The following is a 50,303-nucleotide window of genomic DNA, read 5'->3' as shown; positions in this document are numbered from 1 at the left end:
GCATGGATGCCGCGAGAGGCGTGCGGGGCCAGGGATGGCCCCTCACGCCGGGCCCCCGGAGCAGCGATGGAGCGAGGGGAGCCCGGCGAAGCCGGACCCGGATGCAGGGGCAAGCCTTTTTGGTTTCTTTTTTGTGGGCGGCATTCCGACGACTGAAAAAAGAGACTCGCCGGGAGGCGAAACCGGGACTCGCAGCCCACTCGATAAGCAACTCGGCTCAGGACGTTCTATCAGCACTTAATGCAGACATAGCCAATGAATTCGCCCCTACAAAGGCCGGAAACAACGAAAAAGCCCCGCATTTGCGGGGCTCTTCGTTGGGGACTGCATCAGCAGGTCAGGGCTTTCTGTGCCCGGTCGATCACGTGCTGGAGGTGGCCGGCATCGCCATAGTGCTCCGGATACAGACGCTCGCTGTGACGGGCGACACCATACTCATTGACGATGGTGAAGCTGAAGTTGCCGTTGCGAGCGGCGGTGATCTGGCAGGTGAACGGCGCAAATGCGCGGGTCAGGGTACTGATTGCAGCTTGGGCTTGATGATGGATGGTCATCGTGTTGCTTCCTTCGTTGTGCGGCCAACGGGCCGCCAGACAAATAGCTCCGAATCCGCCGAGCAACGGGCTCTGGTCGGATGATCCTTATCGGAGCAAGAGTGCCGGCATGAAGTTCCCCGATAGGGATCAAGCTCTGGCAGCTGGTACGTGGGATGCCAGGTGCTGCGCCGGGCAAGGGTCTGGCCTGGCTGGCAGTCCTGGTCAATCTACCGTGCGTTCATGACAGCTTTGCTGCATCACCCTGGGGTGGAAGCTGCTGCCTTCGAGGCGGCGGGGGTGGCCATGTCCCTTTGGCGTGGCCGTTCGGAATCGAAGGGCGAGGGATCGGAAGGCCGGATTGACTTACAACTTGGTACTAACGGCGGCGACCCTAGCGGATCGCCAGGAGAAATGCAAGCACTTCAATGACTTTTGGGTAGCTGGCTGATGTCGATCTCGGTGACCAGGGAGGTCCGTGCCGGCGGGGTGCGGGCGAGCAGGGGGCAGAAACGGTCAAGAGACTGGATCAGGTCCCATTGCAGTTCCAGGTCGCTGCCGAGGTCGGTGATCTTGTCCAGCAGGTTCACCGAAACCGCCTGCAGGTTGCTGTCGGTGGAGCCGGCCAGGTTGGCGGTGACCTGGGCCAGCAGCGTGGTGATGGCCGTCATGTTGCGCGTGGTGAGGGCCAGGATATTGGCCAGCAACGCGATTTCGCTCTGCGGTACTTGCTGCGGGGGAGTGTCGTCCATGCTCGCTCCGGTAAGGCCATTGGTTGGCGTGGCATTGCGCCATTATCCGTTTGAGATGCCACTGCCCACGATGGAGTCACGCCCATCCTCAGGCCGGCAAATGTCTGATTGGTTTGTAGGAAATTCGCTATTTGCCAGAAGAACTGGCTGTTAGCACTAGAGGACTAAGCCCAAAGCAGCATTGCCGACCCTTTGGTCGGGATCGAAGCTACGGGCGTATCCCTCCGCGTGCCTGGAGTGCCATGTCCTCCTTAGTCGAAGCCGCAGAACCGCCATTGTCCCTGGATTTCCGCCTGGCCAATGGCTTGCGGGTGCGCCTGGTACGGCAACCGGGCGCCAGTCTGGCCGCCGCGTTTGTGGAGGTGGGCGGCGGCAGCCACGATGAACCGGCCGAGTATCCGGGGCTGGCGCACTTCCTCGAACACCTGGTGTTTCTCGGCAGTCGCGACTTTCCCCACGGCGAGGGGCTGATCCCCTTCGTCCAGGGACTGGGTGGCCGGGTCAATGCCAGCACCCGCCCGCACAGCACGCGCTTCTTTTGCGAGGTGCCGGCGCAACGCCTGGATGATGCCTTGGCGCGGCTGCTGGACATGCTCGCCAACCCGTTGCTGGAACCTGATGCCCTGCAGCGCGAGCGTGACGTGCTCGAGGCTGAATACAGCGCCCGCGCGCGGGATCCGCAAACCCTCTGCGAAGCCGCCTTGGCCTGGGCGTTGGCCCCCGGTCACCCGTTGGCGGACTTCCATGCCGGCAATGCCGCCAGCCTGAGGTTGGAGGAAGCGGACTTCTTCCCGGCACTGCGGGGCTTCCATCAGGCCCACTATCAGCCCGGCCGCATGCGCCTGACCCTGGTGGCGCCGCAGTCCCTGGCCGAGCTGATGGAACTGGCGCGACGCCTGGGTGGTCGCCTGCCAGCGGGCAGGGCGCTGCCGGAGCCCGCCTTGCGGCCCATGCTGCCCCTGCGCGCGGGCCGGCTCCGCCTCGGTCTGCCCAGTGGCCGCGCGCGACTGTTGCTGGCCTTTGCACTGGGGGGGCAGGTGGGCGAGGCGGAGCCCGCCCTGGGTTTCCTTCAAAGCCTGATGACCGATGAATCAGCCGATGGCTTGCTGGCGCGGCTGTTCACCCTCGACCTGAGCGATGCGGTGCAACTGCGGCTGCCTTATGTGTACGGCGGGCAGGGCCTGCTGCTGATGGACTTCGACCTGGTAACCGGAGCCGACTGCGCGCTCCTGGAGGCGGAGTTGCTGGATTGGCTGGCTTTTCTACGCGACGCTTCGCCCTGGCCAGGCGCCTGGGAGGAGCGGCTGGAGATCCTGCGGCGCAAGGCTGCGTTGCATGCGCCGCTGGAGGTCGCCCTGGCCGCGCCTCCGCCGACGCAGGCGGATGTCCGAGCGCTGCTCGATCAATTGCTCCCCGAGCGCCTGATTCGGCTGGAGACCTGCGAATCCGCCGCAGCGCCGACCCTGCAAGCGTCCGGCTTCCCCCTGTGCCTGGAGCGGCTCGAAGTCCCGCCCGCAGCATCGGCCAGTGGCGATTGGCGCCTGCCGGCCGCCAATCCCTATCTACGCCCAACAGTACCTGGGTTTCTGGCAGTTTTACCGGTGCCGCTACTACCCGGCCTGGCGAGCGCTCCTGGGCAGGCGGCCCTGTTCCTGCGCTGGAAGCCCGGGCAGATGGGCTTGCCGCGTGGTCTTGCCCATGGCCTGCAACGGGCGCTGCGTCCCGTGCTGGGGGCGGCTGCCCAGGCCGGGCTGGAGGGGCGCATCCAGGCGGAGCAGGGCTGCCTGGCGCTGACCCTGCAGGGCAACGCTGCGCTGCTGAGCCGGGTCGCCGGCGATCTGTTACCGGCCTTGCAGGTGCCTTCGCTCCGAGCTCTGGCCCAGGGGGAGCGCCTGCAGCAGGAGGAACTGCGCAGGCTGGCCGGCGAATTGCCGATCCGCCAGCTGCTACAATGTTTGCCCGAGCTGCTGGATGCCCCACAGACCGAAACGCCCGCCGTGCTTGACCCTGAAGCCCTGGCGCGCTTCTGGTGGCAGGCGCGCTGGCAGGGCCTCGGCCTGGGCGAGCTGGCCCTGGGTGCGGAGCTGCCCGGCCTGCCAGGGTCGGTACTGGCACCGGCCGGGAAGGGGGGGCGCGTATGGCGGCAGCTGGAGATGCCCGGTAGTGAAGCGGCGTTGCTGCTGTTCTACCCCCTCGAGCACCCGGCGCCTGAGGAAGAGGCCTGCTGGCGCTTGCTGGCCTGCGGCCTGGAACGCGCCTTCCACGAGCGCCTGCGCGGCGAGCTGCAGCTGGGCTACGCGCTGGCCTGCGGTTTCCGCCAGTTTGGCCCGCACCGTGGCCTGCTGTTCGCCGTGCAGTCGCCGCGCAGCCCGGTGGCCAGTCTCCTCGAGCATATGCAGGACTTCCTCGCGCGCCAGTACGCCAGCCTGGCGCGGCTGGACCAGGGTCGCCTGCAGGCGTTGGTCGGTGGCCTGGACCAGCAACTGCAACGGCAGGCCGCGAGCTTTGCCGACCACGCCCGGCAATGCTGGCTCGACCGTCTCGCCGGCCTGCCGCCAGGCCATGCCGGCAAGGTGCGCCAGGCCCTGGGCACATTGCAGCCGGCGCTCCTGCTGGAGCAGCAGGGCCGCCTGATCGCCGGGCTATCCTGCCATGCCCTGGCCAACGCTGCGGCGCCTACGCCGGACTGGCACGTTTCCGCCTGACCCTTCCTGCCTATCGATCCCCTGCGTCGAGCCATCCTGGCCTCGTCCTTTGGTGCCTGCGCGTCCGCCCAGCGGCCTACGACCTGAGTCTCGTCCGGTCGTAAGCCTTGCCGGCGCGGCTACCAGGCCCCGGCCAAAGCAGCGCTGAAACCCCGCCAAGGCAGCGTATGGCCGCCCGGGCGGCGTTTCGATAATCGCCTCCGACACGACTGACCTGCCCGGTCGTCCACCCACAGCGGAGAGCGTCATGAACAACAAGAAGATCGCCCAACCCCGTATGTCCCGCCTTGCCCTGGCGGCGGCGGTTGCCCTGGCCACCCAGCAGGCCGCCGCCGAGATCGTCCTCTACGACAAGGACCAGACCACCTTCTCCGCCGACGGCTATGTCAACGCCTTCTACGTCAACAGTGACGTGGACCGCGACGGCGAACAGTTCGACCGCCGCCAGGCGCGGGTCAAGATGGGTTTCCTGCCCAACTGGATCGGCTTCAACATGGGCAAGCAGGTGGACGACCTGAAACTCGGCGCCCGTTCTTCCTTCTGGGTCACCATCAACGACAGCGAAACCAACGGCACCGCCACCGCCATCGACGTACGCCAGTTCTACGGCACCGCCGGCGCTGAATGGGGCGAGGTGCTGGTGGGCAAGGATTTCGGCCTGTTCGCCCGCTCCAACATCCTGCTCGACGAGCTGCTCGCCGGTTACGGCCAGGTCAGCGACACCCTGGGCCTGGTGGATGGCGGCGGCGTGTCCTTCGGCAATATCGGCAGCGGCTACCCCTATCCTTTCCCGACCTCGCAGATCACCTACCGCAGCCCGAAGACCGACGGCCTGCGCGCCGCCGTCGGCATCATGGACCCGGTGGACACCAACGACGGCAGCCCCACCGGCAAGGCCTACCAGGAAAACCCGCGCTTCGAGAGCGAGATCACCTATGAGTTCGACCTGGCCGGCGCGCAGATCTACTCCTGGGTCAACGGTGCCTACCAGACCTCGGAGAACACCGACCCGAATGTCGACAGCGTCACCTCCAAGGGCCTGGGCTACGGCGTGCAGGCCAAGATGGGCGCCTTCACCCTGGTGGGCTCGGGCTTCCAGGCCAAGGGCATCAACCCCTTCTTCACCAACAACGCCGGCGAGCCGACCCTGCGCGAGGTGGACAGCGACGGCTACCTGATGCAGGGCTCCTACCGCTTCGGCAAGAACCGCCTGGCGCTGTCCTACGGCAAGACCAAGGACGACGGCAACGGTGTGGTCAACACCGGCGCCGACTACGAGACCCGTGGCGTCGCGCTGTTCCACGACATCAACGACAACCTCAAGCTGGTGGCGGAGTACAACCAGTTCGAGATCGATGGCCATGAAGGCGATGCGCAGAACGAAGACACCGACACCGTCGCCGTGGGTGCCGTGTTGACCTGGTAATCGAATAGCTCCGGTTGCTCCGGTTTTGGCGGGAGAGGCGATGGTCCTCCCGCCTTTTTTGCTTTCGGCGGCCAGTAGTGGTGCTGTTTCTGTAGGGTGCGCCGTGCGCACCGTGAAGGTCTGTCCGGTGCGCACAGCGCACCCTACGCCAGATAAAGCCCCTACCTTCGAACTAGCCCGCCGCTACCCAAGAAGGATGGGGGACCCCAAGACCCCTCCGTAGAATTTCCCCATCGACAGCAGGCTTATTGGGTGGGAACCGGGATGCTCGAGGAACCGGCAGAGGGCGTAGTCACCGCCATGTCCCTGGCCAGCGAGGCCGAGGCCGTGGCCCAGGACCTGGCGCGTCAGCTCATTCACCCGCACCTCGGCTTTGTGCTGTTCTTCTGTTCCGCCGAATATGACCTCGAAGCCCTGGGCCTGGCCCTGGAACAGTACTTCGGCGGTGTGCGCCTGGTGGGTTGCACCAGTGCCGGCGAGATCACCGCCCAGGGCTACGGTCGCAATTGCGTCAGCGCTGTGGGCTTCGACCACCGCAGCTTCTCCATCGCCAGCGCCCTGGTGGACGAGATGGACCGCTTCGGCCTGATCGACGCCCAGCAACTGGTGGAGCGCCTGGTGCAGGATTGCCGGGCCAACTCCCTGGCACCGATCAAGGGCCACAGCTTCGCCCTGACCCTGCTGGACGGCCTTTCCAGTCGTGAAGAAGTGGTGCTCGCCGCCCTCGGCGCGGCCTTCGGCAGCATCCCTCACTTCGGCGGTTCGGCCGCCGACGACAACCACCTCAAGCACACCCACGTCTATTACGAAGGCCGTTTTCACGCCGGCGCAGCCGTGGTGGTGCTGGTCAATACCGGGCTGGACTTCGAAGTGTTCAGCACCCACCACATCCTCCCCGAGGCGGAAAAGCTGGTGGTCACCCGCGCCGACAATGCCAGCCGGCGGGTCTTCGAACTCAATGCCGAGCCGGCGGCGCAGGTCTATGCCCAGCTGATGGGCGTGCCCCTGGAGCGCCTCGACCACCGGGTCTTCGCCGCCCACCCGCTGGCGGTGCGTCTGGGGGATTCGTACTACGTGCGCTCCATCCAGCGGGTCAATCCGGACCTCAGCCTGAGCTTCTACTGTGCGGTGGAGAACGGCATCGTCCTCACCGCCATGCGCCCCGGTCCCTTGCTGCCGAACCTGGAGGCGCTCTTTGCGCGCCTGGGCGAGCGCCTCGGCCCGCCCTTGCTGACCATCGGCTGCGACTGCTTCCTGCGCCGCCTGGAACTGGAGGACAACCCGGAGACACTGGCGCTCACCTCCGAGGTCCTGCGTCGGCAGCGGGTGATCGGCTTCAACTCCTATGGAGAGCAGTTCAATGGCATGCACATCAACCAGACCTTCACCGGAGTCGCCATCGGCCGCCGGGGTCGCAATGGCTGCCGCTGACCCGCAGGCGCGCCTGGCCGCCCTGGAGGAGGAGAACCACAAGCTCCGGCGGATCAATGCGGCGCTGATCGAGCGAGTGGAATCCAGTGCCTCTCGGCCTGACGACAGCTATGCGGCCTTCCAGCATTCGGTGGTGCTGGCCGAGCAGGTGCGCGAGCGCACCGACGCGCTGAACCAGGCCATGGCCGAACTCAAGGCCAGCAACCGGTTGCTCAGCGATGCCAGGCTGCGCGCGGAAACCGCCCACCAGCACCTGATCGACGCCATCGAAAGCATCTCGGATGCCTTCGTGCTGTTCGACTGCGACCAGCGCATCGTCCTCTTCAACAGCCGCTTCAAGTCCTTCTGGGCGCACACCCGCGCACGCATCGGCAGCGGTACCCGGTTGTCGGAGATTCGCCGCCTGGCCGAGAGCACCGGACTGATAGTCGAGGAACACCGCGGCAGCGACGACAACATCCTCTATCGCCTGCACGATGGCCGCTGGGTGCAGGTCAGCGAGCGGCCCACCCGCGAAGGCGGGCTGGTGATCCTCTATACCGACATCACCGAGCTGAAGCAGAGCGAGACCGACCGCCGCGAACAGGCCCTGGCGCAGAAGTCGCGGCTGCTGCAGCGGGCGGTGGACAACCTGTCCCAGGGCGTGGCGATGGTCAGCGCCGAGGGCATCCTCGAACTCTGGAACCACCGTTTCCTCGAACTCTGCGGCCTGGCGCCCGTGGAGACGCACCGCTCCTTCGCCGGGGTCATGGCCGACAGCGAGCTGCCGCTGCTCAGCCCCGATACCCGTGATGCCAACGGCCGGCCCATTCGCGAAATGGAGCAGCGCCTGTACAACGGCCGGGTGCTGGAAGTGCGTACCCATCCACTGCCTACCGGCGGCTTCGTCAACACCTTCACCGATATCACCGAGCGCTACCGCCATGCCGAGGCCCTGGCCGAGAGCGAGCGCTGGATCCGCCTGATCACCGACCATGTGCCGGCGCTGATCGCCTACCTCAGCGCCGACCTGGTCTACGAGTTCACCAACAAGGTCTACGAGGAATGGTACCGCTGGCCGCGCGGCGCCATGCTCGGCCAGGGCCTGCGCGAGGTGCACAGCGAAGAGCACTGGCGACGCCTGGAGCCCTATGTCGAGAGGGTGCTGGCCGGGGAAAGCCTGTCCTTCGAAGTCAGCGAGACCAACCTCAACGGCCAGGAGCGCTGCATGCTGCGCTCCTATGTGCCGAACCGCCTGGCCAATGGCGAGGTGGTGGGTATCTTCGTGTTGATCCGCGATATCACCGAACGTCGCCGTACCGCCGAAGCCCTGCACCAGGCCTACCAGAACCTGGAACAGCGAGTGCGCGAGCGCACCGCCGAGCTGACCTCGCTGAACAACCAGCTGCGCCGCGAAATCGACGAGCGCAGCCAGGTGGAGCTGCGTCTGCGCGAGGCCAAGTCCGAGGCGGACAGGGCCAACCTGTCCAAGACCAAGTTCCTCGCAGCCGTCAGCCACGACCTGCTGCAACCCCTGAACGCCGCGCGGCTGTTCACCAGCGCCCTGCTCGAACAGCGCAGCCAGGCCTGCAACCTGTCCCTGGTGCGCAATGTCAGCAACTCTCTGGAGGACGTGGAAAACCTGCTGGGCACATTGGTGGACATCTCCAAGCTGGACGCCGGGGTCATCAAGCCGGATATCGCGCCCTTCGCCCTCAGCGAGCTGCTCGACAACCTCGCCGTCGAGTACCGGCAGATCGCTGCCAGCGAAGGTCTGCAACTGGATTTCGTGCCCAGTTCGGCGTTGGTGCGCAGCGATCTGCAGTTGCTCGCGCGGATCCTGCGCAACCTGCTCAGCAACGCCATCCGCTACACCCCCAGAGGGCGCATCCTCCTGGGCTGCCGGCGCCAGCGCCAGAGCCTGTGGATCGAGGTGCATGACACCGGAATCGGCATCGCCCGGGACAAGCTCGGCGAGGTTTTCCAGGAGTTCAAGCGCGGTGAAGTGGTGCGCGAGAAGCAGGACCGCGGCCTGGGCCTGGGCCTGGCCATCGTGGACAAAATCGCCCGCATGCTCGGCCACCGCATCCGCGTCGCCTCGGAACTGGGCAGGGGCTCGCTGTTCGCCGTGGAGGTCCCCCTGGCCCGCCGGGTGCCCCGGCAGAAACCGGAGCGCGACGAGCCCCAGGCCGTGCTGGAGCGCCTGCAGGGGGCGCGGGTCTGGGTGCTGGACAATGACGCGGCCATCTGCGCCGGCATGCGCACCCTGCTGGAAGGCTGGGGCTGCCAGGTGACCACCGCACTCTCGGAAGAAGACCTGGCGCGCCAGGTGGACAACTTCCACGCCGAGGCCGACCTGCTGATAGCCGACTACCACCTGGACGACGGCTGCAACGGCGTAGACGCCGTCGCCGCTATCAACGCCCGGCGCAGCGCGCCGCTACCGGCCCTGATGATCACCGCCAACTACAGCAACGAGCTGAAGCAGCAGATGCGCGAACTGGGCCACACTCTGATGCACAAACCGGTGCGGCCGATGAAGCTGAAGACTGCCATGAGCCACCTGCTGGAGCGCTAGGGAGTAGGGTGCGCTGCGCGTACCGAGGCTTTTGCGCGAGCGGTGGTGCGCACAGCGCACCCTACGGTCAGGCTCGGAGTGGCCTGGTAGGGTGCGCTGTGCGCACCAGCGACGTAACGGTTCGATGCAGAGTTTGGCTGGTCGCACCGATTCGTCACTCGCCAAAACATCCATCGATATCACCTGAGCCGCCCCAGTGATCTGGATAGACGCCCTCGCGAACCAGGCGATGGAAACTCGACCAGGGCCAGTCACGCACCCGGCTCACCAGGCCGTGCTTGATCGGATTCCAGTGCAGGTAATCCATGTGCCGCTGGTAGTCCAATTCGTCACGTATCCGGTGTTCCCAGTAGCGCCGTTGCCAGAGCCCCAGCTCGCCGCGCGCCTCCCGGCTGGCACCGCGTTGGCGGGTACCTGACCATTGCTGGCTGACACGGCGCTTGATGATGGACCAGCGCCGGCCGAAGTCATGGTCGGCCCCTTGCAGTTCCCAGATACAGTGGAGGTGATCAGGCAGGAGCACTCAACCGTGGATGCGGAAGGGATAGTGTGCTCGTGTGTGGACGATGGCCGCGCGGAGAAAGCGGCGGACGTCGGGGCGCGTCAGTATCGGTTTGCGCTGGTGGGTGACTAGCGTGAAGAAGTACAGCGCGCCCGGATCCTTGGCTCGACGGTAATTGGACATGCCTGGCCTCCTGCCGGGAATGGGGAGGCCAGATTAGGCCAACTAACGGCCGGCAAGCCAGCGGTGCGCGCAGCGCACCCTACGGTCAGGCTCGGAGCTGGCTGGTAGGGTGCGCTGTGCGCACCGATACGGAGGCTCAGGCGTTCTGCGGCACCGCCTGGAACTTCGCCCGCAGCACCAGTGCGATGCCGCCCAGCACTGCCACCGATACCAGCGCCAGGCGCAGGCTGATGGTTTCGCCGAGCAGCAGGGCGCCGCCCAGGGCTGCGAGGACCGGCACGCTCAGTTGCACGCTGGCGGCCTGCAGGGCGCCAAGGCCGGGCAGGGCGCTGTACCAGATGGCGTAGCCGACGCCGGAGGTGAGGGCACCGGAGATCAGGGCATAGACCAGCCCCGGCAGGTCCCAGCGCAGCTGGTCGAGGAAGGGCAGCAGGAGCACGGCGGCGAAGGGCAGGGCGCGGATGAAGTTGCCCGCCGTGGCGGCCAGCGGCGGGCCGGCTTGGCGGCCGAGCAGGGTGTAGGCGCCCCAGGCCAGGCCCGAGAGCAGCATCAGCAGGCCGCCGATCAGGGGCGGCGCGCTGGCGCCGGGCAGCAGCAGGACCACCAGTCCGCCCGTGGCCAGGGCGAAGCCCAGGGCCTGTTGGGGATTAAGGCGTTCTCCGCGCAGCAGGCCGAAAACCACCATGCACAGCTGCACGGCGCCGAACAGCAACAGGGCGCCGGTGCCGGCGTCCAGCTGCAGGTAGGCGTAGGAGAAGGCTGCGGCGTAGACGAAGAGCGCTGCCGCCGCGCGCCAGTTGCCGGTGGCCGCGAGGGGCTCGCGGCGCAGGCGCAGCAGCAGCCAGAGCATCAGCGCGCCCGAGGCCAGGCGGATGGCGGTGAAGCTCACCGCGTCTATGGCGGTTTCCTTCAGCGCCACGCGGCAGAGCAGGGAATTGCCGGCGAAGGCCAGCATGGCCAGGGCCGTGAGTAGCAGGGTACGGGCAGCAGGCATGGTCGTCCTTGGGCGTTCTGCGGGGTCAGCGGCGCAGGTAGGCGGTGAAGTCGATGTCGCTGGCCGAGAGAATGGCCTGTACCCGATTGTGCACGTTGAGCTTGCGCAGGATGGCCGAGACGTGGGCCTTGACCGTGGTCTCGGCGATGTCGAGGTTGTAGGCGATTTGCTTGTTCGACTCGCCCTTGGTCATGCGCTCGAGCACCAGCAGCTGCTTGCGGGTCAGGGCCTGCAGCAGTTCCGGTGGGATGCCGGATTCCTCGTGGTGGCGACGCGGCGAGGTCTTCTGGGTGCGGATGATGTCCGACGGCAGGTAGACGTTGCCGTTGAGGATCTGCTCGATGGCGTCGGTCATCTGTGCCCGTGGCGAGGACTTGGTGATGAAGCCAACGGCGCCGTAGGTGATGGCCTGCAGCACCACCTGTTTGTCCTGCTCGGCGGAGACTATGACCACGGGCACCGTGGGCGCCTCGTTGCGCAGGTTGATCAGGCCGTTCAGGCCATGCATGCCGGGCATGTTCAGGTCGAGAAGGATGAGGTCCAGGTCGTCGTGTTCCTGGGTCAGGGCCAGGGCGCTGTCCAGGTCGGCGGTTTCCATCACTTCGCTTTCCGGGAAGCCGTCGCTGATGACGTTGTGGATGGCTTCGCGGAAGAGCGGGTGGTCATCGGCAATCAGAATCTTGTACACGGCCTTTCACCTCGTTGTTTTCATTATGGTGCGGCATGCCCGGCGCCGCCGGGTCAGGGGAGTTCCACGGGACGAGCGGGCTGCAGGGGCAGGCCGGCCTGTTCCCAGGCGTCGATGCCGTCACGGTACCAGTAGAGGTTGGTGTAGCCCAGCGCAGCAGCGCGCTTGACCGCGTTCCAGCTCAGCCAGCAATCGGAACGGCAGTAGAACACCAGCGGGCGGTCCTGGCGGCCCTGGCTGGCCTTGTGCAGGTTCCGGGTGAAGTAGGCCTGCCATTCGGGCGACAGCTGGCCGTCGCCGGTATTGGCGAGCCAGAGGCTGCCGGGCAGGTTGGCATGGGGTTCGTCCTCGACGAAGCGGCCGTGCAGCCACTGGCGGCGGTAGACGTCGATCAGCAGGGTGTCTGGCTGCTGCTTCAGCTGCTCCTGGAGCTGAGGGGTGTCGAGGGTGCGGGCGGGCTCGGCATGGTCGGGCGTGGGGCTGCGATAGCGGCCCAGTCGGTAGCCGTCGGCGGAGAACAGCGGCGCTTCGGTTGCCACGTCGGCAAGGGCGGGCAGCGCCAGGGCAAGGCAGGTCAGGCAGGCGAGGAGGCGCTTCATGGCGGGCTCTCTGTTCTTTTTATGGCGCCATTACAGGCCTATTCCGCTGCTTTTGGAATTCGACGTTGAGAGGGGGGAACCGGTACCAAAGTAGTAGATCGCCCTCACCGGGGCCGTGTCCGGCAGAAGCTGCATGTGCGTTAGAAGGCCGGCGTCGAGAAGTTCGCCGTGGCCGATCGCAGCACACCCTGGCTCATGTCGAAGGACAGCTGGAAGGTCGCCCGCTCGCGCGGGGTAGCGCCCCGGGTTTCGAGATGGCGGATCAGCGCCGCCACGTCCTCGTCACCCAGGTGCAGGTAGGCTTTCAGCACCTCCAGCGTTTCGTGTTCGGAGTCGATGATCATGGAGTAGAAGTGGATATCCCGGCCCGCCTGGTCACCGAGCAGCTCCTGGACCCGCGCCAGATTGGCTGTGCTCAAGGGGCAACTGTCCGGGGAGAAAGTGAAGATCAGGTTCACGGCCACGGCCTTGCCCTTGAGCAGGTCCTGGTACAGGTGCACCGTCCCGGGTCACCAGGGGCACATCCGGGAAATACCCGGCTCCCCAGGGTTGCGCACCGAATGCGACCTCGTCCGCCAGCCATGCCACGGCGGCCAGCAGGAGCGCGGCCGCCAGCGTACATGCCCACTTCAGATCGACCATGCTGCCTCCTACTTCAATGCCGTCGGCAGTACATCTGTCGGCGCTACGAAGGTCACGCCCTGAGGCGTCGGGATCGGGCTCATCACGCTCTTGCCGGGCGTGTGGTCCTTGCGTGGCAGGACATCGAAGCGCGGCATCGGCTGGGTGAAGGCCTGGACGCCGAACAGCGGGCTGCTGGGTAGACCGGTGGGGATGTCGAACGTGTCGGCGTAGGCGCTGCTGGTGAAAGGAGTCAGGCCATGGACCGGGACCAGCAGTCCGCCGGAGGTGGCCAGGCCCCACTTGATGAAATCGCGCCGGCTGACCTCGCCCCGGGTGATGGCGGTCGCCAACTCCGCGAAGTTCCGTCTGGCATTTTCCGCTTCCCTGAGGCGTGCCTTTGACACATCTCGTGGAAGGAACATTTGCCCCTCCTCGCTATCGACACCCCCTGGTGCACCACACCACCGCACACCCGAAGGGCGGCAGGGGAAAGGAATTCCGGCTGAAGGATGCGCCGAAACAGCGAGAGTACGGCGCATGTGCAGGAGCTTTCGCCAGCGCCTGCAACCTCCCGATTTATTCTGAAATATCCTGTTACGAAAGGAGGGTGGTGTCTATCGGCCACCGCGGCCCTTTCAGTCTCTTTGCGACTAATGAAGCGCGTTTCATTCCTGCCGGAACCAAGCGCGATCAAGCTGTTTCCGTGGCCTTACAATGCCCCTCGTCAGCCCGCCTTGCGCAGCGCCGCATGCTGGGGGTTGAAGGTCAGCAGTGCGGCCATCGCGAACACGGCCGTCAGCCCCAGGCAGACGCTGATCGCCACGGCGTTGAAGCGTTCGTAGAAGGCGTACCTGACCATCTCCACCGCATGGCTGAAGGGGTTCAGCGCGCAGAGCCAGTACAGCCATTCGCTGGCTTCGCGCATCTTCCATAGCGGATAGAGGGCGGACGAGAGGAAGAACAGCGGGAAGATCACGAAATTCATCACCCCGGCGAAGTTCTCCAGCTGGCGGATGCCATTGGACAGCAACAGGCCCAGGGCGCTGAGCAGCAGGGCGGCCAGCAGCAGCGCCGGCAGTGCGGCCAGTAGCCCCATGGCCGGTGGCTGCACCCCATAGAGCCAGGCGATGGCGAGGAAGGCATAGACCTGCAGCAGGGATACCAGCGCCGTCGCCAGCAGCTTGGCCGCCAGCAGGAAGGCTCGGGGCAGGGGGCTGGTGAGCAGCAGGCGCATGCTGCCCATCTCGCGGTCGTAGACCATCGACAGCGAGCCCTGCATGCCGTTGAACAGCAGGATCATGCAGGCCAGGCCCGGGACTATGTAGGTCTCGTAGGTTATGTAGGTGTCGTAGGGCTCGATGATGGCGATCCCCAGGGCCGCGCGGAAGCCGGCGGCGAACACCAGCAGCCAGAGCAGCGGGCGCACCAGGGCGCTGAGGAATCGCGTGCGCTGCAGCACGAAACGCAGCCACTCGCGCAGCAGGATGCCGCGCAGGCATTGCCAGTAGGCGTTCAGCATGGGATCGGCTCCGGAAGGGGGCTTGAGCGTAGGGTGCGCTGTGCGCACCGGTGTTTCCGTGCGGGGGTGCTGGTGCGCGCGGCGCACCCTACGGGGAATGCTCCATGGGCGCTCATGCGGTCAACCGCTCGAAGGCCCCGGCCAGGCCACCTTCGTTGTGTTCGCCAAGGCTGCCAGCGCGGTCATTGGCGATGATCCGCCCCTGGTGCAAGAGCAGGAGACGGTCCTCGGCCTGGACTTCGTCCAGCAGGTGGGTGGTCCAGAGCACCGCCATGCCCCGGTCGCGGCAGAGTTGGCGCACGTGCCGGTTGAGGCCGTCGCGGCTGGCCGGATCCAGGCCGCTGCTGGCTTCGTCGAGCAGCAGCAGGCGCGGTTCGTGGAGCAGCGCGCGGGCGATTTCCACCCGGCGCCGGTGGCCGCCATTGAGCAGGCGCACCTTGTCGCGCCGGCGTGGGCCCAGTTGCTGGCGCTCCAGTTCGCGTTCGATGCGCTGGGTCGCCACGCTGCCCGGCAGGCCGTGGAGGGCGGCGTGGTAGCGCAGGTTCTGTTCGACGCTGAGGTCCAGGTCCAGGGTGCTCTGCTGGAACACCACCCCAAGCCGCGCCAGGGCCGCGCGCGGCTCGCGGCGTAGGGAGTGGCCGCAGACACTGATCTCGCCCTGCTGCAGGTCATAGAGGCGGGTGAGCAGGGCGATCAGGGTGGACTTGCCGGCGCCGTTGGGGCCGAGCAGCGCGGTGAAGCTGCCTGGCTCCAGGCGGAAGTCCACCTGATCCAAGGCGCGGCGCGGGCCGTAGGCGAAGCCCACACCCGCCAGATCCAGGGCACTCACGGGGTCACCACCACACCCCAGGGATAGCGGCCGACCTTGATCGACTTGCTCACCTTGAGGCTGTCCACGTCTATCACCGAAACGTCGCCGCTGATGCCGTTGGTGGCCAGCAGGCGCTTCTCGTCCGGGGTGAAGGCCAGGTGCCAGACGCGCCGGCCCACCAGCAGGTAGTCGAGGATTTCGTAGGTCTTGGCGTCCAGCACCGCTACATGATTGGCCGGGCCGAGGGCGACGAAAGCGTACTTGCCGTCGCGGGTCAGCTTGACCCCCACCGGCTGCACCTTGTCCGGATGCACGCCCTTGATCTGGAATTTCAGCACCTTCTGCACCTGGCGGCTGGCCACATCGACCACCGTGACCGTGCCGCCGATCTCCGCCGAGGCCCAGAGCAGCTTGCCGTCCGGACTGAACTCCACGTGGCGCGGGCGCTGGTCCACCAGGGTGTTGTCCACCAGCTGCTGGGTGGCGGTGTCGATCCAGTGCAGCATGTTGGTGGTCTCGCTGGTGTTGATCGCCCACTTGCCGTCCGGGCTCACCGCCATGCCCTCGGGCTCCACGCCCACCTCGATCTGCGCCAGCACCTGGTCGCCCTGGGTGTCGACCACCGTGACCAGGGCATCGTCCTCGTTGGAGATGTACAGCCAGCGGTCGTTGGGATGCAGGGCGAACTGCTCGGGGTCGGCGCCGGAGGGCAGTTCCTTGATGATCTTGCGGTTGGAGAGGTCCATCACCTGGACAGTGTCCGAATCGCTGGCGCAGATGTAGAGCAGCTTGTTGTCACTGGACAGCGCCAGGCCGCGGGGGCGAGCGCCGACAGCCAGGCTGGCGGTGACTTCCAGGCTGTCCAGGTCGATCACGCTGATGCTGTCGTCCTTCTCGTTGGAGACGTAGGCGGTGGCGGCCAGGGCCTGGCCGCCGAGGAGCAGCAGGGCGGATGCGAGGGCAGCGGTGAGTGGGGTGCGCATGGCGGTTGGTCCTTCTTGTTCTGGTCAGTTGGCCGCGGTGAACTGGCGGCAGGCGCTTTCCGGGCGGTCGAAGCCCAGGCTGTCCAGCTCGCTCACCGGGTGCAGGAAGCCGTCCTGGGGCGAGGTGCTGACGAGGGCGCGGGGGTGGACGAGGGGAATGGGCTGGCGCAGTTGCCCATCCCAGTCGCGGTAGCTGAGTTTGCGGCCCTTGAAACCGTCCAGGGGCAGGTCGGCGGACAGCGCCAGGGTACGGATAGCGGTGCGGTCGGTGCTCTTCAGGCGGGTCACGGCGCTGGCGATGCTGCGCACGGCGATCCAGGCGGCGAAGTCGCGGTCGTTCATCCAGCGCCCGGCCAGGGCCTCGAAGCGCTTCTGCAACTGGGCGGCACCATAGGTTTCCACCGTCTTGTGCCAGCCGGTCGGGGTCAGGCCCTGGGTGCCGGCCACCGGGCGCGGGTACCAGGTGTTGTAGGGCAGGTACTCGCCGAAGTCGCCGCGCTCGTCGGCCACCAGCACCACATCGTACTCGCTGGCCTGGGTGAACAGCGGCATCTCTGCCTGGGCGCTGCGGCGCTGGTCGTTGTCGAAGCTCCAGGGTTTCTCTTCGACGATCTTGGCGCCGAAGCGGCCGGCGGCGCGGCGCAAGGCGGCGGCGTAGGCCAGATCGTCCGGCTGCTGGCCGCTCACCAGCAGCCAGCGCTGCCATCTGCGCGTGGCGAGGAATTGCGCCAGGGCGTCGGCCAGCATGGCGCGGTTGGGCAGGCTGTGCAGCAGGTTGGCCCGGCACTGGGCGCCCCTCAGCGCGTCGTCGGCGCTGCCAGCGTTGAACAGCAGGCTGTCGGGCAGGGCGTCGGCCAACTGCAGCACCTGCTCGGCCGGCGCGTTGACCACGAACAGGCGCAGGCCCTGGTCGTGCAGGGCGCGGGCCTTGTCCAGCAGCTCAGCCGCCGTGGCCGCCTGGACAGCGGAGAGCGCGTAGCTGTGCTTGAGGAAACGTCCGGTGCTGTTGCTGTCGCCGATCGCCAGCTCGGCGCCTCGCAGGCCGGCGTCTTCCGGCTCGGGAATGGCATTGGAGAGCAGCGGGCCAAGCGCGGGCTGCCAGGCCAGGTAGCCGATGCGTACCTCGAGGTGGTCTTCGGCGGCGCGGACTTCGGTGGCGAGCAGGGCTGCGCTGGACAGGGCCAGCAGGTAGACCAGGCCATGGAGCAGGTAGTGGCGCATGGGGCGGCTCCTTTGAAGATGGAGCCAGCATAAGAAGGGGCGGGGGCCCGGGAAATATGCAGAAAGTACCGGTCGGACGGTACCAAGGTAGGAGAAACCGGTCCGCGATTCGGCCCTAGCATGGCAGCACAAGAACCAGAAGGAGGCCGGCCCATGCACATCCTCAAACACCTGTTGCTGCCCTTGCTGTTGATCCTCACCTTGCTCGGGTTCGACCGCGGCAAGCCCGCCGACTTCCGCGACCAGGGCGGCGCCCCGGTGCTGCCGGTCATTTGGCTGGAGGAGTGATAGGCGGCCTGTTCGCGCCCTGGTGGGGCCTTTGTTGTGGGGGCGAATTTGTTCGCTAAGGGCTGCGCAGCAGCCCCAGGCTGACTTCCAGGCCGAACCTGCGGTCCGGTTCGCGAATGAATTCGCCCCCACAGTTCCGTAGCCCGGAACCCAGGGAGTAGTGCGACGACCCGCCCTAAGGTACTGGCCTGGCGCTACCAAGGTAGTACAGCCAGGCCGGTCGCCCGGTCCTAGCCTGACAGCCAGAGGAACCTGCAAGAGGATTCCGTCATGGCCGTCATCAAGCATCTGCTGCTACCACTTCTGGCGATCTGCTGCCTGCTCGAGTACGAAGTGGCCAGGGCCTCCGGCGACCTGGCCCGCCCTGCCAGCCAGACCATCTCCCTCTCGGCACCGAACCCCAGCGCCGACTGAACGACCCGATCTTTCCCCTCATCCGCAGGCACCAGCGTGCTGGCGAACGGCTCACCGCGTTCGCCAGCACGCTGGTGCCTGCACGATCGATAGCGTCTGGCAAACCCGCCTCCGCTCGCACTACTACCAAGGGAGGAGCGGCTGGCCACCAAAGCAGCATTCGGCTGTCGGCGAGGGCTTCTTACCATTTCCTCACAGCGCTCCGACCGGGGCGCCGCCTTGCACAGCAGAATGAGGATGTACGTGATGAACAAGAACAGCGCACTGCGCGGCCTCGCATTCCTGGCCGGCCTGACCCTCAGCGGACTCGTCATGGCCCACGGCGACGTGGTGCCCCAGGCGGTCGACACCGACGGCCTGGAGCCGCTGGGCAAGGAGTGGCGCGACGAGAACCCCTACCGCAAGCCCTACGCCAAGAACGACCTGGCGGTGGAGATCGGCGCCTCGGCCTATAACCAGAACTGCGCCCGCTGCCACGGCCTGGAAGCCAAGTCCGGCGGCATCGCCCCCGACCTGCGCTACCTGGAAGCCGACGCCAGTGGCGATGAGTGGTTCAAGGAGCGGGTGATCAACGGCGCGGTGCGCGATGGCGCGGTGTACATGCCGAAGATGGCCGACTTCCTTAGCCAGGAAGCCCTCTGGGCCATCCGTACCTACCTGGACAGCGTCGCCGTGAGTGAGTGACCGCCATGCGCCTGCTCGCCTTCCTGGCCTGTCTGCTGTGCCTGCCCGTGGCGCAGGCACAGGTGCGGCCCTATGACGACATCCTCGACTCGGGGGTGCTCAAGGTGGCCGTCTACGAGAACTTCGCCCCCTACAGCTTCCAGGAAGAGGGCCGCGCCCGCGGCGTCGACGTCGACCTGGCGCGCGCCCTCGCCGACGGCCTGGGCCTGAAGCTGGAGCTGCTCTGGGTCGTCCCTGGTGAGAAGCTCGACGACGACCTGCGCAACTTCGTCTGGAAGGGGCATTATCTGCGACCCGGCGTGCTCGCCGACGTCATGCTGCGAGTGCCCTACGACCGCGACTTCTCGCAGAAACGCAACGACGTGGGCGAAATCGCCAACGACCAGGTGGTGATGTTCGGCCCCTACCAGCGCGAGCGCTGGCAGGTGGCCTATGACAGTCGTCGGTTGCCCGAGGTGCCGAGCATCGGCGTGTTCCAGTTCCACCCCATCGGCGTGGAGCTGGAGAGCGTGCCGTCCTTCTACCTCACCTCGGTCTTCGCCGGGCGCCTGGCGCGCAATACCCATCATTACCCCGGGCCGGCGGCGGCCTTCGAGGGCATGCGCAAGGGCGAGGTGGACGCGGTGATGGCCCTGCGCGGCGAGCTGGACTGGCTGAAACACCTGGCCCACGACCCGCAGATCAGGGACGCCGAAAATACCTACCCCAACCTCGGCGAACCCGACTGGGACATCGGCATGGCGGTGCACGAGAGCAACCGCCAGTTGGCCAATGCCCTGGAGGAAACCATCGACGGCATGGTCCGCGATGGGCGCATGGAAAAGCTCTACGCCGGCTACGGCCTGCGCTACGAGCTGCCGGGGCTCTACCAGGACGTTCAATAGCCGGAGGTGCGGGATGCACAGGCGTTCGTTGTTGCTGTTGGGAATACTGGGCTGCGCCGCGCCCTCATGGGCCGCGCAGGATCCGGTGGAGTCGGTGATGTGGGACTACTTCCACCAGCGCCTGCTCGGCGGCCAGCCCTTCGTCCATGACCCCGGGGTGGTGCTGGAAGCGCCGCCCTTCGCCGAGGACGCGCGCCAGGTGCCGATCCAGGTGGATGCCCGCGCCCTGGCCGGGCAGGTGGTGAAGATCATGGCCTGGGCCGAGCTCAATCCCATCCCGCAGATATTCGTCTTCCAGCCGGGCGAGCGGGTGGCGCCGCTGCTCGCGATCCGTATCCGCATCGAGCAGGCCACGCCCATCCGCGCCGCCGTGCTGACCCGCGACGGCCTCTGGCACATCGGCTCGACCCGCATCGACGCCGCCGGCGGCGGTTGCACCGCGCCGAGCCTGGTGCGTGCCCAGGCCGGCTGGGAGGATCGCCTCGGCCAGGTGCATGGCGGACGCTTTCCCCAGGGCGACGGCAGCCGCCTGCGCGTGCGCATCGACCACCCCATGGACAACGGCCTCACCGGCGGCATTCCCGAATTCTTCCTCAACCAGGCCGAGCTCCGCGATGCCGATGGCCAGCCCCTGGCGACCCTGGAGCTGTTCCCGGCGGTCAGCGAGAACCCCACCATCAGCCTGGAGGTGCAGGGCAGGGAGCAGGCGCGGCTGTGGCTGCGGGACAACAATGGCAACGAGTTCGAGGCCAGTTTCTAAGGAGGGGGGCGATGCGACTGATCATCATACTGCTGGCCTGCCTGGCGTTTGCCGCCCAGGCCAGCCAGGACTATTCGCTGAAGCCCCGGCAGATCGCCGACGGCACCTGGCTGCTGGAAGGCAGCACCGGCAACTTCGACAAGGCCAACGGCGGCAACATCGTCAACACCGCCTTCATCGTCACGGGCGATGGCGTGGTGGTGATCGACAGTGGCCCCTCGAAGGCCTATGGCGAGGCCATGCGCCGGGCCATCGCCGGCGTCACCGAGCAGCCGGTGGTGCTGATGCTGCTCACCCACCACCACCCGGACCATGTGCTGGGCAACCAGGCCTTCGCCGATGTGCCCATCGCCGCCCTGGCCGGGACCCGCACGCTGCTGCAGGAGCAGGGCGAGGCCATGGCGGAAAACATGTACCGCCTGGTAGGCGACTGGATGCGTGGCACCGAGGTGCTGTTGCCGAGCGAGACGGTCGAGCCCGGCGTTCGCCAGGTCGGTGGCCACCGTTTGCGCCTGCTTGGCTTGCATGGCCACACAAACGCGGACCTGGCCGTGCTGGATGAAAGCACCGGCGTGCTCTTCGCCGGCGACCTGGTGTTCTACCAGCGAGCCCTGACCACGCCCAACAGCCCCGGCCTGGACACCTGGCTGGCCGACCTCGACACCCTGGCTGCATTGCCGTGGAAGGTGCTGGTGCCGGGCCACGGCCCCATCAGCGCGGAGCCGGCGCCCTTCGTGCAGATGCGCGACTACCTGGGTTGGCTGGATGGCCTGCTGCGGGACGCGGCAGGGAAAGGGGAGGACATGAACGAGGTGATTCGCGCGCCCATCCCCGAACGCTTCGCCTCGGTGAACCTGAGTCGCTACGAGCTCATCCGCAGCGTCAGCCATCTCTATCCGCGGTATGAGGCGGAGCGGTTGCCGAGGGTGGATAGCGCGGCGGAGTGAGTGTGCTGGTGCGCGCGGCGCACCCTACGGTCGAACACCGGGTATTGGGCGCACACCCCGTAGGGTGCGCTGTGCGCACCGATGACAGTGCTCGGCGCTATACCAACTCCGCGTGCTTCAGCTCGCTCTTGAGGTAGGCGTAATAGATGGGCGCCGCCACCAGTCCCTGCAGGCCGAAGATCGACTCGAACGCCAGCATCGCCAGCAGCAGCTCCCAGGCCCTGGCGCTGATCTGGCCGCCGACGATGCGCGCGTTGAGGAAGTATTCCAGCTTGTGAATGGCGATCAGGTAGCCCAGGGCGCCGACCGCCACCCAGAGGGATACCGAGAATCCGGCGATGAAGATCAGGGTGTTGGACATCAGGTTGCCGATCACCGGCAGCAGTCCGAGGATGAACGTCAGCAGGATCAGCACCTTGGTCAGCGGCAGGTGGATGTCCATCAACGGCAGCACCACGCCGAGGAAGATGCCGGTGAGTGTGGTGTTGACCAGGGAAATCTTGATCTGCGCGAAGACGATGTTGCGGAACGCGGTCACCAGCAGGGCCATGCGCTCAAGCAGCAGGCGGCTGAGCGGGCGCACTGTCTCGAAATTGGGAATGGGCTGCAGGGCGATGATGGCGCCCAGGATCATGCCGATCAGCATGGTCACGAAGGTATGCGCTGCGCCCTTGCCCAGCAGTTGCAGCTGGCCGACGTGGTCCCGCAGCCAGTCCATCAGTTCGCGGCGCAGGTCATCGGCGCTGGCCGGCAGGTAGTTCTCGACAGAGGCCGGCAACTGTGCCCGGGCCTGTTCGGTCAGGACGATGAATTTTTCCAGCAACTGGCCGGGGTTGCGCAATTCCTGCGTCACCACACCGCCGATCCAGACGAAGAACAGCGACAGCATGCTCACCACCAGGGTGCCCAGCAGCGCCACCGCCAGCCAGCGGGCGCGGCGCCCCCCGGGGATCACCGGCTGCAGGCGCGGGGCCAGGTTGATCACCAGTTCATAGACCAGCAGGCCCGACAGCAGGGATGGCAGCAGGTGGAAGGGCAGCACCAGCAGCAGGCCGATGAGGACGATGGCCCAACTGGCCAGTAGCAGTTGACGATCAGTGAAGAGTTGCATAGGTCCCGGGGGCATTGGATAGCGGAGCAGGGGCGGCAGTCTGCCAGTGCCAGGTGCCACCGCACAATCGGCAGCTGAAGTATGCAGGGACGGATCGGTATTGCTACCAACGGAGGAGGAAAATCCGCACTGCGTCCAATTGTTGGCCATCGTCGGCAAACCAAGAATTTGCGGCAGACCGGGAAATTTTCCCGGATCACAACAACAAGCCCGCAGAGGTAGCCGCAATGAAGCTCGCCACACCCTACCAGCCTTTCGCCCGGACGCTGCTGTGCGTCGCCATGGCGCTGTCCAGCAGCCTGGCCCTGGCCGGTGTCACCGACGAAGAAATCCTCGATGACGCCAAGTCCACCGGCGAAGTGGTCACCAACGGCCTGGGCCTGCAGGGACAGCGCTACAGCACCCTGGCCGCCCTCAACAGCGACAACGTTCAGCAGCTGCGCCCGGTCTGGGCGCTGTCCTTCGGCGGCGAGAAGCAGCGCGGCCAGCAGGCCCAGCCCCTGGTCAAGGACGGCGTGATCTATGTCACCGGCTCCTACTCCCGGGTGTTCGCGGTGGATGCGCGCACCGGCAAGAAACTCTGGCAGTACGACGCCCGCCTGCCCGACGGCATCATGCCCTGCTGCGACGTGATCAACCGCGGCGTTGCCCTGTACGGCGACCTGGTGATCTTCGGCACCCTGGACGCCAAGCTGGTGGCGCTGAACAAGGACACCGGCAAGGTGGTCTGGCGCAAGACGGTTGCCGACTACAAGGCCGGCTACTCCATCTCCGCCGCACCGCTGGTGGTCAAGGGCAAGCTGATCACCGGGGTCGCCGGCGGCGAGTTCGGCGTGGTGGGCAAGATCGAGGCCTACGACCCGAACAACGGCGAGCTGCTCTGGACCCGTCCCACCGTGGAAGGCCACATGGGCTACGTCTACAAGGACGGCAAGAAGGTCGAAAGCGGCATCTCCGGCGGCGAGGCCGGCAAGACCTGGCCCGGCGACCTGTGGAAGACCGGTGGCGCCGCGCCCTGGCTGGGCGGCTACTACGACCCGGAGACCGACTCGCTGCTGTTCGGCACCGGCAACCCCTCGCCGTGGAACTCCCACCTGCGTCCGGGTGACAACCTGTATTCGTCCTCGCGCCTGGCGCTCAACCCGGACGACGGCTCGATCAAGTGGCACTTCCAGACCACCCCGCACGACGGCTGGGACTTCGACGGCGTCAACGAACTGGTGTCCTTCAACTACCAGGACGGCGGCAAGACAGTGAAGGCCGCGGCCACCGCCGACCGCAACGGCTTCTTCTATGTGCTGGACCGCACCAACGGCAAGTTCATCCGCGGCTTCCCCTTCGTCGACGTGGTGACCTGGGCCAAGGGCCTGGACAAGGACGGCCGGCCGATCTACGACGATGCCAAGCGCCCCGGCGCGCCCGCTGCCGACGGCAAGCACGGCAGCTCGGTGTTCGTCGCGCCGTCCTTCCTCGGCGGCAAGAACTGGATGCCCATGGCCTACAGCCAGGACACCGGCCTGTTCTATGTCCCGTCCAACGAGTGGGGCATGGACATGTGGAACGAGAACATCGCCTACAAGAAGGGCGCGGCCTACCTCGGCGCGGGCTTCACCATCAAGCCGCTGAACGAGGACTACATCGGCGTGCTGCGCGCCATCGACCCGAAGAGCGGCAAGGAAGTCTGGCGCTACAAGAACTACGCGCCGCTCTGGGGCGGGGTGCTCGCCACCAAGGGCAACCTGGTGTTCACCGGCAACCCCGAGGGTTACCTGATGGCGTTCGACGCCAAGTCCGGCAAGAAGCTCTATGAGTTCAACACCGGTTCCGGCGTGATCGGCTCGCCCATCACCTGGGAGATGGACGGCGAACAGTACGTGTCGGTGCTTTCCGGCTGGGGCGGCGCCGTACCGCTCTGGGGTGGCGAAGTGGCCAAGCGCATCAAGGACCTGAACCAGGGCGGCATGCTCTGGACCTTCAAGCTGCCGAAGGCGGAGGCGGTGGCCAAGCGCTGATCCCCGGCAAGGCCCGCTCCGGCGGGCTTTTGCTTTTCGTAGGTTGGTGCAGAGCGAAGCGAAGCCCAACATTCCCTTGTGACGTCGTTGCCGGCTGTCGTTGGGTTGCAATCGATGTAGAAGCGGGCCTGCTCGCGATCAGATCTTCGCGAGCAAGCTCGCTCCTACAAGGGGCTTTTCTACGACCAAGGAACCATGGCCTTGTACTGGCCAGAGGCCGCTTAATACCCGCAGAACAATGACAAGGCGCCCCGGCGCCAAGCATCAAGGGGTATGAAATGCGCAACTGCCTGTTCCAAAGCCTGCTGATCCTCCTCCTCGCCGGTACCGTGGCGCTGGCGGGATTGCCGCCCTGGCTCGGCATAGCCCTGTGCCTGGCGGTGCCCTGGTTGTTCTGGCGCAAGGGCGTAGCCGCTCCGCCGACGGCCACGGGGGAGGGCACCGATGTGGCGCGGCTCACCCGCGACCTGTCCCGCAGCACCAGCCACAATGCGCTCTCCGCCGCCGGGGTGGCCTACTCGGTGGACCGCCTGGCCGAGCGCCTGCAATCCCAGCTTCAGGCCGCCGAGCGCATTGTCGGCAGCGCCGAGGCGATGATCGCCACCGAGGCCGCCACCTCGGAACTCAGCCAGCAGGCCTTCGCCGCCGCCCATGACGCCCGCCGCAGCAGCGACGAAGGCCGCGAGGTGCTGCGCCAGGCCATCGACCTGATGCACCAGTTGAGCGCCAGGGCTGGCGCCAGCCGCGAGCTGATCGCCGCCCTCAGCCAGCGCAGCGAGGAAATCCAGCAGGTGGCCCAGGTGATCCAGTCCATCGCCAGCCAGACCAACCTGCTGGCCCTGAATGCCGCCATCGAAGCCGCGCGGGCCGGCGAGCATGGCCGGGGCTTCGCCGTGGTGGCGGATGAAGTACGCGGCCTGGCCGGGCGCACCGCCAGCGCCACGGGCGAGGTGGGGCAGATGGTGGCCGATATCCAGCGTCAGACCATGGATGTGGTGGAACAGATCAGCCAGCTCTCCGCCGACCTCGACGCCGGCGTCGGCCAGGTGGAACTGACCGGCCACCAGCTGGAGAAGATCGCCGGCCTTGCCGCAGCCGTGGAAGGCCAGGTGGACGAGATCGCCCGGGGCGCGCGGACCAATCGGGACCAGCTGGCCCACCTGTTCGAGGCGGTGGGGCAGGTGCGCAGCGACCTGGGCGTCAGCGACGAACAGACCCGCCGCCTGGCCGAAGCCGCCGGGCAGCTGGAAGGGCAGGCCGAGACCATCAGCGAGCGCCTGGCCGAAGTGGGCCTGGATGATTACCACCAGCGGGTCTACGACCTCGCTCGACAGGGCGCGGCGGCCATCGCCGAACGCTTCGAGCGGGACGTGCGCGACGGCCGCATCAGCCTCGATGACCTGTTCGACCGCCGCTTCCAGGTGGTGCCCGGGACCTACCCGCAGAAATACGGCTCGCGCTTCGACCGCTACACCGACCAGGTGCTGCCGGCCATTCAGGAACCACTGCTCAAGGACCACGGAGGACTGGTGTTCGCCATTGCCTGTACGGCGGAGGGCTATGTGCCCACCCATAACCAGGCGTTCAGCGAGGCACCCAGCGGCGATCCGGAACGGGACATGGCCCGCAGCCGCAGCAAGCGCATGTTCAACGACCGCACCGGTATCCGCTGCGGCAGCCACCAGCAGCCGCTGCTGTTGCAGACCTACACCCGCGATACCGGCGAGCTGATGCACGACCTGTCGGTGCCGATCTTCGTCCAGGGCCGCCACTGGGGCGGCCTGCGCCTGGGCTATCGGCCGGAACAGGCCGCCGCGCCGGTGCCGCGAGCCAGCCGCCGGGAGGTCCTGGCCAAGGTCTGAAGGGCCGGGCCAGAGCGGTCGGCCATCTACTACCAAATGACGAGGGGGCCTGTGCCATGGGCGCATACCGGCCCCCCGCGGCGGCTGACTAAGATCGGTCCACAACCTGCCCACCCGGGCGGGCCCCGACCAGAGAGAGCAACGCCATGATCTATGCACAACCAGGCACTCCGGGCGCCGTCGTCAGCTTCAAGCCGCGTTATGGCAACTTCATCGGTGGCGAGTTCGTGCCACCGGTGGGCGGCGAGTACTTCACCAATACCTCTCCGGTGAATGGCGAAGTGATAGCCGAATTCCCCCGCTCCGGTGCCGAAGATGTCGAGAGGGCGCTGGACGCCGCCCACGCCGCCGCCGATGCCTGGGGTCGTACCTCGGTGCAGGAGCGCGCGCTGATCCTGCTGAAGATCGCCGACCGCATCGAACAGAACCTCGAAGTCCTCGCCGTCACCGAGACCTGGGACAACGGCAAGGCCGTGCGCGAGACGCTGAACGCCGACGTGCCGCTGGCCGCGGACCATTTCCGCTACTTCGCCGGCTGCATCCGCGCCCAGGAAGGCTCTGCCGCCGAGATCAACGAGCACACCGCCGCCTACCACTTCCACGAGCCGCTGGGCGTGGTCGGCCAGATCATTCCCTGGAACTTCCCGCTGCTGATGGCCGCCTGGAAGCTGGCCCCGGCGCTGGCTGCCGGCAACTGCGTGGTGCTCAAACCGGCTGAGCAGACCCCGCTGTCGATCATGGTATTGGCGGAAATCATCGGCGACCTGCTGCCGCCGGGCGTGCTCAACATCGTCCAGGGCTTCGGCAAGGAAGCGGGCCAGGCGCTGGCCACCAGCAAGCGTATCGCCAAGATCGCCTTCACCGGCTCGACCCCGGTGGGCGCGCACATCATGCATTGCGCGGCGGAGAACATCATTCCCTCTACGGTCGAACTGGGCGGCAAGAGCCCGAACATCTTCTTCGAAGACATCATGCAGGCCGAGCCGGCCTTCATCGAAAAAGCCGCCGAGGGCCTGGTGCTGGCCTTCTTCAACCAGGGCGAGGTCTGCACCTGCCCGTCCCGCGCCCTGGTGCAGGAGTCGATCTTCGAGCCCTTCATGGTCGAGGTGATGAAGAAGATCAAGGCGATCAAGCGTGGCGACCCGCTGGATACCGAGACCATGGTCGGTGCCCAGGCCTCCCAGCAGCAGTACGAGAAGATCCTCTCCTACCTCGACATCGCCCAGCAGGAGGGCGCCGAACTGCTCGCCGGCGGCAGCTCCGAGCGCCTGGGTGGTGACCTTTCCAGCGGTTACTACATCCAGCCGACCCTGCTCAAGGGCCACAACAAGATGCGCGTGTTCCAGGAAGAGATCTTCGGTCCGGTGGTGGGCGTCACCACCTTCAAGGATGAAGCCGAGGCCCTGGCGATCGCCAACGACACCGAGTTCGGTCTCGGCGCCGGCCTCTGGACCCGCGACATCAACCGCGCCTACCGAATGGGCCGTGGCATCAAGGCCGGCCGCGTGTGGACCAACTGCTACCACCTGTACCCGGCGCATGCCGCGTTCGGTGGTTACAAGAAGTCCGGCGTCGGCCGCGAAACCCACAAGATGATGCTCGACCACTACCAGCAGACCAAGAACCTGCTGGTGAGCTACGACGTCAATCCGCTGGGCTTCTTCTGATCCCTGCCCGGTAACGAAAAACGCGGCTTCGGCCGCGTTTTTTATTGTCTGGATGACTGCCATTACTTGTGGGGGCGAATTCATTCGCGATGGGATGCGCAGCGTCCCCCGGCAAGTCCGAAGGCCGGTCCTGCGGACCGGTCAGCGATTGAAATCGCCCCCACAAAAAAAGCCGCAGCCTGGAAACACTTGCGGCCCACGGCGGGACTCGAACCTTGGGGGGCGAATTCATTCGCTGCGCAGGCCGAAGGTCTGCCCCTGGGCCTTGCAGGGGGCTGCTGCGCAGCCCTTGGCGATTGAAATCGCCCCCACAAGGGCGGTCCGGCCCGCTACCAAATCACGAGCGAATCTCCTCCGAAAGTACCATTCGGGCGCCTCCGGGCCGGTGTTTAACTGGACTTGCCGGAATCCTCCGGCGGCATAACAAGAGGATTGCTCCATGTGGACTAAACCCGCCTTTACCGATCTGCGCATTGGTTTCGAAGTCACCCTGTACTTCGCCAACCGCTGATCCGCATCGCCCCGGCCCTGCCGGGGCCCCCGCCCAGGGCTCATCCCATGCATATCCAGATTCTCGGCTCGGCCGCCGGTGGTGGCTTCCCCCAGTGGAACTGCAACTGCCGCAACTGCCGGGGCGTGCGCAGCGGCAAGGTGCGCGCCCAGCCACGCACCCAGTCCTCCATCGCCCTCAGCGCCAGCGGCAGCGACTGGGTGCTGTGCAATGCCTCCCCCGATATCCGCGCCCAGCTGGAAGCCTTTGCGCCCCTGCAGCCGGCGCGTCGTCTGCGGGACACCGGCATCGCCGCGATCATCCTGATGGACAGCCAGATCGACCATGTCACCGGCCTCCTCAGCCTGCGTGAAGGTTGCCCGCACCCGGTCTGGTGCACTGAGATGGTCCACCAGGACCTGACCAGCGGCTTCCCGCTGTTCAGCATGCTCCGGCACTGGAATGGCGGCCTGATCTGGAACCCCATCGACCTCGCCAGCCCGGCCTTCGACATCCCTGCCTGCGCGGGCCTGCGCTTCACCGCCATCCCGCTGCTGAGCAGCGCACCGCCTTACTCGCCGCACCGCGGCAATCCGCACCCCGGCGACAATATCGGCCTGTTCATCGAGGACCTGGAGAGCGGCGGCACGCTGTTCTACGCCCCAGGCCTCGGCCAGGTGGATGACGGCCTGCTGGCCTGGATGCGCCGCGCCGACTGCCTGTTGGTGGACGGCACCCTCTGGCGCGACGACGAGATGCGCCACTGCGAGGTGGGCGACAAGCTCGGCAGCGAGATGGGCCATCTGCCGCAGAGCGGCTCCGGCGGGATGATCGAGGTGCTGGACGGCATTCCCGGCCCGCGCAAGGTGCTCATCCATATCAACAACACCAATCCCATCCTCGACGTCGATTCCGCCGAGCGCGCTGAACTCGGCCGCCACGGCATCGAAGTCGCCTGGGACGGCATGAGCATCGAACTGTAGGGTGCGCCGTGCGCACCATGACCTGTTTCCGGTGCGCACAGCGCACCCTACGAGGACTCCGAGCATGAGCCAGCACGCCATGACTCCCGCGGAATTCGAGCAGGCCCTGCGCGCCAAGGGCGCCTGCTACCACATCCACCATCCCTACCACCGTGCCATGTACGAGGGCCGCGCCAGCCGCGAGCAGATCCAGGGCTGGGTGGCCAACCGTTTCTACTACCAGGTGAGCATCCCGCTGAAGGACGCCGCCATTCTCGCCAACTGCCCGGACCGCGACACCCGCCGCGAATGGATCCAGCGCATCCTTGACCACGACGGCGCCCCCGGCGAGGAAGGCGGCATCGAGGCCTGGCTGCGTCTGGCCGAGGCGGTGGGGCTGGAGCGTGAGCAGGTGCTGTCCCAGGAACTGGTGCTGCCCGGCGTGCGCTTCGCGGTGGACGCCTACGTCAACTTCGCCCGCCGCGCCAGCTGGCAGGAAGCGGCCAGCAGCTCCCTGACCGAGCTGTTCGCTCCGCAGATCCACCAGTCGCGGCTGGATGCCTGGCCGCAGCACTACCCCTGGATCGACCCGGCCGGTTACGACTATTTCCGCAAGCGCCTGAAGGAAGCGCGCCGTGACGTGGAGCACGGCCTGCGCATCACCCTGGCGCACTACCGCACCTTCGAGGCCCAGCAGCGCATGCTGGAGATCCTGCAATTCAAGCTGGACGTGCTCTGGAGCATGCTCGACGCCATGAGCATGGCCTTTGAGCTTGCGCGTCCGCCTTACCACACCGTGACCCGCGAGCGGGTCTGGCACCGGGGGATCGCCCTATGAGCGACTTCAATCGACATCAGGTGCCCAACCTGCGTCGCGGCTTCCGCCTGCAATGGGAGCCGGCCCAGGGCTGCCATGTGCTGCTTTACCCAGAGGGCATGGTGCGGCTGAACGAAAGCGCGGGGGAGATCCTGCGCCTGGTGGACGGCCAGCGCTCGGTGGCGCAGATCATTCTCGACCTGCGCCGGCGCTTCCCCGACGTGCCCGGCCTGGACGAAGACATATTGGCTTTCATCGAGGTGGCCCATGCCCAGTTCTGGTTGCAACTCGAAGCCTGACACCCAGCCGGGGCCGCCGTTCTGGTTGCTGGCCGAGCTGACCTACCGCTGCCCGCTGCAGTGCCCCTACTGCTCCAACCCGCTGGACTTCTCCAGGCAGGGCGAGGAGCTGACCACCGCGCAGTGGATCGAGGTGTTCCGCCAGGCCCGCGAACTGGGGGCCGCGCAACTGGGGTTTTCCGGCGGCGAGCCGCTGGTACGCCAGGACCTGGAGGTGCTGATCCGCGCCGCCCGCGAGCTGGGCTACTACACCAACCTGATCACCTCCGGCATCGGCCTGACCGAAGCGCGCATGGCTGCCTTCAAGGACGCCGGCCTGGACCATATCCAGATCAGCTTCCAGGCCGCCGACGAGGAGGTGAACAACCTGCTGGCAGGTTCGCGCAAGGCCTTCGCCCAGAAACTGGCCATGGCCCGCGCGGTGAAGGCCCAGGGCTACCCGATGGTGCTGAACTTCGTCACCCACCGGCACAACATCGACAGCATCGAGCGCATCATCGAGTTGTGCCTGGAGCTGGAGGCGGACTTCGTCGAACTCGCCACCTGCCAGTTCTACGGCTGGGCCGAACTGAACCGCGCCGGGCTGCTGCCGACCCGCGAACAGCTGCAGCGCGCCGAGCGCATCACCAACCAGTACCGGGAAAAACTGGCGGCACAGAACCACCCCTGCAAGCTGATCTTCGTCACCCCGGATTACTACGAGGAGCGCCCGAAGGCCTGCATGAACGGCTGGGGCAACCTGTTCCTCGACATCACCCCTGACGGCACCGCGCTGCCCTGCCATAGTGCGCGCCAGCTGCCGGTGCAGTTCCCCAGTGTGCGCGAGCACAGCCTGCGCCACATCTGGTACGAGTCCTTTGGCTTCAACCGCTTTCGCGGCTACGACTGGATGCCCGAGCCCTGCCGCTCCTGCGACGAGAAGGAGAAGGACTTCGGCGGCTGCCGCTGCCAGGCCTTCCTGCTCACCGGCGATGCCAGCAATGCCGACCCGGTCTGCGCCAAGTCGGCCCACCACGGCAAGATCCTGGCGGCGCGGGAGCAGGCGGAGCATGCTCCCCTGGAACTGGAGCAACTGACCTACCGCAATGAGCGCACCTCGAACATCATCTGCCGTGCCTGAAACCCGTGCCTTCGGTTTCTGGGACAGTCCCTGGAGCGCGGAGCGGGCAGTCGCCGCCAGCTGCGACTTCTCCGAGCTGCGGGTCGGCGCAGCCGGACTGTTCTGGAGCCTGTTCGACCCCGCCGATGGCCGCACCACCCTGTGGTACTGGCAGGCGGGCGCGGCCCGCTGCCTGACACCCGCCGGTTTCTCCCTGCGCAGCCGGGTCTACGAGTACGGTGGCGGCGCCTTTTGCCTGGTGGCGGACGCAGTGGTTTTCGTCAACGAGGCGGACCAGCAGCTCCATCTCCAGACTCTGGGCGGAGCGCCTCGGCCCCTGACCGGCAACTCCCCGTGTCGCTATGGCGACCTCTGGCCCTGGGAACAGGTCGGTGCCGTGCTGGCGGTGGAGGAAGAGCTGGCGAGCCATAGGCTGGTGGCCATCGCCCTGGCCGATGGGAGCCGACAGGTATTGGCCGAGGGCGCCGACTTCTATGCCGCTCCGCGCATCAGCCCGGATGGCCGTTGCCTGGCCTGGATCGAATGGAGCCGGCCGGCGCAGCCCTGGACGGAAACACGGCTTTGCCTGCGCAGGCGCCAGGATGGGACCTGGGGAACAGCTGAAATCGTCGCGGGCGGGGAGGGCGGCGAGTCCCTGCAGCAGCCGCACTTCGATGCCGAGGGGAGCCTGCATTGCCTCAGCGACCGCAATGGCTGGTGGCAACCCTGGTGTCTGCAGGCGGATGGCCTGCGGCCCCTGGCCGCCAGGCAGGCGGACCACGCATCGGCCCCCTGGCAGCTGGGCGTCTGCAATCACTTGCCCGAGGCTGGCTTGCGCACCTGGCTGGAGAACGGCCAAGGCTATCTGGCCGATGCCGCCGACGAACCCTTGGCTAGCGGCTATAGCCGCTTTCGCCAGCTGGCGGCGGATGCAGGGTGCTACTTCTGCATTGCCGCCGGCCCGGAAAGCAGCAGCGCCGTGCTGGCCATCGACCGTGCCAGCGGCGCCATACGGGTTCTGGCTAGTGGTGGCGCAGGGCTGCCGCCGGAGGAGATCTCCCGGCCGCGGCCCCTGCGTTTCGCCGTAGGGGCCGGAGAGTGGGCCAATGCCTTTTTCTATCCGCCCCGCAACAGCGTCTACCGGGCTCCGGAAGCCCAGCGTCCGCCCTTGCTGGTGTTCTGCCATGGCGGGCCTACGTCCGCCTGCCAGCCGGTGCTGGACCCACGTATCCAGTTCTGGACCCAGCGCGGGTTCGCCGTGGCCGACCTGGATTACCGGGGCAGCAGCGGCTATGGCCGGGCCTACCGGCAGCGGCTCGCTGGTGGCTGGGGAGAGTTGGACGTGGAAGATGCCAAGGCATTGCTTCTGCATCTCGGCGAGCTGGGATGGGTGGACCCGGCCAGGGCCTTCATCCGTGGCTCCAGCGCCGGAGGCTTCACCACTCTGTTGGCCCTGGTGGGGGATACGCCCTTTGCCGGTGGTGCCAGCTATTACGGGGTCAGCGATCCGCGGGTGCTGCGGGAGAAGACCCACAAGTTCGAGGCCGACTACCTGGACTGGCTGATCGGCGACCCGCAGCGGGACGCCGAACGCTATCGGCAACGCACGCCCTTGCTGCGGGCAAGGGAAATCGTCCGGCCGCTGATCTTCTTCCAGGGCGGGCAGGACGCGGTGGTGGTGCCGGCGCAGACCGCCAGCATGGTCGAGGCCCTGCGCGAGGCAGGGCAGCAGGTGGAGTGCCACGTCTATCCCGAAGAGCGGCATGGCTTCCGCCACGCGGCCAATCTGGCCCATGCGCTGGAGGCAGAACTGGCGTTCTATCGGGGGTTGCTCGGTGGCTGAAGGGGGAACCTTGTGGGGGCGATTTCAATCGCTAAGCAGACCGCAGGTCTGCCAATAGGAGCCCAAGGGGGCAGCTGCGCTGCCCTTAGCGAATGAATTCGCCCCCACAAGAGAAGACTGACCACCAGCTCCCAAGGTCTGATTGAAATGGCCCGTGAATCCAGTAGGCTGGGTCCTACTCACCCCATAACTACAAAAAAGAGCCGATTGATGCGTCACGATATCAGCCTGCTTCGCAAGTTCGTTTCTCCCGAGATCATTTTCGGCGCCGGTTGTCGGCACAACGTCGGCAACTACGCCAGCACCTTCGGCGCGCGCAAGGTGTTGGTGGTGTCCGACCCCGGCGTGCAGGCCGCCGGCTGGGTCGCCGATGTGGAGGCCAGCCTCCAGGCCCAGGGCATCGACTATTGCCTCTACACCCAGGTATCGCCCAACCCCCGCGTGGAGGAGGTGATGCAGGGCGCCGAGATCTACCGCGCCATGGGCTGCAACGTGATTGTCGCCGTGGGCGGCGGCAGCCCCATGGATTGTGCCAAGGGCATCGGCATAGTTGCCGCCCATGGCCGCAGCATTCTCGAGTTCGAAGGGGTGGACACCCTCAGCGTGCCCAGCCCGCCGCTGATCCTGATCCCCACCACGGCCGGCACCTCGGCCGATGTCTCGCAGTTCGTGATCATCTCCAACCAGCAGGAGCGGATGAAGTTCTCCATCGTCAGCAAGGCGGTGGTGCCGGACGTGTCGCTGATCGACCCGGAAACCACGCTGAGCATGGACCCCTTCCTGTCCGCCTGTACCGGCATCGATGCCCTGGTGCACGCCATCGAGGCCTTCGTCTCCACCGGCCACGGGCCGCTCACCGACCCCCATGCACTGGAGGCCATGCGCCTGATCAACGGCAACCTGGTGGCGATGATCGCCAATCCCCAGGACATCGCCCTGCGCGAGAAGATCATGCTCGGCAGCATGCAGGCCGGCCTGGCCTTCTCCAACGCCATTCTCGGTGCGGTGCACGCCATGTCCCACAGCCTCGGGGGCTTCCTCGACCTGCCTCACGGCCTGTGCAATGCGGCGCTGGTGGAACATGTGGTGGCGTTCAACTACAGCGCCGCGCCGGAACGCTTCAAGGTGATCGCCGAGACCTTCGGCATCGATTGCCGCGGCCTGACCCAGAACCAGGTGCGCCAACGCCTGGTGGAACACCTGGTGACCCTCAAACACGCAGTCGGCTTCCACGAGACCCTGCGCCTGCACGGCGTCGGCACTTCGGACATTCCGTTCCTGTCACGTCACGCCATGGACGATCCCTGCATCCTCACCAACCCGCGCGAATCCAGCCAGCGGGATGTCGAGGTGGTCTATGCCGAGGCCCTCTGACGAGCAGCGCGAGGCCCTTACCGGGCTGCTCGGCCTGGGCAGCCATTCCGCGCGCAAGAGCCACTATCCCGAGCTGCTGGCGCGGCTGGAGGAGCTGGAGACCGAGCGCAACCGCTACAAATGGCTGTTCGAACACGCGGTGCACGGCATCTTCCAGGCCAGCCTGCAGGATGGCATGCGTGCCGCCAACCCGGCCCTGGCGCAGATGCTCGGTTACGACTCGCCGCAGGATTGCCTTTGGCCGCTGGTGGAACTGGCCGACAAGCTGTTCGTCGGTGGCGCCGCCGAGCTGGCGCGGATTCGCCGCGCTCTGCAACGGGAAGGCGGGTTGTTCGGCTACGAGACACGGCTCAGGCGCAAGGACGGCAGCCATGTGGACGTGCTGATGAACCTCTTGCTCAAGCCTGATGAAGAAGGGTTGGTGGAAGGTTTCGTCGCCGATATCACCGAGCGCATCCTGGCCCAGCAACGCCTGCAGACCCTCAATGACGAACTGGAGCAACGGGTACTGGCGCGCACCCGCGAGTTGCAGGGGCTGAACGAGCAATTGCGCGAAGCGCGGGACGCCGCCGAGGCTGCCAACCTGAGCAAGGACAAGTACCTGGCCGCCGCCAGCCACGACCTGTTGCAGCCGCTCAATGCCGCGCGCCTGTTGGTCTCGACCCTGCGCGAGCGCAAGCTGCCGGCGGCCGAGCAGCAACTGGTGGAGCGCACCCACCAGGCGCTGGAGGGTGCCGAGGACCTGCTCACCGACCTGCTGGACATCTCCAAGCTTGACCAGAGCGCGATCAAGCCGGACCTGGACGTCTACTCGCTGGATGAGGTGCTCGGCCCCCTGGCCTCGGAGTTCCAGAGCGTGGCCGACGCCGCCGGGCTGGGGCTGCGGGTGCGCATTCCGCATCTATGCATCAACACCGACTTCCGCCTGCTGACGCGCATCCTGCGCAACTTCCTCAGCAATGCCTGCCGCTATACCGAGCGCGGGCGCATCCTGCTCGGCGCCCGCCGCCGGGGCGACCGGCTGCGGCTGGAAGTCTGGGACAGCGGGCGGGGAATACCGGCGGACCAGTTGCAGGCGATCTTCCTCGAATTCAACCAGCTGGACGTGGGCCGTGCCGCGGAGCGCAAGGGCGTTGGCCTGGGCCTGGCGATAGTGGACCGTATCGCCAGCATGCTGCTGTACCGGGTGGAGGTGCGCTCGCAGCTGGGGCACGGCTCGGTGTTCAGCATCGAAGTTCCCCTGGCGGAGGCGCCAGCGCAGGTACAGCCGAAGCTGGAAGCGCGGCCGGTGACCGGCGACCCGTTGCCTGGCCAGCGCCTGCTGGTGGTGGACAACGAACCGGGGATTCTCGAGAGCATGGCCGCATTGCTTGGCCAGTGGGGCTGCCAGGTGCTCACCGCGACCGACCTCGACGGTGCGCTGGAGGCGCTGCAGGGCCAGGCGCCGGACCTGATCCTGGTCGACTACCACCTGGACCACGGCGTGGTCGGCTGCGACCTGATCCAGGCCTTGCGCCAGCACTTCGCCCGCGAGCTTCCGGCGGTGATCATCACGGCCGACCGCAGCGACCAGTGCCGCCGCGACCTGAGAAGTCCCGGCGTTCCCTTGTTGAACAAACCGGTGAAGCCCGGCAAGTTGCGGGCGGTGATCAGCCAGCTGATCGGCAAGGCGGGCTGAGGCGATCCCGATGCTTCGTGTGCGAATTCGCTGTGGGAGCGAATTCATTCGCGATAGCAGACCGCAGGTCTGCCCCCGGAATCCTTGGCCACACGGTGCTCCACGCGCACCGCGACAGGGCTAATCCGGACGATTCGTCCCGCCTGCCGGTCGACTTCCACTGTCACCTCTGTCGGCCGGGCGCGCTCGAATGTCCGGAACAACCGTGCGGGTCGGGTTCCCTGTGCTTGAATGAAACTTACCTGGTGCAGCCCAGCGCAGAGCTCAACGAGCCGCCAACTCCATCACCGGCCGACGTTCGCTCTCAGAGCGCCGTTGCGCCTCGCGGTAATGCCCTGGCCGACTACTAAAAGTTACACAGGGTAGACGACGCACTCCCCGGAGTACGCTGAGTAACCTGAGGCTCCGGCCTCTAGCAGCAGGGGGTCTGATGATTTTTCTGCCAATTGAAGGGGCGGGTACGCATATCCCTTTGTTGTGGAGGGTACGCAGCACCGCGCACGGTCGTGGTGCCAGCCGGACCCGCCAACAGCCCGACATTCTCAGCCTGCGCCTGCTCGAAGGTGCCGCTGTGCCTCATGGCCTGGCGAATCAGCGGCAGCGCCGGCGCGCCGCGCGGAGTAGCGGCTAGATGGCCCGGTTGGCAGCAATTCGGCAACCGTCGAAATCGCGCTGGCAGTTCCTGCGCCTGGCCATGCCGTACTGGAATTCCGAACAGAAGTGGAAGGCGCGCGGCTTCTCCCTGGCTCTGCTGCTGCTCACCCTGGCCCAGGTCGGCCTGGTGATCTGGATGAACTACTGGAACCGCGCGCTCTTCGATGCCCTGGAAGCGAAGTCGCTGAGCCGCCTGATGGTGCAGATCGGCACCTTCGTGGTGATCCTCCTGCTCACCGTGGGCGTCACGGCGCTGCATATGCAGGTCAAGCGCTGGTTACAGCTGGATTGGCGCAAATGGCTGACGGCAAAGGTCCTCGACCGGTGGATGGCCCATGGGCATCACTACCAGTTGCAGTTGACCGAAGGCGAGCATGACAACCCGGATGGCCGTATCGCCGAAGACATCCAGGTGGTGACCGGCAGCACGATCGCCCTGATTCACTCGCTGGTCTACTCGCTGCTGATCTTCGGCAGTTTCGTCGGCATCCTGCTGAAGGTTACCGGCAGCGCCAGTATTCCCGGCACCGGCATGCTGGTTCCGGGTTACATGGTCATCCTGGCGTTCGCCTACGCGGGGGGCGGCGCCTTGTTCGGGCTGCTGCTCGGACGGCCGCTGGTCAAGGCGACCAACAAGCTGCAGACCGCGGAGGCGAATTTCCGCTTCGGCCTGGCTCATGCGCGGGAACGCTCCGAGTCGATCGCGCTGATGCAGGGCGAAGAAGTCGAGCGGCGCAGTTCGACGGCCGTTTTCGCCGAACTGGGCCACCGCTGGTATCGGCAGACCCTCGCCTTTCTGGGAATCGTGTCGTTCACATCGGGTTACGGCGTGCTGTTGCCGGTGTTCCCGATCCTGGTCATGGCGCCCCAGTACATTGCCGGCAGCATGACCCTGGGGGTGTTGATGCAGGCCGCGCAAGCCTTCCAGCAGTTGACCTCGGCACTCTCCTGGCCGATCGACAACCTTCCCGAGCTGGCCCGCTGCCGGGCTTCCGCGGACCGGGTGATGAGCCTCTACAACGACCTGCTGCAGCTGGAAGAACAGGCCGCCATGCGGCAGGAGCACCGCATCAGCCTGGCGCAATCGAACCAGGCGCAACTGGTGCTGCGTGACCTGTGCATCTCCAATCCCGACGGGAAGATTCTGATCGAGGGCCTCAACGAAGTGATCCAGCGTGGTGAGCGGGTGCTGATATCCGGCGATCCGGCGATCACCATCGGCCTGTTCAAGGTGCTGGCCGGGTTGTGGCCGTGGGGGCATGGCGAGGTCGCGTTGCCGGCGGGGCCGCCAATCTGTTTCTTGCCGCAACGACCATTCCTGCCGCCTGGCAGCCTGCAATCGGTGCTGAGCTATCCGCAGCCGGTGGGTACCTTCGCTGCCAGTGCCATGCAGCGTGCCCTGGAGTGCGCCGGGATCGCCTGGCTGGCCGCGCGGCTGGACGAGGTCGACAACTGGCACAGCGTGTTGCCACTGCGCACACAGCAGCAGCTGGGCATTGCCAGGTTGTTCCTGCAGCAGCCGTCCTGGGTGTTCATCGAAGAGGCGACCAGTGTCTTCGAGCCCAAGGGCGAGGAGTACCTGATGGACATGCTGCACCGCGAACTGCCCGACGCGACGCTGCTGGCCATCAGTTTCCAGACCGGCCTCGACCGTCACTACCAGCGCAAGCTCCTGCTCAATCACCTGCCGCAGGAGGAGAAGTTCCTCGGTTATGGCACGCCACTGCGGGCGCTAAGAAAAGGTTGAAGGCAACCAGCCGCGCTGGACGCATTCGCGAAAACACCAGGCTGGCGTGGTTTCGGTCTTGTAGCTCCAGAAGAACCAGCCCAGGTACTTTTCGAAGGTCAGCAACTGGGCGGCGGCATAGCCGCGATAGGCGACGTCCTTCTGGAAGCTGTCCATGCTTTCCAGGGCGTGGTTGAACGGCCCCGCGGCCCAGAGCGAGACCACTTTCAGGTCGAGGCCCAGGCTCCATTCGCCGCAATAGGTCGGCAGCCCCAGTTGCTCGATGATCCCGTCGGCTTCGGTTTTCCATAGGCCGCTGGCCTTGTGCACGTGGGTATAGATGTCGCTGTCGATGTCGCAGCGCTCGAAGCACTGGTAGCGATGGATATCGAAGACCACGTTGGAGAATTCCGGCGACTGCATGAAACCCAGGTACTGCTCGAACGGGCGGAAGCCGTCATGGAAGACCACGCTGACCTGCTCGGCCTTGCAGTACCGGCGAATGCGCTGGTAGGCGTCAAGGTTGTAACTTTTCAGGTAATCGGTCGGCACATCCCAGCGCGGTTCGTTGAGCACCTCGATGGCATGCAGGCTGGGCTCGCCGTGATAACGCTCGGCCAGGCGTTCCAGCACATTCAGCGAGTGCTCGCGATATTGCGCCTGGGTGTGCCATTCGCAGACATCCTTGATCCCGCCGTTATCGAAACCGTTCTGGCAGCCGGGGGCGGCGTGCAGGTCCAGGACTATCCTCAGCTGGAATTCGTCCGCCCAGGCAAACGCCCGGTCGAGTACCTCGATTCCACCCTCGACGAAAGGGTGGGGGTTGTCGCCGTAGGTGCGGTGGTAGGGGTAATCCGGGCCGAAGATCCAGTGGCCGAGTGGAATGCGCACGGCATTGATGCCTCGCTCGTGCAGCCAGACGAAGTCATCGCGGGTGATGAAGCTGTTCCAGTGCTGCTTGAGCCTCTCCGGGGCACGTGCGCCCATCTCGGCGCACCAGGTGGTTTCATCGGTGGCCTGCAAGCCTTCGAACAGGCTGGGGGTCATCCATTTCTCCAGAACCAGCCAGCCGCCCAGGTTCACCCCGCGCAGCTTCTTGCCGGGGTTGGCGTGAGTAGGGATCTCTTGCTCCATGACTGCACTCCTATGATCTGCATGAACTGCATGAACAACGAGGACAGAATCACTCCGGGCTCTGGGAAATGCCGGCCCTGTTTCGGCCAATCCCTTGTTGCGCTGCTCCCTTCCCGAGTCTCTGGAATTCTTCCGGATTGCCTGTGCAAGCCTAGGTCATGGGCGGACGGCTGCCAGAGTCGACCGCGACAAACCCACGGTTGGTCAGAGCTCGAGGCGCCGGGCTATCTGCCCGGAGGGGAGTTGTTTCGTTGGGCTTCGCTACGCTCAGCCCAACCTACCGTGGTACCCGAGTCCGTTACCCACATTGCAACCGTAGGTTGCGGCTGAGAGAAACGAAGCCCAACGATCGATGCCGCTGCCCCTGGCAGCTCCCTGCTGGGCCCGGTATCCCTGAGGCTCTATAGGGAGTGGGGAGCGAGGCCCATGGTGGCCCTCAACCAATCGCCTCATAGGGCAAGCCGACATAGTTCTCCGCAATGGTCTTGCGACCGGCCTCGGAGCCCACGTAGTAGTCCAGTTCGGTCTGCTGCATGCGGCGGCCGAAGGCGTCGGTTTCCGGGAAGCGATGCAGCAGCGAGGTCATCCACCAGGAGAAGCGCTCGGCCTTCCAGATGCGCCGCAGGCAGATGGCGGAGTACTGCTCCAGCAACTCGGTGCGGCCCTCGGCGTAGACCTTCAGCAGGATGCGGTACAGGGTGTTGACGTCGCTGGCGGCCAGGTTCAGGCCTTTGGCACCGGTGGGCGGGACTATGTGGGCGGCGTCGCCCAGCAGGAACAGGCGACCGTACTGCATGGGCTCCACCACGAAGCTGCGCAAGGGGGCGATGCTCTTCTCGATGGAGGGGCCGGTGACCAGCTTCGCCGCGGTTTGCTCCGGCAGGCGGCTTTTCAGCTCTTCCCAGAAGCGCTCGTCGGACCAGTCCTCGACCCTTTCCTCAGCCGAGACCTGCACGTAATAGCGGGTGCGGGTGGGCGAACGCATGCTGCACAGGGCGAAGCCGCGCTCGTGGTTGGCGTAGATCAGTTCGTCGCTCACCGGCGGGGTGTCGGCCAGCACGCCGAGCCAGCCAAAGGGGTAGACCCGTTCGAACTCCCTGAGCACCCCGGCCGGGATGGATTTGCGCGACACGCCATGGAAGCCGTCGCAGCCGGCGATGTAGTCGCAATCCAGGCGGAACTGCTCGCCGTCCTGCTCGAAAGTGACGTAGGGCGCATCGCCCTTCAGGTCGTGGGGCTGGACCCGGGCGGCGTTGTAGAAGCTGCGCGCGCCCGAGGCGGCGCGGGCCTCCATCAGGTCGCGGGTGACCTCGGTCTGGCCGTAGATCATCACCGTCTTGCCGCCTGTCAGGCCCTTGAGGTCGATGTGTTCGCGGCGGCCGTCGAAAGCCAGTTCGAAGCCGTCGTGCACCAGGCCTTCATGATCCATGCGCGCGCTGACGCCGGCTTCGCGCAGCAGGTCGACCATGCCCTGTTCCAGCACCCCGGCGCGGATGCGGCCGAGGACGTAGTCCGGGCTCTGGCGTTCGATCACGACGTTGTCGATTCCAGCCTTGTGCAGCAGCTGGCCGAGGAGCAGGCCGGACGGGCCGGCGCCGATGATGGCGACCTGGGTCTTCATTGTTGTTGTCCTCTCAAAGAGTTCCGATGGCGGGTACTAGGCAGTCCCGACTCACCTGGTGTTGTTTTGGCTCCTGTATTTTTGGTGGATGGCTCTTAGGTTTGAAGGCAATATCCAATGACGTTCATGGACTTTTCGCGGATTCGCGCATTCGGAGGCTCCCGTGTCCAGACCAGCCGTCACGCCCGTCCCGGTGTTCAAACTCTACGGTGAGACCGCCGCCTGGCCGACGCCGGACCTGATCCACTGGGAGTCCATCGAAGCGCGCAGCCGTTTGCACGAGTGGGAGATCAAGCCCCATCGCCACGGTGACCTGGTGCAGCTGCTCTATGTGCGTTCCGGCAGCGCCGAGCTGGAGGTGGAAGGGCGGGTGAACCGCATCGACTCTGCGTCCTTGCAGGTGGTGCCGGCCCTCTGCGTACACGGTTTCCGCTTCTCCGTTGATGTCGACGGCCATGTCCTGACGCTGGCCCTGCCGCTCGTGGAGCAGGTGGCCGGCCTGCTCGACAGCCAGGCGCTGTTCACCCCGGCCTGCTTTGCCGCCGGCGACAGCCAGCCCTACCTGGACACTCTGTTCGAGGCCATCAGCCGCGAGTACGCCCAGCAGGCGCCGGGCCGTGAGCTGATGCTGCAATCGCTGATCAGCGTGCTGTTGGTCTGGATCGGCCGGCGCTCTTTGGCGCTATCCCAGTCCGACGCCCAGCAGCACGACCGCGGCCGCCTGCACCTGCAGGAGTTCACCCGGCTGCTGGAGCAGCACTTCCGCGAACACCTGCCCATCGAGCAATACGCCCAGCACCTGGGGATAAGCGCCGCCCATCTCAATGCCCTGTGCCGACGCCTGGCCGGGCAGTCGGCACTGCAGATGATCAACCAGCGCCTGCTGCTGGAGGCCAAGCGCTGCCTGGTCTACACGGCGATGACGGTGAACCAGGTGTCGGACAGTCTGGGCTTTTCCGAGCCTGCGTATTTCTCGCGCTTCTTCAAGCGCGGGACGGGGCGGTCGCCGAAGGAATTCCGCATTGCTCGCTGAGGTGGTGAACCGGTGTGAAACCTGTAGGGGCGAATTCATTCGCCAAGCAGTCCGAAGGACTGCCCATCGGTCCGTCAAGGGGGCAGCTGAGCCGCCCTTGGCGAATGAATTGGCTATGTCTGCGTTAAGTGTTGCTAGAGCGTCCTGAGCCGAGCTGCTTATCGAGTCGGCTGCGAGTCCCTGTTTCGCCTCCCGGCGAGTCACTTCTGGCAGTCGCCCCAGAAGTAACCAAGAACGCTTGCCCCTGCATCCGGCCCGGCTACGCCGGGTGACCAGCCTTCGGCTGTTACTGCGTTTCCCTCGCTCCATCATTGCTCCGGGGGCCCGGCGTGAGGGGCCATCCCTGGCCCCGCACGCCTCTCGCGGCATCCATGCCGCTCCTCCCCCTGCGCAACGCTTCCGCTCGGCCTCCTGACGGGGCAGAGTCGCTGCCCCACCTCTGCTGCACAGGTTCAGACAATGAGCAGGCATCAGGATTGCCGCGTCCTGTCAGGCGCGAGTCACCCCTCTACCTCTGGGAGAGGGGTCGGGGGTGAGGGATGCATCAGCAAGCGAGGAGGCCTTAAAGGCCCGTAGTAGACGCTTCTATTCGGTTCTGCAAGCTAACGCAGACGTAGCCAATTCATTCGCCCCCACAAGGAGAAATCAGGCCTGGTAGCGTCGGGCAATCAGGTGATCCAGCGAGAGCACCCCTGGCCCCTGGCTGATCAGCAACAACAGGCTGGCGGCCCAGATGCCGTGGGTGGGGTAGGCATCGGGGTAGACGAGGGTCTGGATCACCAGGGTCATGCCGAGGAGGGCGAGGGCGGAGAAGCGCGTGGCCAGACCTAGCAGGATCAGCAGCGGGAAGAAGTGTTCGCTGAAGGCGGCGGCGTGGGCAGCCAGTTCGGGGGAGAGGAAGGGCAGCTTGTATTCCTCGGCGAACAGCGGGATGGCCGAGGCCGAGAGGTGCGGCATGCCCAGCTGGAAGGTGCCATCCACCAGGTCGATGGCCAGGCCTTCTACCTTGGTCTGTCCGGACTTCCAGAAGATCGCGGCGATGGAGAAGCGGGCGACGAAGGCCACCAGGCTGTAGGGAATACGCTTGCACAACTCGATGGCCTGGAGCAGCAGTTTCACCGGCAGGTGACTGTGCTGGATTCGGATGGTGGCGTTCATTGCGACTGACTCCCGCTATCGAGGGTGATCTGGGTGATGGCGCCGCCTGCAAGGAGCTGCGCCAGTGCGGTGCCGAGGTCGAAGCCAGGCTCGATGGCCAGCGCCGCGCCCACCGCCTGGCCGAGGGGGACGCCGGCGCCCAGGCCGCGGATGAAGGCCGTGGCGCCCGCACCGATCCGGCTGACTTCCACCTCCAGGCCGCGGCGCAGGACCAGTGCGCACTCGGCCTGCGTGGGGCCGACGCTGGCGATGTCCAGCAGTCCCTGGTGGGCGGCCCAGAGCGAGGCGATGGCGTAGGGCGAACTGATGGTCGCTACCGAGGGATGCAGTCTCAGGCGCATGCCCGGGAGACTCTCGGGGTCACCAAGGGCGGCGGCCAGTTCCGCAGTATCCAGGGGTGGCAGGTCAGCGGCGTGGTAGGCACGTACCCGCAGCAGTTCCAGCCGGGCCACGTCGGCCAGGTAGGGCAGGCCGGCGGCCGGAGGGTAGGCGGCGATGAAGTCGGGGAAGCCTTCTCCATAGACCGCCAGCAGGGGCGAAGGTGGCGGCTCGGCCTGGACATGGTGACGGGCCAAGGCGTGAAAGAACTCCTCGCCCACCAGTTGCTGCACCACCGGGAAGCTATCGGCCAGCGCGCCGACCAGCGAGGCCAGTACATTGTTGCGGTAGACCGCGAAACGCCGCGCCGGGTCGGAGCCATTCCAGGTGCGCAGGCCGGGCGGGCAGGGCAGTTGCGGGTCGAGCAGGGCGTCGGCAAAGGCGTGCTGGTTCATGCCGCCACCTCCCGCCGCAACAACCGTTCGGCGCAAGCGGCTTCCTGCGCGAGCAGGGCAAGGGAGGGGATGTCGTTGTCCCGCTCGATCAGGGTGGGCAGCGGGCCGAGGCGCTCCAGGGTTTCGGCGTAGAGGGCCCAGACGGCGGCGTCCACCGGCGAGCCGTGGTGGTCGATCAGCAGACGGTCGCCGGCGGCGTCGCTGTCCTCGGCGAAGCCCGCCAAGTGGATTTCGCCCGCCGCGTGCAGGGGCAGGGCGGCCAGGTAGGCGCGGACGTTGCGACCGTGGTTGATGCAGGACACATAGGCGTTGTTCAGGTCCAGCAACAGGCCGCAGCCGGTGCGCTGGACGACTTCGGCGATGAACTCGGCCTCGTCCAGGCTGGAGCTTGCGAATTCCAGGTAGGTGGCCGGGTTCTCCAGCAGCATCGGCCGCTTCAGGCGCGTCTGTACCTCGTCGATATGGCGGCAGACCCGCGCGAGGCTGGCCTCGTCGTAGGCGAGCGGCAGCAGGTCGTTGAGGAAGACCTCGCCGTGGGTGGACCAGGCCAGGTGTTCGGAAAAGGAGGCCGGCTGGTAGCGCTCGATCAGCGCGGCCAGACGGTCCAGGTGGGCTTCATCCAGCGGCTGGTCAGCGCCTATGGAGAGGCCGACGCCATGGATGGACAGTGGGTAGTCCTGGCATATCAGGCCCAGATAGTGGTGGAAGGGACCGCCGTCCACCATGTAGTTCTCGGCGTGGATCTCGAAGAAGCCGAGGGCCGGGCGGGTGTCGAGGATGTCCCGGTAGTGCTGGGACTTGAGCCCGATGCCCGCCCGCGCCGGCAGGCGGCCGGCAGGAGCGTGGGGGCTGGGGGAATGTGTCATGGTCAGCGCTCCTGCCGGGGACGGTCAGCCTTTCTTCTCTTCCTTGAAGGCCTGGAGCTGGCCGAAGCCGGTGGGCGAGCTGGGGGAGGCGGTCTTCTCGCAGGTGCCGGCCGGCACGTACTTCCAGGAGTTGCCCTGGTAATCCTTCTTCGCGGTGCCCGCGCAGGAGGTGCCGGCGCCGGCGGCGCAGTCGTTCTTGCCTTTCATGGCGACGCCGAAACACTTCTCGTTGTCGGCGGCCTGGGCAGTCATCGGTGCCATGGCGAGGCCGAGGGCAGTGCTCAGGGCAAGGGCGAGGCCGGTTGCAGAGACGACACTGGAAGTCGGGGTTTTCATGATTGTTATCTCCGTTTCTGGTGGGTCGGTGAGGGTAGGGAGGCGTAGCGTATCCAGTCTAGTCAGAGGAGCGGGAATGCCGCCTTCGGAACAGGAGACTGGGCAGGTGGCGGGGCGTTACAGCGCGGCGAAGAAATTTCTGCGCATTGCGCTTCGTCGCGTCTCTCGCCCTCCTGTCAATGCTGCCGCCGCAGCGTCTTGACTCCTGCCGGACGCCCACGAAACTCAGGCAGCGGCAAACAGAAAAAGCACATCCAGTAACCATCAGCCCTGCATCAGCAGTACTGGCAACGATGACTATTGCTTCGGCTAGGGGAGGCAGTCATGTGTCATTCCGTGGAGGTCAGTGGGCTCTATACCGTCGAAGGGAGTCGGCAACTCATCAACTATCCCGATGCCGATGCGGCATTGCCCATCCATGATCCGCTGTGCGGCGTGGTGTGGATTCCCTGGGGGCGCCGCAACGAAGAGCAGGGCGAGCTTCCTGTCACCGGCTGGCTGCTGGATGACGGTCCGCTGCCGGAAGACTGGAGCCGCTACAGCCCGGCCACCGTACTGGCGCGGGTGACGCGTTTCATGGAGATGACCCTGGACGGCGAGCCATGCTGGTTCGAGCTGGCGGACGGCAAGTCGCTGCAGTGCGTGCTGCTTCGCCATGGGGACGAGCAACGGGTCTATGTGGTCACTACCCAGCCACCAAGCAACCAGCACCGCAGCTGGCCGATGACCAGGGGGCATTCGAGCCGTCGGCTGGCCTGACCCCGACGCCACCCGCTTTTTGTGGGGGCGATTTCAATCGCTAAGCAGGCCTCAGGCCTGCCAGCCTCGGCATACCATTCTGTTTTCGTGAAGACTTTCTTCTCGATTATTCGTTTTACGTGAATCGGTCGCTGCCTTACTTTCACCGCAAGACTGATCGCGAGCCCCGACCGGCTCTCACGTACAACGAGGACAGCATGAACCTGCCTGCCGCCATTTCCCGGAACCCCGCCACCGGCGAAGAACTCGCCCGTTATCCCTACCAGGACGCCGCTGCCCTGGAGGCCAGCCTGGCTTCCGCCCAACGTGGCTTCCAGGCCTGGAGCCAGTTTAGCGTCGAGGCCCGTGCCGAGGGCCTGCTGCGCATGGCCAAGGCCCTGCGTGCCAATGCCGAGACCATGGCGCGGATGACCACCAGCGAAATGGGCATGCCCATCAGCCAGTCCCGTGGCGAGATCGAGAAGTGCGCCAAGCTCTGCGAGTGGTACGCCGAGCACGGCCCGGCCATGCTGGCCGACGAACCGACCCTGGTGGAGGACGGCAAGGCTGTGGTCGCCTACCTGCCGCTGGGCCCGGTCTTGGCGGTGATGCCCTGGAACTTCCCGATGTGGCAGGTGATGCGCGGCGCGGTGCCGATCATCTTCGGCGGCAACGGTTATGTGCTCAAGCACGCGCCCAACGTGATGGGCTGCGCCCGCCTGCTGGCCACCGCCTGGGCCGAAGCTGGCTTGCCGGAAGGTGTGTTCGAGGTGATCAATGTCGAGCCCGCGCTGGTCTCGGTCGCCATTGCCGACCCGCGCATCGCCGTGGTCGCGGTGACCGGCAGTGTCGGTGCGGGCGCCGCAATCGCTTCCCAGGCCGGCGCGGCGCTGAAGAAGTGCGTGCTTGAGCTGGGTGGCTCCGACCCCTTCATCGTCCTGGCCGACGCCGACCTGGATGCCGCGGTGAAGGCGGCTGTCACCAGCCGTTTCAATAACGCTGGCCAGGTCTGCATCGCCGCCAAGCGCATCATCCTCGAGGCGCCCATCGCCGAAGCCTTCACCGAGCGTTTCGTAGCCGCGGTCAAGGCCCTGCAGATCGGCGATCCCCAGGCCGATTCCACCTTTGTCGGCCCCATGGCCCGCTTCGACCTGCGCGACGAGCTTGACGGCCAGGTCCAGGCCACCCTGGCCGAGGGCGCGACGCTGCTGCTGGGCGGCCACAAGCTGGACGGCGAGGGCAACTACTACGCACCCACCGTGCTGGCGGACGTGACCCCGGAGATGACCTCCTTCCGCAAGGAGATCTTCGGCCCGGTGGCCTCGCTGATCGTTGCCCGGGATGCCGAGCACGCCATCGAGCTGGCCAACGACAGCGAGTTCGGCCTGGGCGGCGCGCTCTGGACCGCAGACCAGGCCCAGGCGCAGCAACTCGCCCGGCGCATCGTCAGCGGCGCGGTGTTCATCAACGGTTTCACCGCCTCCGACCCGCGTGTGCCGATTGGCGGCGTGAAGAAGAGCGGCTATGGCCGTGAACTGTCCCACTTCGGCCTGCGCGAGTTCCTCAATGTGCAGACCATCTGGCGAGATCGTTGCTGAGTTGGTGGGGTGAACAAGAAAGGGCTGCCTGAGGTGGCCCTTTTCTTTTTTTTGTGGGGGCGAATTTATTCGCTAAGGGCAGCGAAGCTGCCCCCGGGAACGATCAGGGCAGACCTTCGGCCTGCTTAGCGATTGAAATCGCCCCCACAATGTCTTGTGCCTGCGAGCCTCAGCCGATCTGCTCCAGGATATCCCGCACCCGGTCCAGCGCCGGGTCGAGGTCCAGGGTTTCGATGGCGCCGTAGCCGAGGAACAGGCCATTGCGCGGCGGGGCCTTGTAGGAAAAACCGGCGAGGCCATAGAGCCCCACGTCCACCTTGCGCGCCAGGTCCACCAGCAGCGGAATGTCCATCGGCACCTTGGCCAGGGCGGCGATGTGGAAGCCGGCCACCGAGGGCACTAGCTCGAACCAGGGCGCCAGGTCGTCCCGGAAACGCTCGAGGATGCGTTCCCGGCGGCTGGCATAGATGCCGTGGCAGCGGCGTATGTGCTTGAGCAGGAAGCCTTCGTCGATGAACTTGGCCAGGGTCCACTGGGTGAGGGTGGAGCAGTGCCAGTCGGAGAGCTGCTTGGCGGCAGTGACGGCTTCGATCAGTGCCGGCGGCAGGATGCAGTAGCCCAGGCGCAATTCCGGCTGCAGGGTCTTGGAGAAGGTGCCGACATAGGCCACGGCGCCCTGGCTGTCGAGGCTCTGCAGGGTGTCGGTGGGGCGGCCTTCGTAGCGGAACTCGCAGTCGTAGTCGTCTTCGATGATCACCGCGCCGATGCGCAGGGCCTTGTCCAGCAAGGCTTCACGCCGCGCCTGGCTCATGGCCATGCCAAGGGGGAACTGGTGCGAGGGGGTCACGTAGATCAGCCGCACATGGTCAGGAATGGCGTCGACGCAGATGCCCTCGGCGTCTACCGGCACGCCGATCACCTCGGCGGCCTGGGCAGCGAACAACTGGCGCGCCGGCGGGTAGCCGGGGTCTTCCACTGCCACGCAGCAGCCGGGCTCGATCAGTACGCGGGCGAGCAGGTCCAGTGCCTGCTGGGCGCCGTGGCAGACCAGCACATCCTCAGCATTGCAGCGCACGCCGCGGGAGAAGGCCACGTGGCGGGCAATAGCGTCACGCAGGGCGGGCAGGCCGGCGGGCTGGCTGTAGAGTCCGCGCGACCTGGCCGTCTGGCGCAGGGCGTGCTGGACGCAACGGCGCCAGTCGTCCTGGGGGAACTGGTTCCTGGTGGTGGCGCCGCCGATGAAGTCGTAGCGCAGCACCGCGTCCATCGAGGGATGACCCAGAGCGGTGGAGATGTTCCGCCATTTGGCGACGATCGCCGCGCTGGCCAGGGATTCGTGCCCCTGCTTGCGGATTTGGCCAGCGGCCTGGGCGTTGACGAAGGTGCCGACACCCACCTTGCCGGTGAGCAGGTTGTCGTAGGTGAGCAGGGCATAGGTGTCGGCCACCGTCTTGCGGGAGATGCCCAGTTGCTCGGCCAGCAGGCGCGTCGGCGGCAGCTGGGTGCCGGCCTTGAGGCGACCCGACTCTATGGCCTCGCGCAACTGACGATACAGTTGCCCGGACAGGTCCTTGCTGCCCTGGATGACGACGTGCAGTTCCATGCGTGGGCTCCGGCGGGGGATTGGCAAGAAAATACCGCAATTGCAGGCTGTCTTCCGTGGCGCGGCCAGTTTTTTGTGGGGGCGAATTCATTTGCTATGTCTGCATTAAGTGTTGCTAGAAGGTCCTGAGCCAAGCGGCTTTTCGAGCCGGCTTGTAGTTTCTGTTTCGCCTCCCGGCGAGTCTCTTTTGGCAGTCGCCCCAAAAGAAACCAAAAGGGCTTGCCCCTGCATCCGGGTTTGGCTTCGCCAAACTTCCCTCGCTCCATCATTGCTCCGGGGGGCCGGCGTGAGGGGCCATCCCTGGCCCCGCACGCCTCTCGCGGCATCCATGCCGCTCGTCCCCC

45 protein-coding genes and 1 pseudogene are annotated in these 50,303 nt (G+C 66.2%); 25 read left to right on the top strand and 21 right to left on the bottom strand.

The features are described from left to right. Positions 1-329: 329 nt before the first annotated feature. The gene (locus E8F11_RS24710; protein ID WP_280291547.1) at positions 330-554 is read right to left on the bottom strand and encodes a hypothetical protein; all 225 of its coding nucleotides are present in this window, start codon (positions 552-554) and stop codon (positions 330-332) included. Positions 555-958: 404 nt separating this feature from the next. Further along, entirely contained in the window at positions 959-1,285 is a 327-nt protein-coding gene (locus tag E8F11_RS24705; RefSeq protein ID WP_280291546.1) for a hypothetical protein, read from the bottom strand. Between the two features lie 242 nt (positions 1,286-1,527). Between E8F11_RS24705 and pqqF the strand changes: the two genes are divergently transcribed. The 4 genes and pseudogenes from pqqF to nahK all read left to right on the top strand — a co-directional run bounded on the left by pqqF (position 1,528) and on the right by nahK (position 9,404). Beyond that, a complete protein-coding gene (pqqF, locus tag E8F11_RS24700) occupies positions 1,528-3,990 on the top strand; it encodes a pyrroloquinoline quinone biosynthesis protein PqqF (RefSeq protein WP_280291545.1) in 2,463 nt (820 codons plus the stop codon). A 325-nt stretch (positions 3,991-4,315) separates the two neighbouring features. Beyond that, positions 4,316-5,416, top strand: a pseudogene (locus E8F11_RS24695) (porin); the annotation flags it as partial. 264 nt (positions 5,417-5,680) lie between these two features. Then, positions 5,681-6,847 (top strand): nitric oxide-sensing protein NosP, encoded by a 1,167-nt coding sequence (nosP, locus tag E8F11_RS24690; RefSeq protein ID WP_280291543.1) that lies wholly within the window; start codon positions 5,681-5,683, stop codon positions 6,845-6,847. Beyond that, positions 6,777-9,404: a hybrid sensor histidine kinase/response regulator NahK/ErcS' gene (gene nahK / locus E8F11_RS24685; protein ID WP_280291542.1), complete on the top strand. Its 2,628-nt coding sequence runs from the start codon at positions 6,777-6,779 to the stop codon at positions 9,402-9,404. Before nosP ends, nahK begins: the two co-directional genes overlap by 71 nt. Before the next feature lie 154 nt (positions 9,405-9,558). Here the strand turns inward: nahK and E8F11_RS24680 are convergent, their stop codons facing one another. The 11 genes from E8F11_RS24680 to E8F11_RS24635 form a co-directional block, all read right to left on the bottom strand. Further along, positions 9,559-9,927: a hypothetical protein gene (locus E8F11_RS24680; RefSeq protein ID WP_348529791.1), complete on the bottom strand. Its 369-nt coding sequence runs from the start codon at positions 9,925-9,927 to the stop codon at positions 9,559-9,561. Continuing rightward, positions 9,928-10,089: a hypothetical protein gene (locus tag E8F11_RS30200; RefSeq protein ID WP_348529790.1), complete on the bottom strand. Its 162-nt coding sequence runs from the start codon at positions 10,087-10,089 to the stop codon at positions 9,928-9,930. 136 nt (positions 10,090-10,225) lie between these two features. Further along, positions 10,226-11,083, bottom strand: a complete 858-nt coding sequence (locus E8F11_RS24675; RefSeq protein WP_280291540.1) for a DMT family transporter — start codon at positions 11,081-11,083, stop codon at positions 10,226-10,228. 25 nt (positions 11,084-11,108) lie between these two features. Then, positions 11,109-11,771, bottom strand: a complete 663-nt coding sequence (locus E8F11_RS24670) for a response regulator transcription factor (protein ID WP_280291539.1) — start codon at positions 11,769-11,771, stop codon at positions 11,109-11,111. Between the two features lie 53 nt (positions 11,772-11,824). Next, on the bottom strand, positions 11,825-12,370 hold the full coding sequence (locus tag E8F11_RS24665; protein WP_280291538.1) for a PQQ-dependent catabolism-associated CXXCW motif protein: 546 nt from the start codon (positions 12,368-12,370) through the stop codon (positions 11,825-11,827). Between the two features lie 140 nt (positions 12,371-12,510). After that, positions 12,511-12,870, bottom strand: a complete 360-nt coding sequence (locus tag E8F11_RS24660) for an SCO family protein (RefSeq protein WP_280291537.1) — start codon at positions 12,868-12,870, stop codon at positions 12,511-12,513. A gap of 150 nt (positions 12,871-13,020) precedes the next feature. After that, positions 13,021-13,416 carry a hypothetical protein gene (locus E8F11_RS24655; protein ID WP_280291536.1) on the bottom strand — a complete coding sequence of 132 codons (396 nt, stop codon included), beginning with the start codon at positions 13,414-13,416 and terminating at the stop codon, positions 13,021-13,023. Between the two features lie 302 nt (positions 13,417-13,718). Continuing rightward, a complete protein-coding gene (locus tag E8F11_RS24650; protein WP_280291554.1) occupies positions 13,719-14,510 on the bottom strand; it encodes an ABC transporter permease in 792 nt (263 codons plus the stop codon). Positions 14,511-14,625: 115 nt separating this feature from the next. Further along, on the bottom strand, positions 14,626-15,342 hold the full coding sequence (locus E8F11_RS24645; protein WP_280291535.1) for an ABC transporter ATP-binding protein: 717 nt from the start codon (positions 15,340-15,342) through the stop codon (positions 14,626-14,628). Continuing rightward, positions 15,339-16,307, bottom strand: a complete 969-nt coding sequence (locus E8F11_RS24640) for a YVTN family beta-propeller repeat protein (protein WP_280291534.1) — start codon at positions 16,305-16,307, stop codon at positions 15,339-15,341. Before E8F11_RS24640 ends, E8F11_RS24645 begins: the two co-directional genes overlap by 4 nt. Before the next feature lie 24 nt (positions 16,308-16,331). Then, positions 16,332-17,528 (bottom strand): ABC transporter substrate-binding protein, encoded by a 1,197-nt coding sequence (locus tag E8F11_RS24635; protein ID WP_280291533.1) that lies wholly within the window; start codon positions 17,526-17,528, stop codon positions 16,332-16,334. Between the two features lie 153 nt (positions 17,529-17,681). On the opposite strand from E8F11_RS24635, the gene E8F11_RS24630 reads away from it, so the two are divergent. From E8F11_RS24630 to E8F11_RS24605, 6 genes are all read left to right on the top strand, one after another. Then, entirely contained in the window at positions 17,682-17,816 is a 135-nt protein-coding gene (locus E8F11_RS24630) for a hypothetical protein (protein WP_280291532.1), read from the top strand. Positions 17,817-18,086: 270 nt separating this feature from the next. Further along, entirely contained in the window at positions 18,087-18,230 is a 144-nt protein-coding gene (locus E8F11_RS24625; RefSeq protein WP_280291531.1) for a hypothetical protein, read from the top strand. Positions 18,231-18,476: 246 nt separating this feature from the next. Then, a complete protein-coding gene (gene pedF / locus E8F11_RS24620) occupies positions 18,477-18,914 on the top strand; it encodes a cytochrome c-550 PedF (protein ID WP_280291530.1) in 438 nt (145 codons plus the stop codon). 5 nt (positions 18,915-18,919) lie between these two features. Continuing rightward, a complete protein-coding gene (locus E8F11_RS24615) occupies positions 18,920-19,798 on the top strand; it encodes a transporter substrate-binding domain-containing protein (RefSeq protein ID WP_280291529.1) in 879 nt (292 codons plus the stop codon). 13 nt (positions 19,799-19,811) lie between these two features. After that, on the top strand, positions 19,812-20,558 hold the full coding sequence (locus E8F11_RS24610; protein ID WP_280291528.1) for a quinoprotein dehydrogenase-associated SoxYZ-like carrier: 747 nt from the start codon (positions 19,812-19,814) through the stop codon (positions 20,556-20,558). Between the two features lie 11 nt (positions 20,559-20,569). Next, a complete protein-coding gene (locus tag E8F11_RS24605) occupies positions 20,570-21,505 on the top strand; it encodes a quinoprotein relay system zinc metallohydrolase 1 (protein ID WP_280291527.1) in 936 nt (311 codons plus the stop codon). 97 nt (positions 21,506-21,602) lie between these two features. Here E8F11_RS24605 and E8F11_RS24600 read toward each other — a convergent pair whose 3' ends face one another. Further along, complete coding sequence (locus E8F11_RS24600; RefSeq protein ID WP_280291526.1) at positions 21,603-22,616, bottom strand: hypothetical protein; 1,014 nt, start codon at positions 22,614-22,616, stop codon at positions 21,603-21,605. A 227-nt stretch (positions 22,617-22,843) separates the two neighbouring features. On the opposite strand from E8F11_RS24600, the gene E8F11_RS24595 reads away from it, so the two are divergent. The 12 genes from E8F11_RS24595 (at position 22,844) to E8F11_RS24540 (ending at position 39,120) form a co-directional block, all read left to right on the top strand. Further along, complete coding sequence (locus E8F11_RS24595; RefSeq protein ID WP_280291525.1) at positions 22,844-24,628, top strand: methanol/ethanol family PQQ-dependent dehydrogenase; 1,785 nt, start codon at positions 22,844-22,846, stop codon at positions 24,626-24,628. A 278-nt stretch (positions 24,629-24,906) separates the two neighbouring features. Beyond that, the gene (locus E8F11_RS24590; RefSeq protein WP_280291524.1) at positions 24,907-26,490 is read left to right on the top strand and encodes a methyl-accepting chemotaxis protein; all 1,584 of its coding nucleotides are present in this window, start codon (positions 24,907-24,909) and stop codon (positions 26,488-26,490) included. Between the two features lie 146 nt (positions 26,491-26,636). Next, entirely contained in the window at positions 26,637-28,157 is a 1,521-nt protein-coding gene (locus E8F11_RS24585; RefSeq protein WP_280291523.1) for an aldehyde dehydrogenase family protein, read from the top strand. A 439-nt stretch (positions 28,158-28,596) separates the two neighbouring features. Further along, the gene (gene pqqA / locus E8F11_RS24580; protein WP_072432761.1) at positions 28,597-28,668 is read left to right on the top strand and encodes a pyrroloquinoline quinone precursor peptide PqqA; all 72 of its coding nucleotides are present in this window, start codon (positions 28,597-28,599) and stop codon (positions 28,666-28,668) included. A gap of 47 nt (positions 28,669-28,715) precedes the next feature. After that, a complete protein-coding gene (gene pqqB / locus E8F11_RS24575; protein ID WP_280291522.1) occupies positions 28,716-29,630 on the top strand; it encodes a pyrroloquinoline quinone biosynthesis protein PqqB in 915 nt (304 codons plus the stop codon). Between the two features lie 64 nt (positions 29,631-29,694). Continuing rightward, on the top strand, positions 29,695-30,447 hold the full coding sequence (pqqC, locus tag E8F11_RS24570; RefSeq protein ID WP_280291521.1) for a pyrroloquinoline-quinone synthase PqqC: 753 nt from the start codon (positions 29,695-29,697) through the stop codon (positions 30,445-30,447). Continuing rightward, on the top strand, positions 30,444-30,725 hold the full coding sequence (gene pqqD, locus E8F11_RS24565; protein WP_280291520.1) for a pyrroloquinoline quinone biosynthesis peptide chaperone PqqD: 282 nt from the start codon (positions 30,444-30,446) through the stop codon (positions 30,723-30,725). Before pqqC ends, pqqD begins: the two co-directional genes overlap by 4 nt. Beyond that, positions 30,694-31,845, top strand: coding sequence for a pyrroloquinoline quinone biosynthesis protein PqqE (pqqE, locus tag E8F11_RS24560; RefSeq protein WP_280291519.1), 1,152 nt, complete (start codon positions 30,694-30,696; stop codon positions 31,843-31,845). The genes pqqD and pqqE overlap by 32 nt, the downstream gene beginning before the upstream one ends. After that, positions 31,811-33,667, top strand: coding sequence for a prolyl oligopeptidase family serine peptidase (locus E8F11_RS24555; protein ID WP_280291518.1), 1,857 nt, complete (start codon positions 31,811-31,813; stop codon positions 33,665-33,667). The genes pqqE and E8F11_RS24555 overlap by 35 nt, the downstream gene beginning before the upstream one ends. Before the next feature lie 210 nt (positions 33,668-33,877). Continuing rightward, complete coding sequence (gene ercA / locus E8F11_RS24550) at positions 33,878-35,041, top strand: alcohol dehydrogenase-like regulatory protein ErcA (protein WP_280291517.1); 1,164 nt, start codon at positions 33,878-33,880, stop codon at positions 35,039-35,041. Continuing rightward, entirely contained in the window at positions 35,025-36,719 is a 1,695-nt protein-coding gene (locus tag E8F11_RS24545) for a NahK/ErcS family hybrid sensor histidine kinase/response regulator (RefSeq protein ID WP_280291516.1), read from the top strand. Before ercA ends, E8F11_RS24545 begins: the two co-directional genes overlap by 17 nt. A 631-nt stretch (positions 36,720-37,350) precedes the next feature. Further along, complete coding sequence (locus tag E8F11_RS24540) at positions 37,351-39,120, top strand: SbmA/BacA-like family transporter (protein ID WP_280291515.1); 1,770 nt, start codon at positions 37,351-37,353, stop codon at positions 39,118-39,120. Here the strand turns inward: E8F11_RS24540 and E8F11_RS24535 are convergent. Further along, the gene (locus E8F11_RS24535; RefSeq protein ID WP_280291514.1) at positions 39,106-40,233 is read right to left on the bottom strand and encodes a glycoside hydrolase family 5 protein; all 1,128 of its coding nucleotides are present in this window, start codon (positions 40,231-40,233) and stop codon (positions 39,106-39,108) included. The genes E8F11_RS24540 and E8F11_RS24535 overlap by 15 nt on opposite strands. Before the next feature lie 436 nt (positions 40,234-40,669). Next, complete coding sequence (gene pobA, locus E8F11_RS24530) at positions 40,670-41,854, bottom strand: 4-hydroxybenzoate 3-monooxygenase (protein ID WP_280291513.1); 1,185 nt, start codon at positions 41,852-41,854, stop codon at positions 40,670-40,672. A 163-nt stretch (positions 41,855-42,017) separates the two neighbouring features. On the opposite strand from pobA, the gene E8F11_RS24525 reads away from it, so the two are divergent. After that, on the top strand, positions 42,018-42,887 hold the full coding sequence (locus E8F11_RS24525; RefSeq protein ID WP_280291512.1) for a helix-turn-helix domain-containing protein: 870 nt from the start codon (positions 42,018-42,020) through the stop codon (positions 42,885-42,887). A 645-nt stretch (positions 42,888-43,532) separates the two neighbouring features. On the opposite strand, the gene E8F11_RS24520 is transcribed toward E8F11_RS24525, so the two are convergent. From E8F11_RS24520 to E8F11_RS24505, 4 genes are read right to left on the bottom strand one after another with little or no spacing between them, the layout of a single operon-like run. Then, positions 43,533-44,045: a DoxX family protein gene (locus E8F11_RS24520; protein WP_280291511.1), complete on the bottom strand. Its 513-nt coding sequence runs from the start codon at positions 44,043-44,045 to the stop codon at positions 43,533-43,535. Continuing rightward, complete coding sequence (locus tag E8F11_RS24515) at positions 44,042-44,818, bottom strand: DNA-binding domain-containing protein (protein WP_280291510.1); 777 nt, start codon at positions 44,816-44,818, stop codon at positions 44,042-44,044. Before E8F11_RS24515 ends, E8F11_RS24520 begins: the two co-directional genes overlap by 4 nt. Then, positions 44,815-45,684: a DUF692 domain-containing protein gene (locus E8F11_RS24510; protein WP_280291509.1), complete on the bottom strand. Its 870-nt coding sequence runs from the start codon at positions 45,682-45,684 to the stop codon at positions 44,815-44,817. The genes E8F11_RS24515 and E8F11_RS24510 overlap by 4 nt, the downstream gene beginning before the upstream one ends. Before the next feature lie 24 nt (positions 45,685-45,708). Continuing rightward, positions 45,709-46,020, bottom strand: a complete 312-nt coding sequence (locus tag E8F11_RS24505) for a DUF2282 domain-containing protein (protein ID WP_280291508.1) — start codon at positions 46,018-46,020, stop codon at positions 45,709-45,711. Positions 46,021-46,344: 324 nt separating this feature from the next. Here E8F11_RS24505 and E8F11_RS24500 point away from each other — a divergent pair, with 324 nt between their 5' ends. Beyond that, positions 46,345-46,779, top strand: coding sequence for a hypothetical protein (locus E8F11_RS24500; protein ID WP_280291507.1), 435 nt, complete (start codon positions 46,345-46,347; stop codon positions 46,777-46,779). A 197-nt stretch (positions 46,780-46,976) separates the two neighbouring features. Then, positions 46,977-48,356, top strand: a complete 1,380-nt coding sequence (locus E8F11_RS24495) for an aldehyde dehydrogenase family protein (RefSeq protein WP_280291506.1) — start codon at positions 46,977-46,979, stop codon at positions 48,354-48,356. A gap of 169 nt (positions 48,357-48,525) precedes the next feature. On the opposite strand, the gene E8F11_RS24490 is transcribed toward E8F11_RS24495, so the two are convergent. Beyond that, positions 48,526-49,959, bottom strand: coding sequence for a PLP-dependent aminotransferase family protein (locus E8F11_RS24490; RefSeq protein WP_280291505.1), 1,434 nt, complete (start codon positions 49,957-49,959; stop codon positions 48,526-48,528). Positions 49,960-50,303: the final 344 nt, after the last annotated feature.

It is taken from the genome of Pseudomonas sp. BN417 (assembly GCF_029871205.1).
Lineage (GTDB): Bacteria > Pseudomonadota > Gammaproteobacteria > Pseudomonadales > Pseudomonadaceae > Metapseudomonas.
The sequence above is the reverse complement of the archived record's forward strand: the minus strand, read 5'-3'. Positions and strand labels throughout refer to the sequence as shown.

What these genes read in the sequence shown, in the direction of transcription:
- E8F11_RS24555 (WP_280291518.1), top strand. Translation starts at nt 31,811, where the DNA reads ATGAGCGCACCTCGAACATCATCTGCCGTGCCTGAAACCCGTGCCTTC.
- E8F11_RS24665 (WP_280291538.1), bottom strand. Translation starts at nt 12,370, where the DNA reads ATGAAGCGCCTCCTCGCCTGCCTGACCTGCCTTGCCCTGGCGCTGCCC.
- E8F11_RS24675 (WP_280291540.1), bottom strand. Translation starts at nt 11,083, where the DNA reads ATGCCTGCTGCCCGTACCCTGCTACTCACGGCCCTGGCCATGCTGGCC.
- E8F11_RS24520 (WP_280291511.1), bottom strand. Translation starts at nt 44,045, where the DNA reads ATGAACGCCACCATCCGAATCCAGCACAGTCACCTGCCGGTGAAACTG.
- E8F11_RS24610 (WP_280291528.1), top strand. Translation starts at nt 19,812, where the DNA reads ATGCACAGGCGTTCGTTGTTGCTGTTGGGAATACTGGGCTGCGCCGCG.
- E8F11_RS24535 (WP_280291514.1), bottom strand. Translation starts at nt 40,233, where the DNA reads ATGGAGCAAGAGATCCCTACTCACGCCAACCCCGGCAAGAAGCTGCGC.
- E8F11_RS24605 (WP_280291527.1), top strand. Translation starts at nt 20,570, where the DNA reads ATGCGACTGATCATCATACTGCTGGCCTGCCTGGCGTTTGCCGCCCAG.
- pqqC (WP_280291521.1), top strand. Translation starts at nt 29,695, where the DNA reads ATGAGCCAGCACGCCATGACTCCCGCGGAATTCGAGCAGGCCCTGCGC.
- E8F11_RS30200 (WP_348529790.1), bottom strand. Translation starts at nt 10,089, where the DNA reads ATGTCCAATTACCGTCGAGCCAAGGATCCGGGCGCGCTGTACTTCTTC.
- nahK (WP_280291542.1), top strand. Translation starts at nt 6,777, where the DNA reads ATGGCATGCACATCAACCAGACCTTCACCGGAGTCGCCATCGGCCGCC.
- E8F11_RS24640 (WP_280291534.1), bottom strand. Translation starts at nt 16,307, where the DNA reads ATGCGCACCCCACTCACCGCTGCCCTCGCATCCGCCCTGCTGCTCCTC.
- nosP (WP_280291543.1), top strand. Translation starts at nt 5,681, where the DNA reads ATGCTCGAGGAACCGGCAGAGGGCGTAGTCACCGCCATGTCCCTGGCC.
- pqqE (WP_280291519.1), top strand. Translation starts at nt 30,694, where the DNA reads ATGCCCAGTTCTGGTTGCAACTCGAAGCCTGACACCCAGCCGGGGCCG.
- E8F11_RS24590 (WP_280291524.1), top strand. Translation starts at nt 24,907, where the DNA reads ATGCGCAACTGCCTGTTCCAAAGCCTGCTGATCCTCCTCCTCGCCGGT.
- E8F11_RS24635 (WP_280291533.1), bottom strand. Translation starts at nt 17,528, where the DNA reads ATGCGCCACTACCTGCTCCATGGCCTGGTCTACCTGCTGGCCCTGTCC.
- E8F11_RS24710 (WP_280291547.1), bottom strand. Translation starts at nt 554, where the DNA reads ATGACCATCCATCATCAAGCCCAAGCTGCAATCAGTACCCTGACCCGC.
- E8F11_RS24490 (WP_280291505.1), bottom strand. Translation starts at nt 49,959, where the DNA reads ATGGAACTGCACGTCGTCATCCAGGGCAGCAAGGACCTGTCCGGGCAA.
- E8F11_RS24505 (WP_280291508.1), bottom strand. Translation starts at nt 46,020, where the DNA reads ATGAAAACCCCGACTTCCAGTGTCGTCTCTGCAACCGGCCTCGCCCTT.
- E8F11_RS24705 (WP_280291546.1), bottom strand. Translation starts at nt 1,285, where the DNA reads ATGGACGACACTCCCCCGCAGCAAGTACCGCAGAGCGAAATCGCGTTG.
- pqqD (WP_280291520.1), top strand. Translation starts at nt 30,444, where the DNA reads ATGAGCGACTTCAATCGACATCAGGTGCCCAACCTGCGTCGCGGCTTC.
- E8F11_RS24510 (WP_280291509.1), bottom strand. Translation starts at nt 45,684, where the DNA reads ATGACACATTCCCCCAGCCCCCACGCTCCTGCCGGCCGCCTGCCGGCG.
- E8F11_RS24595 (WP_280291525.1), top strand. Translation starts at nt 22,844, where the DNA reads ATGAAGCTCGCCACACCCTACCAGCCTTTCGCCCGGACGCTGCTGTGC.
- pedF (WP_280291530.1), top strand. Translation starts at nt 18,477, where the DNA reads ATGAACAAGAACAGCGCACTGCGCGGCCTCGCATTCCTGGCCGGCCTG.
- E8F11_RS24600 (WP_280291526.1), bottom strand. Translation starts at nt 22,616, where the DNA reads ATGCAACTCTTCACTGATCGTCAACTGCTACTGGCCAGTTGGGCCATC.
- E8F11_RS24585 (WP_280291523.1), top strand. Translation starts at nt 26,637, where the DNA reads ATGATCTATGCACAACCAGGCACTCCGGGCGCCGTCGTCAGCTTCAAG.
- E8F11_RS24655 (WP_280291536.1), bottom strand. Translation starts at nt 13,416, where the DNA reads ATGTTCCTTCCACGAGATGTGTCAAAGGCACGCCTCAGGGAAGCGGAA.
- pqqB (WP_280291522.1), top strand. Translation starts at nt 28,716, where the DNA reads ATGCATATCCAGATTCTCGGCTCGGCCGCCGGTGGTGGCTTCCCCCAG.
- E8F11_RS24615 (WP_280291529.1), top strand. Translation starts at nt 18,920, where the DNA reads ATGCGCCTGCTCGCCTTCCTGGCCTGTCTGCTGTGCCTGCCCGTGGCG.
- pobA (WP_280291513.1), bottom strand. Translation starts at nt 41,854, where the DNA reads ATGAAGACCCAGGTCGCCATCATCGGCGCCGGCCCGTCCGGCCTGCTC.
- E8F11_RS24630 (WP_280291532.1), top strand. Translation starts at nt 17,682, where the DNA reads ATGCACATCCTCAAACACCTGTTGCTGCCCTTGCTGTTGATCCTCACC.
- E8F11_RS24515 (WP_280291510.1), bottom strand. Translation starts at nt 44,818, where the DNA reads ATGAACCAGCACGCCTTTGCCGACGCCCTGCTCGACCCGCAACTGCCC.
- E8F11_RS24545 (WP_280291516.1), top strand. Translation starts at nt 35,025, where the DNA reads ATGCCGAGGCCCTCTGACGAGCAGCGCGAGGCCCTTACCGGGCTGCTC.
- E8F11_RS24495 (WP_280291506.1), top strand. Translation starts at nt 46,977, where the DNA reads ATGAACCTGCCTGCCGCCATTTCCCGGAACCCCGCCACCGGCGAAGAA.
- ercA (WP_280291517.1), top strand. Translation starts at nt 33,878, where the DNA reads ATGCGTCACGATATCAGCCTGCTTCGCAAGTTCGTTTCTCCCGAGATC.
- E8F11_RS24625 (WP_280291531.1), top strand. Translation starts at nt 18,087, where the DNA reads ATGGCCGTCATCAAGCATCTGCTGCTACCACTTCTGGCGATCTGCTGC.
- pqqF (WP_280291545.1), top strand. Translation starts at nt 1,528, where the DNA reads ATGTCCTCCTTAGTCGAAGCCGCAGAACCGCCATTGTCCCTGGATTTC.
- E8F11_RS24500 (WP_280291507.1), top strand. Translation starts at nt 46,345, where the DNA reads ATGTGTCATTCCGTGGAGGTCAGTGGGCTCTATACCGTCGAAGGGAGT.
- E8F11_RS24540 (WP_280291515.1), top strand. Translation starts at nt 37,351, where the DNA reads ATGGCCCGGTTGGCAGCAATTCGGCAACCGTCGAAATCGCGCTGGCAG.